51 protein-coding genes, 1 tRNA gene and 1 rRNA gene (1 of these 53 cut by a window edge) are annotated in these 47,300 nt (G+C 27.9%); 37 read left to right on the top strand and 16 right to left on the bottom strand.

Features of this window, described 5'->3' with window-relative positions; all coding sequences use genetic code 11:
• The 3 genes from HRT41_05015 to HRT41_05005 all read right to left on the bottom strand — a co-directional run.
• Positions 1-396, bottom strand: a 16S ribosomal RNA gene (locus tag HRT41_05015); the annotation flags it as partial.
• A 360-nt stretch (positions 397-756) separates the two neighbouring features.
• Positions 757-1,935: an MFS transporter gene (locus HRT41_05010; GenBank protein ID NQY23369.1), complete on the bottom strand. Its 1,179-nt coding sequence runs from the start codon at positions 1,933-1,935 to the stop codon at positions 757-759.
• Entirely contained in the window at positions 1,932-2,648 is a 717-nt protein-coding gene (locus tag HRT41_05005) for a TSUP family transporter (GenBank protein NQY23368.1), read from the bottom strand. The genes HRT41_05010 and HRT41_05005 overlap by 4 nt, the downstream gene beginning before the upstream one ends.
• A 103-nt stretch (positions 2,649-2,751) precedes the next feature.
• Here HRT41_05005 and HRT41_05000 point away from each other — a divergent pair, with 103 nt between their 5' ends.
• The 3 genes from HRT41_05000 to xth are packed head-to-tail and all read left to right on the top strand — an operon-like array spanning position 2,752 to position 4,052.
• Entirely contained in the window at positions 2,752-2,997 is a 246-nt protein-coding gene (locus HRT41_05000; protein ID NQY23367.1) for a hypothetical protein, read from the top strand.
• Positions 2,998-3,052: 55 nt separating this feature from the next.
• Complete coding sequence (locus tag HRT41_04995; GenBank protein ID NQY23366.1) at positions 3,053-3,271, top strand: hypothetical protein; 219 nt, start codon at positions 3,053-3,055, stop codon at positions 3,269-3,271.
• Positions 3,261-4,052, top strand: a complete 792-nt coding sequence (gene xth, locus HRT41_04990) for an exodeoxyribonuclease III (protein NQY23365.1) — start codon at positions 3,261-3,263, stop codon at positions 4,050-4,052. Before HRT41_04995 ends, xth begins: the two co-directional genes overlap by 11 nt.
• Before the next feature lie 50 nt (positions 4,053-4,102).
• On the opposite strand, the gene HRT41_04985 is transcribed toward xth, so the two are convergent.
• The gene (locus HRT41_04985; GenBank protein ID NQY23364.1) at positions 4,103-4,987 is read right to left on the bottom strand and encodes a radical SAM protein; all 885 of its coding nucleotides are present in this window, start codon (positions 4,985-4,987) and stop codon (positions 4,103-4,105) included.
• Positions 4,980-5,396: a phosphate-starvation-inducible PsiE family protein gene (locus HRT41_04980; protein ID NQY23363.1), complete on the bottom strand. Its 417-nt coding sequence runs from the start codon at positions 5,394-5,396 to the stop codon at positions 4,980-4,982. Before HRT41_04980 ends, HRT41_04985 begins: the two co-directional genes overlap by 8 nt.
• Positions 5,397-5,475: 79 nt before the next feature.
• Between HRT41_04980 and HRT41_04975 the strand changes: the two genes are divergently transcribed.
• Complete coding sequence (locus HRT41_04975; protein ID NQY23362.1) at positions 5,476-6,099, top strand: DsbA family protein; 624 nt, start codon at positions 5,476-5,478, stop codon at positions 6,097-6,099.
• A gap of 24 nt (positions 6,100-6,123) precedes the next feature.
• On the opposite strand, the gene HRT41_04970 is transcribed toward HRT41_04975, so the two are convergent.
• Complete coding sequence (locus HRT41_04970; protein NQY23361.1) at positions 6,124-6,981, bottom strand: ADP-ribosylglycohydrolase family protein; 858 nt, start codon at positions 6,979-6,981, stop codon at positions 6,124-6,126.
• Positions 6,982-6,989: 8 nt separating this feature from the next.
• Complete coding sequence (locus tag HRT41_04965; protein NQY23360.1) at positions 6,990-7,253, bottom strand: DnaJ domain-containing protein; 264 nt, start codon at positions 7,251-7,253, stop codon at positions 6,990-6,992.
• 302 nt (positions 7,254-7,555) lie between these two features.
• On the opposite strand from HRT41_04965, the gene HRT41_04960 reads away from it, so the two are divergent.
• Positions 7,556-7,909, top strand: a complete 354-nt coding sequence (locus HRT41_04960) for a DnaJ domain-containing protein (protein ID NQY23359.1) — start codon at positions 7,556-7,558, stop codon at positions 7,907-7,909.
• Positions 7,910-8,401, top strand: coding sequence for a SprT-like domain-containing protein (locus HRT41_04955; GenBank protein NQY23358.1), 492 nt, complete (start codon positions 7,910-7,912; stop codon positions 8,399-8,401). It begins immediately after the preceding gene.
• 10 nt (positions 8,402-8,411) lie between these two features.
• Here the strand turns inward: HRT41_04955 and HRT41_04950 are convergent, their stop codons facing one another.
• Together HRT41_04950 and HRT41_04945 are read right to left on the bottom strand one after the other, a co-directional pair.
• The gene (locus HRT41_04950) at positions 8,412-8,690 is read right to left on the bottom strand and encodes an antibiotic biosynthesis monooxygenase (protein ID NQY23357.1); all 279 of its coding nucleotides are present in this window, start codon (positions 8,688-8,690) and stop codon (positions 8,412-8,414) included.
• A gap of 116 nt (positions 8,691-8,806) precedes the next feature.
• The gene (locus HRT41_04945) at positions 8,807-9,457 is read right to left on the bottom strand and encodes a hypothetical protein (protein NQY23356.1); all 651 of its coding nucleotides are present in this window, start codon (positions 9,455-9,457) and stop codon (positions 8,807-8,809) included.
• 165 nt (positions 9,458-9,622) lie between these two features.
• Here HRT41_04945 and HRT41_04940 point away from each other — a divergent pair.
• Together HRT41_04940 and HRT41_04935 are read left to right on the top strand one after the other, a co-directional pair.
• Positions 9,623-9,709, top strand: a tRNA-Leu gene (locus HRT41_04940).
• A gap of 52 nt (positions 9,710-9,761) precedes the next feature.
• Positions 9,762-9,935: a hypothetical protein gene (locus HRT41_04935; GenBank protein NQY23355.1), complete on the top strand. Its 174-nt coding sequence runs from the start codon at positions 9,762-9,764 to the stop codon at positions 9,933-9,935.
• 226 nt (positions 9,936-10,161) lie between these two features.
• Here the strand turns inward: HRT41_04935 and HRT41_04930 are convergent, their stop codons facing one another.
• Together HRT41_04930 and HRT41_04925 are read right to left on the bottom strand one after the other, a co-directional pair.
• Positions 10,162-10,812, bottom strand: a complete 651-nt coding sequence (locus tag HRT41_04930) for a nucleotidyl transferase AbiEii/AbiGii toxin family protein (protein NQY23354.1) — start codon at positions 10,810-10,812, stop codon at positions 10,162-10,164.
• On the bottom strand, positions 10,799-11,377 hold the full coding sequence (locus tag HRT41_04925; protein ID NQY23353.1) for a hypothetical protein: 579 nt from the start codon (positions 11,375-11,377) through the stop codon (positions 10,799-10,801). Before HRT41_04925 ends, HRT41_04930 begins: the two co-directional genes overlap by 14 nt.
• A 211-nt stretch (positions 11,378-11,588) precedes the next feature.
• Here HRT41_04925 and HRT41_04920 point away from each other — a divergent pair, with 211 nt between their 5' ends.
• Complete coding sequence (locus tag HRT41_04920; GenBank protein NQY23352.1) at positions 11,589-11,756, top strand: hypothetical protein; 168 nt, start codon at positions 11,589-11,591, stop codon at positions 11,754-11,756.
• 113 nt (positions 11,757-11,869) lie between these two features.
• Here HRT41_04920 and HRT41_04915 read toward each other — a convergent pair whose 3' ends face one another.
• The 4 genes from HRT41_04915 to HRT41_04900 form a co-directional block, all read right to left on the bottom strand.
• Positions 11,870-12,565 (bottom strand): hypothetical protein, encoded by a 696-nt coding sequence (locus HRT41_04915; GenBank protein NQY23351.1) that lies wholly within the window; start codon positions 12,563-12,565, stop codon positions 11,870-11,872.
• 1,022 nt (positions 12,566-13,587) lie between these two features.
• Positions 13,588-14,847, bottom strand: coding sequence for a type II toxin-antitoxin system HipA family toxin (locus HRT41_04910; protein ID NQY23350.1), 1,260 nt, complete (start codon positions 14,845-14,847; stop codon positions 13,588-13,590).
• A gap of 3 nt (positions 14,848-14,850) precedes the next feature.
• Positions 14,851-15,153, bottom strand: a complete 303-nt coding sequence (locus tag HRT41_04905) for a helix-turn-helix transcriptional regulator (protein NQY23349.1) — start codon at positions 15,151-15,153, stop codon at positions 14,851-14,853.
• 94 nt (positions 15,154-15,247) lie between these two features.
• Positions 15,248-16,075, bottom strand: a complete 828-nt coding sequence (locus HRT41_04900) for a LysR family transcriptional regulator (protein NQY23348.1) — start codon at positions 16,073-16,075, stop codon at positions 15,248-15,250.
• 106 nt (positions 16,076-16,181) lie between these two features.
• On the opposite strand from HRT41_04900, the gene HRT41_04895 reads away from it, so the two are divergent.
• From HRT41_04895 to HRT41_04760, 28 genes are all read left to right on the top strand, one after another.
• Positions 16,182-17,117: a carbon-nitrogen hydrolase family protein gene (locus HRT41_04895; protein NQY23347.1), complete on the top strand. Its 936-nt coding sequence runs from the start codon at positions 16,182-16,184 to the stop codon at positions 17,115-17,117.
• Between the two features lie 298 nt (positions 17,118-17,415).
• Positions 17,416-17,643, top strand: coding sequence for a hypothetical protein (locus tag HRT41_04890; protein NQY23346.1), 228 nt, complete (start codon positions 17,416-17,418; stop codon positions 17,641-17,643).
• Positions 17,644-17,894: 251 nt separating this feature from the next.
• Positions 17,895-19,043 carry an alkaline phosphatase family protein gene (locus HRT41_04885; protein NQY23345.1) on the top strand — a complete coding sequence of 383 codons (1,149 nt, stop codon included), beginning with the start codon at positions 17,895-17,897 and terminating at the stop codon, positions 19,041-19,043.
• A complete protein-coding gene (locus tag HRT41_04880; protein NQY23344.1) occupies positions 19,030-21,009 on the top strand; it encodes a hypothetical protein in 1,980 nt (659 codons plus the stop codon). Before HRT41_04885 ends, HRT41_04880 begins: the two co-directional genes overlap by 14 nt.
• Entirely contained in the window at positions 20,984-22,099 is a 1,116-nt protein-coding gene (locus HRT41_04875) for a polysaccharide biosynthesis/export family protein (GenBank protein ID NQY23343.1), read from the top strand. The genes HRT41_04880 and HRT41_04875 overlap by 26 nt, the downstream gene beginning before the upstream one ends.
• Positions 22,100-22,139: 40 nt before the next feature.
• Positions 22,140-22,631 (top strand): serine acetyltransferase, encoded by a 492-nt coding sequence (locus HRT41_04870; GenBank protein ID NQY23342.1) that lies wholly within the window; start codon positions 22,140-22,142, stop codon positions 22,629-22,631.
• A 9-nt stretch (positions 22,632-22,640) separates the two neighbouring features.
• Positions 22,641-23,966 carry an O-antigen ligase family protein gene (locus HRT41_04865; protein ID NQY23341.1) on the top strand — a complete coding sequence of 442 codons (1,326 nt, stop codon included), beginning with the start codon at positions 22,641-22,643 and terminating at the stop codon, positions 23,964-23,966.
• Positions 23,950-24,417 carry a hypothetical protein gene (locus HRT41_04860; GenBank protein ID NQY23340.1) on the top strand — a complete coding sequence of 156 codons (468 nt, stop codon included), beginning with the start codon at positions 23,950-23,952 and terminating at the stop codon, positions 24,415-24,417. Before HRT41_04865 ends, HRT41_04860 begins: the two co-directional genes overlap by 17 nt.
• A gap of 13 nt (positions 24,418-24,430) precedes the next feature.
• The gene (locus tag HRT41_04855; GenBank protein NQY23339.1) at positions 24,431-25,582 is read left to right on the top strand and encodes a glycosyltransferase family 4 protein; all 1,152 of its coding nucleotides are present in this window, start codon (positions 24,431-24,433) and stop codon (positions 25,580-25,582) included.
• Positions 25,579-27,129, top strand: coding sequence for a polysaccharide biosynthesis protein (locus HRT41_04850; protein ID NQY23338.1), 1,551 nt, complete (start codon positions 25,579-25,581; stop codon positions 27,127-27,129). The genes HRT41_04855 and HRT41_04850 overlap by 4 nt, the downstream gene beginning before the upstream one ends.
• A gap of 41 nt (positions 27,130-27,170) precedes the next feature.
• Positions 27,171-27,491 carry an STAS domain-containing protein gene (locus tag HRT41_04845; GenBank protein NQY23337.1) on the top strand — a complete coding sequence of 107 codons (321 nt, stop codon included), beginning with the start codon at positions 27,171-27,173 and terminating at the stop codon, positions 27,489-27,491.
• Between the two features lie 5 nt (positions 27,492-27,496).
• Positions 27,497-27,904 carry an ATP-binding protein gene (locus HRT41_04840; protein ID NQY23336.1) on the top strand — a complete coding sequence of 136 codons (408 nt, stop codon included), beginning with the start codon at positions 27,497-27,499 and terminating at the stop codon, positions 27,902-27,904.
• Positions 27,905-27,915: 11 nt separating this feature from the next.
• Positions 27,916-29,169, top strand: coding sequence for a SpoIIE family protein phosphatase (locus tag HRT41_04835; GenBank protein ID NQY23335.1), 1,254 nt, complete (start codon positions 27,916-27,918; stop codon positions 29,167-29,169).
• 111 nt (positions 29,170-29,280) lie between these two features.
• Positions 29,281-30,672 carry a mannose-1-phosphate guanylyltransferase/mannose-6-phosphate isomerase gene (locus HRT41_04830; GenBank protein ID NQY23334.1) on the top strand — a complete coding sequence of 464 codons (1,392 nt, stop codon included), beginning with the start codon at positions 29,281-29,283 and terminating at the stop codon, positions 30,670-30,672.
• Positions 30,673-30,682: 10 nt separating this feature from the next.
• Positions 30,683-31,852, top strand: coding sequence for an NDP-sugar synthase (locus HRT41_04825; protein NQY23333.1), 1,170 nt, complete (start codon positions 30,683-30,685; stop codon positions 31,850-31,852).
• Positions 31,842-34,229 carry a glycosyltransferase gene (locus HRT41_04820; protein ID NQY23332.1) on the top strand — a complete coding sequence of 796 codons (2,388 nt, stop codon included), beginning with the start codon at positions 31,842-31,844 and terminating at the stop codon, positions 34,227-34,229. The genes HRT41_04825 and HRT41_04820 overlap by 11 nt, the downstream gene beginning before the upstream one ends.
• A gap of 67 nt (positions 34,230-34,296) precedes the next feature.
• Complete coding sequence (locus tag HRT41_04815) at positions 34,297-35,451, top strand: glycosyltransferase family 4 protein (GenBank protein NQY23331.1); 1,155 nt, start codon at positions 34,297-34,299, stop codon at positions 35,449-35,451.
• A 1-nt stretch (position 35,452) separates the two neighbouring features.
• Positions 35,453-36,640: a hypothetical protein gene (locus HRT41_04810; protein NQY23330.1), complete on the top strand. Its 1,188-nt coding sequence runs from the start codon at positions 35,453-35,455 to the stop codon at positions 36,638-36,640.
• A gap of 10 nt (positions 36,641-36,650) precedes the next feature.
• Positions 36,651-37,475, top strand: coding sequence for a polysaccharide deacetylase family protein (locus HRT41_04805; GenBank protein NQY23329.1), 825 nt, complete (start codon positions 36,651-36,653; stop codon positions 37,473-37,475).
• Entirely contained in the window at positions 37,468-38,346 is an 879-nt protein-coding gene (locus HRT41_04800; GenBank protein NQY23328.1) for a glycosyltransferase family 2 protein, read from the top strand. The genes HRT41_04805 and HRT41_04800 overlap by 8 nt, the downstream gene beginning before the upstream one ends.
• 110 nt (positions 38,347-38,456) lie before the next feature.
• Positions 38,457-39,596, top strand: coding sequence for a glycosyltransferase family 4 protein (locus HRT41_04795; protein ID NQY23327.1), 1,140 nt, complete (start codon positions 38,457-38,459; stop codon positions 39,594-39,596).
• Positions 39,529-41,454: a WecB/TagA/CpsF family glycosyltransferase gene (locus tag HRT41_04790; GenBank protein ID NQY23326.1), complete on the top strand. Its 1,926-nt coding sequence runs from the start codon at positions 39,529-39,531 to the stop codon at positions 41,452-41,454. The genes HRT41_04795 and HRT41_04790 overlap by 68 nt, the downstream gene beginning before the upstream one ends.
• A 58-nt stretch (positions 41,455-41,512) precedes the next feature.
• Positions 41,513-41,896 (top strand): STAS domain-containing protein, encoded by a 384-nt coding sequence (locus HRT41_04785; protein NQY23325.1) that lies wholly within the window; start codon positions 41,513-41,515, stop codon positions 41,894-41,896.
• Positions 41,859-42,743, top strand: a complete 885-nt coding sequence (locus HRT41_04780) for a hypothetical protein (GenBank protein ID NQY23324.1) — start codon at positions 41,859-41,861, stop codon at positions 42,741-42,743. Before HRT41_04785 ends, HRT41_04780 begins: the two co-directional genes overlap by 38 nt.
• A 31-nt stretch (positions 42,744-42,774) precedes the next feature.
• Positions 42,775-44,181 (top strand): response regulator, encoded by a 1,407-nt coding sequence (locus tag HRT41_04775; protein NQY23323.1) that lies wholly within the window; start codon positions 42,775-42,777, stop codon positions 44,179-44,181.
• Entirely contained in the window at positions 44,178-45,209 is a 1,032-nt protein-coding gene (locus HRT41_04770) for a hybrid sensor histidine kinase/response regulator (protein NQY23322.1), read from the top strand. Before HRT41_04775 ends, HRT41_04770 begins: the two co-directional genes overlap by 4 nt.
• Positions 45,206-45,856, top strand: coding sequence for a response regulator transcription factor (locus HRT41_04765; protein ID NQY23321.1), 651 nt, complete (start codon positions 45,206-45,208; stop codon positions 45,854-45,856). The genes HRT41_04770 and HRT41_04765 overlap by 4 nt, the downstream gene beginning before the upstream one ends.
• 8 nt (positions 45,857-45,864) lie before the next feature.
• On the top strand, positions 45,865-46,977 hold the full coding sequence (locus tag HRT41_04760; GenBank protein NQY23320.1) for a hybrid sensor histidine kinase/response regulator: 1,113 nt from the start codon (positions 45,865-45,867) through the stop codon (positions 46,975-46,977).
• Positions 46,978-47,100: 123 nt separating this feature from the next.
• Here the strand turns inward: HRT41_04760 and HRT41_04755 are convergent, their stop codons facing one another.
• Positions 47,101-47,300, bottom strand: the end of a protein-coding gene (locus tag HRT41_04755; GenBank protein NQY23319.1) for a tetratricopeptide repeat protein. 1,489 nt of this gene lie beyond the right edge of the window; 200 of the gene's 1,689 nt are visible here — the last part of the coding sequence; its start codon lies off the right edge, out of view — the gene reads right to left on this strand; the stop codon is at positions 47,101-47,103.

The following is a 47,300-nucleotide window of genomic DNA, read 5'->3' as shown; positions in this document are numbered from 1 at the left end:
GCATCAGACTTTCGTCCATTGTGCAATATTCCCCACTGCTGCCTCCCGTAGGAGTCTGGACCGTGTCTCAGTTCCAGTGTGACTGATCATCCTCTCAAACCAGTTAAGCGTCATTGCCTTGGTGAGCCATTACCTCACCAACTAGCTGATACTGTACAGGCCAATCCCAAAGCTATAAATATTTCCCTTGCAGTCTTATGACTTAAAGGCATATAGAGTCTTAGCGTTCGTTTCCAAACGTTATCCTCTTCTTTGGGGCATGTTACCTATATATTACTCACCCGTGCGCCACTTAGCTGACAGTTATAGCAAGCTATAACCCGTTCTCGTTCGACTTGCATGTGTTAAGCACGCCGCCAGCGTTCACTCTGAGCCAGGATCAAACTCTCCAAAAATTGGTGCCTGATTCTAGCTTTTTTTTGTAGTTAATAATATCTTCTAGACTTACATCTATTAAACATCATCAGTTTCAAAATTATCACTCAAAAATAGACGAAGAACATATTAAATGTCTTCATATTTTTTTTATTTGTTTTAAATGTGTTTGGTTCACATTTGAAGTATCATATTCAGTTTATAAAAATTACATTTATAAACCTTAAGTTGTTAAAGATCATCCAGTCTCTCATCTGTCACTTTAAAGTGTCACACTTGATTTGGACGGGAATTATAGGAGGTTTTAGTCTCTTTGTCAAGGGGTTTTTCTTAAAGATGGTTTAAATTTTTAAATTCATTAAAAGTGAAGTTCCTTCACTTTTAATTTTGTTTTTTACATAAGGTGGTTTCAAAACCCTTTATTGGATCTTTTGGTATTAAATAAGAAAGGAAAACGGAGATAATTGCAATACTTGCACCTATAATAAAAACCAAAGAATAAGAATATAACCATATTAATCCAAGTAGCGCAGGTAAAAATACAGCAGCTATATGATTAATAGTAAAAGATACAGCAGATGCACTTGCAATATCTTTTGGATCTGCAATTTTTTGAAAATATGTTTTTAATGCTATTGCCATTGAAAATAATAAATGATCAAGCACATATAAAAAACAAGCAAAATATAAATTATCCACAAAAGCATAAGAAGTAAAGACAAGTACTAAACCAATATATTCTAGTCTTAGCGTTAATCGCTCCGAGTATTTAACAATAAATCTTCCAATCTTTGGTGCTAAGTACATATTAAGTACTGCATTTATAAAAAGCAGAATAACCATATTATGAATATTCACACCAAACTTTTCTACCAATAAAAACCCAGCAAAAACAACAAATATCTGTCTTCTTGCGCCTGCAAAAAAAGTCAATAAATAAAACAACCAATACTCTTTTTTAAGTACGAGTTTTTTTTCTTGAACAATATCATCTTTAAAGTGTTCAAACATATACCAAGATAAAATACCTAAAATAAAGGTTCCTGCTCCAAAAAAAGCATATACGTATTTATATTCTAAAGAATAGAATTTCATCATTACATAAATGAGAGCGAAAACAATTAAACCCACAAAAGATTTTACAGCTGATATTTTCCCTAAAACAATAGGTGCCGTTTCCTTTTTTAACCATTGCAAACTCAAGGATTGATTTATTGTTTCTAAATAATGAAAACCTGTTGACATAATAATGGTAGTAAGGTATAAACCCAAAACAGAAGGAAACATTCCTGTAATAAAAACCCCAAAACCTAAAAGCATCATAGATATATAAGCAAGTCGTTGTTGAGCAATTATAAGAAGAACTAAAATAACAGTAAAAGCCAAAAAGCCAGGAATTTCTCTTAAACTCTGTAAAATACCTACTTGGGAACCGTCAAAAGAAGCCTGTTCAATAATAAAATTGTTTAACATACTCATCCAAGCAGAAAACGAAAATATCATTGAGATACTCATAATATATAAAAGAGCTATTTTTGAGCTAAAAAGTTTTTTCATCATATTAATAATCCTATAATTAATTTAATTGCAAGTGCAGATAATAAAAGTTTTAATATCAATAAAAACTTTTTACCATTTACTTTATTTCTTAATTGTGTTCCTGCATAGGAACCTGCTACTGCGCCTATTATCATAGCTATTAAAATACTAATATAATCAGAAAATACAAAACCAAAGAAAATAAAAACAAATACTTTTAAGCTATGAGTTATTCCCATTAATGCTGCACCTGTTGCAACTACTTGGTCTTTTTCTTTATAGTCTTTTAATAAAAGAGTCATAGTCAAAGGTCCCGTAGCTCCTACTATAATAGACAAACCTGTTTGAAAAAATCCTGCTAAAAAATAGCTTTCATAACGTTTTATTTTTTCATTAAATTTATCTGACCACAAAGACAATAATATATAAACACCTATAAATAAAGGTACATATTCTAAAGAGATATAATAAATAATACTTGCAAAAACAGATATTCCACAAAAAGAGCCCAATAAGAACTTAGGAATCACTTCTGTTCTAATATCTTTATAACCAAAAACAGCACGAGAAAGATTACTGGACATTTGGGTTAAACCATGAACAGGAATCAAAGCATTTAAAGGCAAAAAAGAAGGAAGAATCGCAACTAACATCATCCCTCCTCCAATACCAACAATACCTGCAACAGTAGAAGTAAAAAAAGTCAATAAGCCTAAAATCAGTTCTTCATACATTTACACCCTTAAAAATATAATAATTATAAAATATCTTAAAAAACTTATATAAAAATAAAGTGTTTTTGATATAATCTACCGTTTTTTAAAAGAAAGGTCAAATATGGATATATATCAAATTATTGGTTTTATAGGTATGATTTTTATTGTATGGGCATACTATATATTACAAATGGGGAAATATTCTCACAACAGTTTATATTACCAGTTACTTAATTTAGTAGGTGCCATTTTATTATTAATATCACTTTTTGTTCATTTTAACCTTGGTTCATTTATTATTGAAGTGTTTTGGATTATTATTACCTTATATGGTATGTACAAAAATAAAAAAGACAAAAAGAGCTAAAATATTTACAGTATTGTAAATATTTTTATGTTAAAATCCAAAGAAAGGAGTTATTTTGAAAATCTTACTAAGTATCTTATTAAGTACGTATATAATAGCTTCAACGCATAATAATATTGATATGCATGGTGGAAACTATGACTCTTTCTCTAAAAAGAGTCCTTTTTCTAATACAGTAAATTCTCCTTTTGGGCAAAAGAAAAAACTAATAGAAATTGACGAAATAAAAATAGACAAAATAAAAAATGATAAAGAGAAAAAAAATGGCAAATAAAACATATAAATTTATATCATGGAATGTAAATGGTATTAGAGCAGTTGATAAAAAAGAAGCCTTAAAATGGGTTGATGAAGACGATATTCATTTATTAGGTGTTCAAGAAACTAAATCTCAAATTGAGCAAATTCCTTCTTCTATTTTTGAAAAAGAGTATAAGAATTTAGTAGGTAGCCAATCGGCTATTAAAGGAAGAAGTGGAACAGCACTTTTTACAGATATTGAATTAAGTTTTCAAGGAAATTGTCCAGATGTTGATGTATTGGATGAAGGCCGTATTAATGAAGTACATTTTACACTTGGAGATAAAGATATTGCATTTTTTAATGTCTATTTTCCAAATGGTCAAAGCAAAGATGAAAGACTTGTATACAAGATGGAATTTTATGACAGATTTTTAAACTATTGTGAGAATCTTAAAAAAGAAGGTAAATCAATTATTGTATGTGGAGATGTTAATACAGCTCACACTGCAATAGATTTAGCACGTCCAAAAGCCAATGAGAAAATATCTGGATTTTTACCAATGGAGCGAGAGTGGATGGATAAATTCATAGCTTGTGGATATATTGATACCTTTAGACATATTAAAGGCAATGAACCTGATCATTATTCATGGTGGTCTTACAGAGCAAATGCACGTGCGAATAATGTAGGATGGAGAATTGATTACTTTTATGTTAGTGATGATTTAAAAGATAATATTTCTGATGCTTATATTTTAAGTGACGTAATGGGAAGTGATCACTGCCCTATTGTATTAGAAATTAAACTTTAATACTTAAGCTCTATTATAAAACATTGAGTGTATCTCAATGTTTTATAATCTTATTCAAAACTCATTTTTGTACTTGATAAATCATAATTCTTTAAAACAAATTTTAACTCATCCATTAAACGCAATTTATCTTTGGGTAAAACACCTTTTAATGCAAAGGTATTGGAAGCATGGTTGGATCTAAAAATAACTGCTTTTGGGGGATTTATTAAGGATATTAACAAAACTTGTTCTTTTAACATTTCTTCTTGGGTTAAAAAAGTAAATTCCCCCAGTTTTTTTTCAAATCGTTTATAAAATAAGTCTTTTCTGTTTTTTTCAAAACCAAGTTCAAGCGTAGATAAGTACGTTATTTTACACGCATTGATTAAAGCAGCTGTATTATGTATATGTTCTTTACTTCTGCTTTTTCCTCCCAAACCTAAAATCACCATAGCTGATATTTTAAGTCCCGCAGCACTTGCTTTATTTAAACCTTCAATCATTTTTGTAGGTTTTATACTTTTATCAATGGCTTTTAATAATTCAAAATCTCCGCTCTCAATACCATAATAAACAAGTGAAAGTTTTTTTTCTTTTAATAAAAGTAATTCTTCATTGGTTTTTTTTACTAAATTAAAAGCAGAAGCATAAGCAGATACACGCTGTAGTTTAGGAAAATTAAGAAGCAAAGCATCTAAAATTTTTAAAATATGTACAGCATCCACATTTAGTACATCCCCATCTGCTAAAAAAACTCTTTTAGTATCTGGTTTAAGTCTTGCCATTACTTCTATTTCATCTAGAATATCTTCCAGTTTTCGCACCTTATACTCTTTATTTTCGTACATCGTACAAAAAGAGCATTTGTTATAAGAACAGCCTAAGGTTACTTGTAAAATAAAAGAATTAGCTTCTGCTGGGGGTCTGTATAAAGGCATATTATATTCAATCATTTTTTTTCTTTCCAAGCAAATATTGTTGAGAAGTTTTAACCGCTAAAAAGCGTACAAAAAGTAAAAATAAAATAGTACCTGCAAGAATTAGCAAATTAAAATTCAAACCGCTTTTTAAAACCTCATCAAAAGTACTTAACTCCAGATCATTAATTTTTACTACATTTACAATAAATTCTCGTAAACTTAAGATTATAAAAGCATCTACTAAAAGAGATAAAATTACCCTTTGTTCTCTTATATAATTAATAACTGCACGTACAATTTCTAGGAAAATTATAAAATACAACATATAAATAATAAAATCTATCATTTTATTGGTATACATAGCTACAAGGAATAAAACAGAAGCAATAGTAATTTCAATATACAGTTTATCTTCAATAAACTTGCTAAATAATCTTTTCATTCAGGCTCCTATTTTTATTTTATTATAAAGTTTTTATATTCAAATTAACTTAATTGGAAATTGGATATCATGTTTTATGATGAAAATTACCTTATATTATGTATATGATCCTATGTGTTCATGGTGTTATGGGTTTAAAAAAACCTTTGACGAAGTTAAAAATGAATTATCAAGTGATATTGATATTGTTTATGTTGCAGGGGGATTAGCACCTCACAATGATGAGCCAATGGCTATAGAAATGCAGGAAAAACTAGAAAGTATTTGGCAACAAATCACTTTATATACAGGAACTAAGTTTAATCATGAATATTGGAGAGTCAACAAACCAAGACGCTCAACCTATCTTTCATGTCAAGCAGTAATTGCAGCAAGACTTCAAAATAAAGAAGAACAAATGATAAGTGCTATTCAAGAAGCTTATTATTTAAAAGCAAAGAATCCATCTAATGAAGATACTTTAGTTTCATGTGCTAAAGAAATTGGTCTAGAAGCTGTGAAATTTAAAAAAGATTTATATTCACAAGAAGTTCTTTCTTTATTTCAAGCGGATTTAAAGCTAAAAAGTACACTTCGTGTTCAGGGTTTTCCTTCTTTAGTATTAAAATACAAAAAAGAAGCCTACCCTATTAATATTGACTACAATAATAAAGACAATATTTTGAAACAAATTATTAATTTGTCCCAAAACAGATATTTTTAAAAACAAACTATTTATAGTTTGTTTTTATACTAAAAGCTTTGTTTGTAACCAGGCTTTTGGAATATTTTTTATTCCATCTTTTGCTGCAAATAAAGCAGCTATAATCATAGCTCTAGCAGAATTATCTCCTCCTGCTTTTGCATTAAAAATCATTGCATCTTCAAAATTGTCATATTTTGCAAGGATATGAATAAGACCTGGAAAACCTTCATCCGTACCACAAGCAGGTCCAAATTCTCTAATAACATCAAAAGTAGCTCCATGTTTAGAAGCTATACCCTCTTCAACATAACCTTGGAAATTACTAGAGAAACTCTCTTTGTGTTTTGTAAAAGATTCTAAAATATCACTGCCTTCTAAAACATCTAATAAAACAAGTGCAAAATATTTACTTGCGTCTTTACACAAAGTAGAATTATGAGTAGCACTTACAAAAGCCTCAACATTAGATAAAAATTCTTCTTTAGAAGAAGATAAAAGCAGTAAAGGCACAATTCTTGATACAATTGATAAATCATTTGACGTAGACCCAAAAGGTGATTCTTCTTGATTTTCTAAATTTGCAAGCGTTTCTCTTGTAGCCCCATCAACATAACCATCATAAGAAGTCATTTTAAAACTCCACTCTTTTAAATAATCTGCTACATCAAAAACTTCTTTGTCTTTTGCGTAGTTGTAAAAAAAGTGTGTTTGGTCTCCATAATGTGTAAAATCACCCGCAACTTTACCTTTGTGCCACATAGCATGTGGATTGTTTAATTCTTCCCAATTTACTTTTAAATTTTTTAAGTCATTTTCATCATATACCCAATGGCTTCCTAAACAATAAGCATCTGCAACAATACTTGCTAAAACCAAATCTCTTACTTTGTTTTCATACATAATAACTCCTATTTCCAATTTTTATAATTTGAGAAAAATGGATTTTGCTCCATAAATTCTTCTTCCGTACACAAAAATTCAAAACTATCCATATAAGCATATACTAAATCATAGGCTTCTTGTAGTTCTTGAAACTTAAGTGTAGAACCTGTTTCACTGTCTGGATGATATTTTTTTGACAATTTTAAATATTTTTTTTTCAAATCTTTTTTTGATGTTCGTGTTAATATTCCTAAAAAGTCTATAGCTTTTTCAAACGCAACATAATCCATTCTTGTTCCTAATATGCCTGTGTGTAATTAAACATCTTGATGTTCTGCTTTATTGTAGTAATTTTACTATTAGTTTATTCTTTTATAAGAGGATTTTAATTAAGTTTTTCTTTTTTTGTAGCAGAAAAGAAGTGTAAAGACTTTATGCACTTAAGTCTTACTTTAAGTCATTTTTTGTATTAATTCATTATAATAAGTAAAAGATACAAAGGTCATCATTGAACAACTTCCAATATACATTAAATAGACTACTTAAAACAGGTATTACTTTATTTTTATTGTATTTAATATTTACAAATTTTATGGCTTTTATTGGCGTAATACTACTCATTTCAACATTATTTTATTTTTTTGTATTTAAAAAATTAAAAAAAATGTCTCAAGGTTATAAATTTCAGTTTAAACAAGGCGATTTTAATGCCAATGGAGCAAACTTCAATAACTTTAATACTAATTTTACACAAGCCCCTATGCATGATGAAATAAAAAAAGCAAAAGATTTTTTTGGTTTTGCAAACGATCCCAGTAAAGATGAAATAAAAAAGAAATACAAAGAATTAGCAAAAAAATATCATCCAGATGTAAATTCTCATGACGATACTTTAATGAAAGAACTCAATCATCATAAAGATGTATTAATGAAAACTTTCGCTTAAATGTTTATTCATAGATTAAAAAGATACTTTCAAATTATCATTTTTGTTAGTATTTGTTTTTTAATCTATTCATGGTATAACAATTATCAATTCTCCAATCAAGAACTAAAAACAAGTATTATTAATCAAATCAAAAACAAAGAACAAGCATTAAAAAACCTTGTTTACAAACATTATAAAATACACGTTGCTTTTCCTATTATTATCTCCAATGAATTGCCTTCTAATCTTTTTGGATTGACATCCTATTCCAAGGGAGAAATAAAAATTTATTTAAATAAAAAAAGATTTCAAGAAAGTTTAGATTATATGATTGATGATGTTTTACCTCATGAATATGCTCATGCTATGATTTTTAAATTAAAACTTTTTTCAAAAAAGAAAGCAGGACATTCAAAAGAATGGCAAAAGGTGTGTAAAAAACTTCAGGGTTTGAGATGTGAGAGATTTGTAAAAAACAATGATATTGTTTTTGGAAAAACCAACTTTTAAAAGAAATCTTTTAAAGTGTTGGTAAAACTTCTTTTTTTGCTACTAATTCTTGTGATTTAGTATTAAACATATTGATATGAAAACTTTCTTCATGTGCGCTTAGCGCTTCTTTATCTTTAAATTCAGTATAAACCAAAAACTCAGCTGTATCTTCATCACTTTGATATACTTCAAAACAAACACATCCTTCTTCTTGTACCGAAGAAAAAAGAAGTTTCGTGAGAAGTATTTGAAGATCTTTTTCTTTTTCTTTATTCGCTTTGTATATTTCTTGTATTATTATATTCATAATTTTCCTATTCTTAAACCGTAATGTACAAAATCTTAGTTTACAGTTTACTTAATAAGCCTAACTTTATATCTTTATAATGAAGATTTATAAAATTATTTAAGAAAAGCTATTGTTTAGCTTTTCTTTTCACTTTCTTGGTTCTCATGTTCATAAGCAACTGCATGCAATTCATTTGCCCATGTTTCATCATTATAACCATCTTCATCAGCAATAGCATCTGCTATGCATGTTAGTTCTTCAGCCGTTTGTGCTACCTCAATGGCCTTTAAATACAGTTCTTTTGCCCAGTCCTTATCATTTAATAAAGAAGGATCACATAAAGAATCGGCAATACAATAAAACCCATAAGCATTAGAAGCTTTTTGTATACATTCTTTGTATAAAGTAGCTGCTATATTTTCATCAGTGTACCCAGAATCTTTATTAGCAAGAGCATCTGCTAAATTTCTTAAATCTCTAACATTGGTAATTTTGGTAATCGTAATATCAAGTAATTCTTTTGCCCAGTCTTTGTCATTAATACCAGAACTTCTACCCACATAAAAAGCAAGCTCTTTATAGTCTCTAAACTCATTGGCATTTTCTACTGCTTCATCAAATAACGCTTCTGCGATTTCTAAATTATTATTAAAATCATCACTGCACAGTTTATTTGCCCAATATGCAATATTTACATTATGTTCTAAATCATCGACCATACTTTTAATATTTTTATTTAAAGCGTATATAGTTTTTATTTCTTCTAATAGTTTTTTGTCATGCATGTTTAACCTTCTTAGTCTTTATTAAGACTTTCTTTTCGTATTTTAGTATATATTCAATTAGAAAGTTTTTAATTTTTAAATTAATTGTAAAAAATCATCTTTTATGAAATTCTTTTGAAATATAAAGAGTACTTAAGTATAAATTTCTTATAATCTCATCCACATGCCCGTATGGTGAAATTGGTAAACACGCCGGATTCAAAATCCGGTGACTTCACGGTCTTCTCGGTTCAAGTCCGAGTACGGGTACCACTTATAAAATTCACAAAAAATCATCTACATATTATTGATACAAGGTTACAAAATGGAAATAGAATTTGTTTTATTTATATTAGCAGATATTGCACTTACAATTTATTTTATTTATCGTTTTAAGAAGTATCAAGAACAAAAAGCTATGGATTATTTTATGAATATGGATGACGATAGTGATGATACTGATGCTAAAACTAATGATAAAAGTGAAAAAAAGAGTTAAATAAAATGCTTCTTTAGTTAAAAGAATCAATAACAATCCTTAAGTACCCTTCTATTATATTTCATATTAACTTATTAAGAAAGTACACTTTTAAAATTAATGGTGCCTATCCCATTTATTTATATGCAGATAGAATTATTTTATAAAAATTGAGAAATCATTTAAACTACAAGCATTATTTTCAAGAATAAATAATCTATTTTAATAGTTTTTAGAGTGCTGGGGATTATAGTTGTTTTATATTCTTAGATAATCTAATAATTAAATCATCCAATTCAACTTTACTATTGACTAATAGATCTTCATTATAAGCATCTTCAAACCTTTCTAATAAAGCACTATTATCTAGGGTAAATTCATTTAACCTTCTTATAAAACTATCATTGATTACATCTGAAAAATTTTTAACAATAAAATCAATATCATATAAATCTCGTGCTGTAGTTCTTGGACTAAGTCCATCATGTGATGCTAAAAGTTTATTGTCCAAAAGAAAATCAATATTATATATTTGCATCTCTTTTATTAAAGTGTAATCATTTATATCAATCTCTTTTGTTCTATATGATGTTTCTATTTTAAGTCTTCTATTTCCATTTAAAGTTTTATAATGAACTTTATACCTTTGCACCGTATCCGTATCTTTTGGTTTTGTAATAGCTATTATTTCAAAGCCATGGGGCAAACTCTCACGAATCTTTGTTTCTAAATTTAACTTCTTTATAGAATCAAAATCTAAATCCTCTGAGAATCTATCTAAGTCATATCCAAACATTAATGCAGTTCCCCCTTTTAACACATATGGTGTATCCGCCAATGACTTAACAATACTAGTCATAAATAAATAATGGTCTTTTTCAATATTAGTTAATTCCATAGTCTGCTCTCATTTGTGTTAATTGTTTTTTTTGTACTTTTGATAATTTATCTCTAGCATTTCCTAAAATTCTAAATATTTCTAGTTTTTCTTTTCTACGAGGAATCCAATTATCTACTTCTATAAAACTTGAACTTCTATTATTAATAATAGTATATAAAAGCATATCAGCAATAGCTCTATATGGCTTTGCTACCAGTACAATATTGTTAAAATTTTCAATACCCATTTCAATAATTTCTTTTGAGTAATCAACAATACCATCAAGTCCTAAATATTCAATAGTGTTTAATTTTGAATTGTTATTAATAATAAAAAAAGGTGACTTAGACTGTCCTGTTTCTATAGATTTAACAGCAATAGAACTATGCCAATCTCCACTCTCTTTGGAATCATATAAATTTAATGCAACAGTACCACTATAATAGCTTATACTATTTACTAGTGGACTAGATGAAGATTCTAAATATTTATATAATTTATTTTTTCTACTACTAGGTTTTTTCCAGTCATTAATTGTACTACTTGCTAAATTAAATGATTTGCTCATTTCAGGTGCTGTCATAATATATTTACCTCTCTAGTTTCTTTTATTTTATCCGATTATCGGACATATGTCAATATGCTATTTTTTGTAGTTCTATTAATTTAAGTTTGAGGTTTTTGTGTAAAAGTGTAGGGAATAAATTTTAACTTAGAGTAAAATACAAATATGAAAATTACACCTCAGTTGCCACGTTAAAATCATCTACATATTATTGATACAAGGTTAAAAAATGGAAATAGAATTTGTTTTATTTATATTAGCAGATATTGCACTTACAATTTATTTTATTTATCGTTTTAAGAAGTATCAAGAGCAAAAAGCTATGGATTATTTTATGAATATGGATGAAGATCGTGATGATGTGGATGCTAATGATAAAAGTGAAAAAAAGAGTTAAAGAAAACGCTTCTTTAATTAAAAGAATCAATAACAATCCTTAAATGCCCTTCTATTATATTTCATATTAACTTATTAAAAAAGTACTTTTTTGTATTAAAGATACCTATCCTCTTAAACTTTTATTTGTTTAGATTCACAAATACTAATAACTTCTTTTATCACTTCGAACACCCCTTCACTAGTATCCAATACCTTAGTAAATGCACTTATCACTTTAGTACATTCTATTTCACTATGTTCGTAGTTATCAAATAAGTAAGTTTGTCTTTTAAGAGTAGCAATAAACGATTTAAATATCATAATATGAGATAAAATTTCAACTGATGTAGTTTTATGAAGTTCAATATTCTCTAACTTTACTATTAATTCACTATAAATCTCAATGTAATATTTAGTAGATAAAGAATAATACAATTTTGATATAGTTTTTATATCTTTTATAAAATCCATATTACCTTTCATTTCTTCTCGATGATGTTTCATCTCAAAGTGAAGAGCTTGATAGTAAGTTAAAATTATTTTGTGTTCTTTTATTTCTACCAACTTCTCATTCCTAGCCTCAATTTCTTTTGCATTATTTATAGAGGCTATCACAGAAAAACCTGCTATTTGTGATGCAAGAAGTAAACATCCTGCCGAAAGTAAAGAACCTCTTTCATTCAATAGTATACTTAAACTATTATTAGCTAAATAATTAAAAAAGTAGCTAAAAAATGTAATCAACAGTACTCCTCCGACAGCTAGAAGAATCATTAAAATGATATTTGTAATTCCATGTGATAATTTACTATATGAATTTTTGTGCATAATTAATCTTTAATTTTTCAATATTATACATAACTAAGCAACTAATAATATTAATAAATGGGGATAGTCACCTTTAATTTATTTACTAGACGAATTAATCTGTTATTCACTTGTTTCAAAATGTACCAAAACAAGCTTACGACTTTTGTTTTAGGAGCTCATACAAAGTAACCTTTGCGCTTTTTTCTTTTTCTTAATTGTCAGAAAAAGAAACAAAAAGAAGCAACTGACGAATTGAAAAAGCCCTTCGGGTTCCTAAATATTTTTATTTGTTAGCTATAATTACACCCCAGAGAATGAATCTCCACTTTTAAGAGCTCAAAAATTACACCCCAGAGAATGAATCTCCACTTTTTCATAATATAATTATTGTTTTAAGAGCTCATACAAAGTTACCTTTGCGCTTTTTTCTTTTTCTTAGTTGTCAGAAAAAGAAACAAAAAGAAGCAACTGACGAGTTGATAAAGCCCTTCGGGTTCCTAAATGTTTTTATTTGTTAGATAGGTTCAAAAACTCACTAAAACGTGCTAAAGAGCACATTTCTTACGCTCTAACAGTTTTCACCTTTTTTCGCTAAAAAATAAAAAAATTTAGCTTTCTCAAAGTCAGGGGAAGAGCCCAATGAAAAGTTATTTTACTTAATATATGTTCTGTGCTCTTTTATCTTTTAAAAGAAGAAGTTATTTTTAGTATACGAGGAGCGGAAATCCTGCCTTTGTTGAAGCCGAGCGTTTATTTATTGTTTCGAAACAGCATGAGGACTGTTTGACCGTTAAGAAAGGTGCTTTAATGCACGTTTTAGGGAGTTCCGCAAGGCAGAAACAATAAATAACAAGCGAGGGGAGCTGTAAGCCTTTAACAATATGGCAGTTGCTTCTTTTGTTACGTTTCTTTCAATAAAGAAAAGTAAGGAACGGAATGCGTTAGCATTTTATGAGCTCTAAAACCAGCCATTTAAAATGAAGAGAGAATATCCACTTTTTAAGAGCTCTTCACATTTCGTGGACACGATAGTAAATTCTTTATACTAAAAGCAATTCTATTTGGCTATCAATATTTTTTTTACACTCTATTCTAGTATCCGCATCTAGCGCAATAGCTATCGCTTTATCTTCAAAAGTTTTTGCAACTTTTATACAATCATCAATAATTTTTGAAGCATGTATTGTTTTAATAGCTTGATTCTTTGCAATTTTTAGAACATCAGCTCTTGTAATATTTAAATCTTTTCCTGCAATGCTTGTAGTATGTGCTTTCATTACACCTTTTGAATAGGTAATATCATAAGCTGGTGACAAACTCCATTTTCCACTTCTGTCCATTAAATATGCAAAGTTTTTTGCATGGTCATCAAAATTTAAAATCAGAATATTTAATATCATTCGTTTAAAAAGTTCTTCTACATCTTCTTGGGACTTACACACATTTCTTGTAAGCATAAATAGTTGTTCATAAGAGGTAGCTTTTAAAATAGAGATATCAAGATGCATTAATCCTGACGCTGTACACATATGTATTTTTTCATCATTATCATCTCTATCAAATCTTTTTACAAGTAAATGTTTAGAGCTACCTTCATTAATTAATTGAAATTGAGCTGTATTTATTCCTATTTCTTTTGCCATACTCATTGATATATATTCAAGCCTTGTTAAACCAATACTTCCCATATACTCATAAACTTCATCAAATTTAATAATTGCTCTTTTATATCCAGGGTGTAAAGCCGTTTTGTTTAGTCTAATCTCACTGCTCACATAGTTATATTGCACAAGCATCTTAGGTCTAGCCCCACCAACAGGTGATACACTTTGCCTAATATTCATTAACGCTTCAATTGAAGAATCATCTTTTTCTAAGCTTTGTTTCATTTCCTCATATGCTTTTTTTGCATTAATTGCAAAATCAGAAGACAAAGGAAGGTCTTCTTCTTTTGGCAAGTATTCAATAGCTCCCATACCCCTATTTCCAATAAATGCAAGTTTATGCAAAATAGTCATTTCAAAAGCTCTAAGTCCTTTTTTTTCAAAATATCTGTCAATAAAAGGCATACCATGTTTATCAGGTAAAGAATCAAAGAACACTCCCGCAATTCCATGATAAAGTCCAATTTGATCTGAGCTGCTATAAGCATCTTTTGTTTTTGTAGTATGCAGTTTAATAGGTGATATTTCTAAGCCTTCTAATTTAAACTCTTTTTCATACTCAAAATAAACTCTTCCTTCATGCTCAATCATTGTTCCTATTTTTTTGCCATAAATATAGGCATTAATTTCTTGCATGTTTTATCCTTTTCTTACTCTTTTTCTTACTTTTTGTTTTTTTTGATTTCTAATTTCATCAAGAGATATGTACTTTTCTTGTGTAAGTAATATGTCTAACTTTGATGTCATATCAAGAGCAATCATAAGCTTAATAATATTTTCAAATTTTGTGTTTTTACTGCTTATATAATTAGCATATGATTTAGCAGACATACCAGCAGCTTTGTATAAATCCACTTGTGTCATATTTTTTCTAACTCTTTGTTTTTCTATACCTTCAACAAATTTTTCCATAATATCATATGGACTCATTAATTCAATCACAATTTACCCTTTTAGAATAAATGAATCTATTTATGATATCTATTTATCCCTTTTATGCTAAATTATATCATAAATTTAGTCAAAGATTTATTCTTTATAATTGTAATTTTTTCAAATATTCACTAATCTTAGGAAGATTGTCTTTTCTACAAACTAAACAAGTAGGTACATCTACAATATTTTTGGAAAGGGGTGTCAGTTTCAATTTACTTAAATATCCGAATTTTTTAACAATGGATTTTGGAATAAGAGATCTCCCCATTCCTAACTCTATACAAGAAAGAATAATCTCAAAATCTTCTATTTCGATTGTTTTATATTCTGTAATATCGAGATGTGTATAATAGTCTTTCATTGCTTTGTAAAATGCACAGCTTGGTCCATAGGCTAAAATAGTTTTGTTTGTTGATTTTTGTTTTGATTCCAATAATAATAATTCATTATCAAATGTATTTAACACAAGCAAGTCTTTGTTCTTTGGTTCATGATTAATAAAAGCAATGTCTATTTTATAATCAAGCAATAACTGAATAATAGGCAAGGTATTATTGGTAATAATATCTACTTGCATACTTGGAAAATCAGTATTGATTTGTTTTAAAAATGAAATTAATCGAATACTTGCATTTGAATAGGTTGAGGCAAGTCTTAATGAGTTTTGAACTTTAATATTTTTCATTCTAACTTCTATTTCTTCCATTTTTTGCACAATATCCTTGGCAAAAGGAAGTAATTCCTCCCCTTGTGTTGTTAATACGATACCTTTGGAAGTTCTGTGAAACACTAAAAATCCTAATGTTTTTTCAAGCTGTTTAATTCTTAATGTAACGTTTGATTGCGTCACTTTAAGCTTTTTAGCACCTAAAGTAATGCTTTTTTTTTCAACAACACTTGTAAATATTTTGAGAAGATTTGAGTCCATATAAGTTTCCTTTATATAAGTAATAATCATGAGTAATTTGACATTAGATTAAAAATTTTAATATACTTTTGCTTAATTACTCGCTATATATTTTAAAAGGATACGTATGAGAAAAAGAATTATTGCAGCATTACAAATTGGAAGCCATGACAAAGGAACAAAAGCAACAGTAGAAAAGATATTGGATTATGAAAAAGATATTCTAAAATCCAATTGTGATTTACTCGTCATGCCAGAAGCATTATTAGGAGGTTATCCAAAAGGTTCAGACTTTGGTACTAAAGTTGGATTTAGAACAGACGAAGGCAGAGAAGAATTCTTAAATTATTGGAAAGAATCCATAAAAATCGAGGGTCCAGAAATACTTGCACTTTCAAAATTAGCAAAACGTTGCAATACCTCAATGATAATAGGTATTATTGAAAGAGACAATACCACCTTGTATTGCACAACAGTATTTATATCTGAAAAAGGAAAAATACTTGCAAAACATAGAAAACTAATGCCCACTGCCAGTGAAAGACTAATTTGGGCCAAAGGAGATGGTTCTACCCTACCAGTAATAGAAACATATGTTGGGAAAATAGGATCTGCAATCTGCTGGGAAAACTATATGCCACTATTACGAACAGCTATGTATACTAAAGGAATTGAAATATGGTGTGCATCCACTGTGGATGATCGTGAGATTTGGCAGTCAAGTATGAAACACATTGCATATGAAGGTAGGGTTTTTCTAATCAGTGCTTGTCAATTTATAAAAGCACCAGAAAATTCTTATGTGAAAAGTGAAAAATGGCCTAAAGATAAACCTATTATTAAAGGAGGAAGTGTCATTATTTCTCCTATGGGCGAGATTATTGCAGGTCCTTTATACAATGAAGAAGGAATTATTTCTGCAGAAATCAACTTAGATGATATTGTAAAAGCACGTTATGACATGGATCCAACAGGACATTATTCTCGTCCAGATATCTTCAAACTAAGTGTAAATGAAGAAGAAAGAGCAGGTATACATTTTATTAAAAAAAGTTCCGAATAAAGAAGATATTTTATCTTGACATATAACAAAAGAAACTACACCTTTATTTATATTAAAAGTAATTCTATGTGGTTATCAATATATTTTAGATAAATGTGACAAAAAGAACGAATGCGATAGCTTTATATTAGCTCTAAATCCAGTCACTTAAAAAAGGGGGTAATCACCACCTTTGCTTGTTCCCCTCTTTATCTAGTCTAAAATAGAAGTTTCTTAGAATAAAAAAGAGGGTAATTTTAATAATTTAAATAAACACTTTCTTCACATAAGTGCAATATAATCCTAATAAAGGATAAATATGAAAATTCATAATAATATAAATTCTTGCAAGAAAAGTTCACTCTTAAAGCATACGTGCAAAGATGATGTAGATTTTTCCCATTACTTAGAAAAGTCTTTTGAAAAACAAATTATAGATTTTAAACTTAAATCTGAAAGTGAAAATATAGAAAAAACATCCATATTTCACAAAAAGAAAATAGGGAAACAACAAACAGATATTTTTGATACTCTTATTGATATATAAAATACTCAAGAAAATTCTAGAGATACAATCCTAAATCCTTTGAGATTCAAAGCTCATACAAAAGAGCAAATACTTTAGCATCACAAGAGCTCTAAAAAACAACTACCTAAAATAAATCCAAGATATAAAATCATTAAAAGTGAAAGAGTTTTCTTTTTCTCTGAATATTTGATAAAAAATACCTATTCTTTTTTGCATTTTGTTTGCACACTTATTTATTACAATCATAAAAATTGAAAAAAGGATGTAACATGAAAAAGTTATCACTTTTTGTTTTTATTGATGGTTTTGGCTGGGAGGTATATAAAAAACACGGTTTTAATCTCTCAATTATAAAAGATGCAAAACCTTTAAAAACGACCTTTGGTTTTTCTTCTGCAGCTGATCCTTCCATTCTTACGGGACGTTATCCGGATGAACATACTCACTGGTCAAGCTTTTATTACGATCCTAAAAACTCTCCTTTTAAATTTTTTAAGTATTTATCCTTTTTGCCTAAGATAATTTTTGATCGTTTTAGACCAAGACATTATTTGAGTAAATTAATAAAAATATTTTATGGTTATACAGGATATTTTGAGCTTTACAGTGTGCCTTTTAAATATCTTCCTTATTTTGATTATCTTGAGAAAAGAGACTATTTTGTTCCCAAAGGAATATTAAAAACGGATACCATTTTTGACTGGTGTGTGGAAAATAATATCCCTTACCACTGTTCCAACTGGAGAAAAAGTGAAACATATAACATTAATGTTTTAAAAAAAGAGATAGAAAAAAAAGAAATAGAATTTACTTATTTGTACCTTCCTACTCTTGATGGTGTTATGCATACCTATGGTACACAAAAAGATGAGACCAAAAATAAACTTTTATGGTTAGAAGAACAAATAGAAGATGTGTATATGCATGCGTGTAATCATTATGATGAAGTGAGCCTACATATTTTCAGTGACCATGGAATGTGTGATACAACAGGAAGTATTGATTTAATTTCTTCTATAGAAGAAAGTAATTTAGAGTATGGAAAAGATTATGTTGCAATGTATGATTCTACCATGGCCAGATTCTGGTTTATGAATGAAACTGCAAAAATTAAAATACAAGGAATTCTTGAAAATGTTGAAGAAGGCTCTATTGTTACACATGATGAGTTGAAAAAAATGCATGTTTTTTTTGAAGGCAATCGTTTTGGAGAAGTATTCTTTTTAACCAAACCTGGCATATTAATCAATCCCAGTTATTTTGGATTAAAAGTAATACCAGGAATGCACGGTTTTCACCCTGACCATAAAGATTCAAATGCATTAATGTTCTCAAGCACAACAATAGATGACGAAATACAAAGCATAACAGATATTAGACGTGTTATGGAAAAAGAGATTAATAATGAAAAAAGATAATATAGATAACGGTTTTTTAATCAACCCATACTATTATTTAAAAGTATTAAGATATAAATCTCTGCTTATTTTAGTTATTACCCTTTTTTCTTTAATTGCAGGAATTTTTCTTTCAAAAAATCTGATTAAACCAACGTATAAAGCAACCGTTAAATTAATCAGATATGACAAGAAAATATCGATGCCACGAGATGTTCCTTATAAATTCCAGAACTTTAATTATGATACCGCTTTACAAACAATAAGAACCAGAAAAAATCTAAGCGAAGTGATTCAAGTATTGAATCTTGATAGCACCGTTGAAAAACTTTACTCTGCTTTTGAAATCAAAAGAGGAAGAAATTCAGACATCATAGAAATAAGATACAGCAATAAAGATATTAAAAAAGCGGTTAAAGGAGCAAATGTACTAAGTGAAATATTTTTAAAGAATTTTTATGAAGTACAAAATGCTGCAACAAAAGAGATTTATCACTATTATGCAAAAGAAAAAAATAAAATACAAAAAAACATTGATTTGTCTCTACAAAAAAAAGAAAAATTTATTAAAAAACATAAAGTCTTATCTATAAGAATACAAAAAGAGTACAAATACAAACAGTTAAATGAAATTGATTTGAGTCTTATTGAAAGTAAAATCGCACAAAAAGAGTTTGCAAGTAAAGTACAGGAGATAAAAAGAAGTTTAAAAAATATTCCTTTACAAGTCCAACTCAAATATACAGTAAGATCAGCCAATATAAAAAACTTAGAAAATAAGAAAAAAGAATTACGAAAATTAAAACAGAGATATACTCTCTTGAATCCAAAAGTAAAAAAAATCACAGATGAGATTTTGATTATGGAAAAAGAATTATTTAATAAAAATAATACAAAAACAATACCTGATGAAACAACCTTTGGAAATAATCCAGTAGTGACGGCGCTGAAAATTGAAGAAGCAAAAAGTCAAATTGGAATAATATCAAGTCATACAAGAATGAAAAATCTAGTAAAACAACAAAGTTTCATACAAGAAGAAATTAAAGATTTAAATCATTTAGAAAAAGAATTTAAAATTATAGAGTCAAACTTGAGTCAAGATACAGATTTGATGTATAAAGTCACAAACAGATTGAATGAACTAAAAATGGCATTAGAATCATCTTTAGAGGATTTCAAATTCTTAGAATATGCAACACCACCCAAATATGCACAACCTACTTACAGAAAAGCCATCATCTTAATGTTCGGGTTTTTAGGTCTTTCCTTATCAATTGCCAGTATTTTACTCCTAGAGTTTTTTAATAACAAAATAAAAGAGAGTTTTGATTTAGAAAAAAGATTTAAGATAGAGGTATTGGGAACATTATTAGATGAGAAAGAAACAAGTGATCTAAACATCAAATATTCTATGCATTTTTTTGATAATTTCATAAATACTTGTGGAAAATTTGATGCACCTAAAACAGTTATTTTTGGAAGTGATGTTTCACATACAGGAAAAACCTTTGTCATTGAAAAACTAATGCAGCTCTTATCTCGCCAAAATAAAAAAGTTTTATTTATCCAAAGCATCTCAAAAAATGAAGAAGAAACAAAAAATGCGCTCTTGAATGATGCTTTGTTTTATGAAAAAAACATTAATTATTCTTTGTTTAATAAAATAAATGACAAGGTAGATAAAGCATATCTTTTAATAAATCAAAAAAATAGATATGACTTAGCAGATGTAAAAAGTCTGCAGCATTTCTTTAAGAGTTTGAATCAAAGTGAATATGATTATATATTTTTAGAAGTATCAAACAGCCAGTCCAATCCCTTTCTTTTTTCTTCCCTAGCAAATTTTGCAAGTTTTGTCTGTTTAATCTGTAAATACAGAGTTTCTAACAGAAGAGATTTAAAAGAATTGATTACAACGATGAGAAAAAAAGGAATAAAAAACATTAAAGGAGTACTCAATGTTATTCATAAAAAATATATTTAAATATTTATTGTTTTTAGTGATTTTTGTTTTTTATGCAGGTTGTATTCCCAGTCCTAAACCTGAAATGAGTGTTATAAACAAAAAAACCAATAACACAGAAAACTCCCTAAAAAGAACGCTTGAAAAAAAAGAAAAATATGTAGTTATTGAAAAAGATTTTGACATTTTATATGGAGGCAAAAATGAAAATGAAATTAAAAAAGAACTTCTTCTTTTACATATCAAGAAAAAAGAGGATTATAAAATAGGAGTGGGTGACAAGTTTAATGTTTTTGTTTATGGGGAGCCTGAATTAAATATAAAAGGTGCAGTAGTAAAACCAGATGGAACAGTGACGTTGCAATTAGTTGGAGATGTGACAATAGCAGGATTAAGCGTTAATGAAGCGATGAAAGAGCTTTCATTTAAACTTCGTAAGTTTTTAATTAATCCCATAATTTCTCTTGTACTTTATGAATTAAAAAGTGAGAGTTTTACTATCTTGGGGAAAATTAATGAACCAGGAAGATATGCAATTACGAACAATAGCAAAGTAATAGACAGTATTGCAATGGCGCAAGGTCTCTCTATTGGTATTTTTGAAAATAATACGGTTGAGTTGGCAGATTTAGAACATGCGTATATAAGAAGAGACAATAAAGTATTACCGGTTAATTTTATAGAGTTAGTAAGAAAAGGCAATCCTTTGCATAATATTCCTTTAGAAGATAAAGATTATATCTATATTCCTTCTGCTTTAAACAGTGAGGTTTATGTATTAGGAGAAGTAAAAGAACCGGGTCATTTTGGCTTCAAAGAAAAAATGACTTTGCTTCAATTAATAACCTACGCAAAAGGATATAAAACAAGTGCAAATATAGATGAAGTGGCAATTATAAGAGGAAATTTAACCAATCCTATTGTTTATGTTGCAAACTTGACAAAAATAATTGAGGGAAAACAAAAAGATTTTAGGATTAAACCCAATGATATTGTTTTTATCTCTTCTAGCAAATTAGGTGACTGGAATACTATTTTGGGATTGATAATGCCAAGTTTGGATGCCGTGTTAAATACATTTTTACTTAAAGAAATAATAACAGGAGATTAAAATGAAAAATTTATTTATATTAATAAAAGAAGATATTTCTATGTTTAGGAATAAAGAGACATTGGGAATAAAAGATTATTTCATGGTACTAAATCCAAGAATGTACCCTGTCATCTTATTTCGCATTTCAAGTTTTTTTCAGCAGAGTCATTTGGGAATAATAGCCAAAATATTTTCAACGATAAATTTTGTTCTTTTTGGCTGTGATATAGCAAAAGGAGCCAAAATACAAGGAGGATTATATCTTCCTCATCCAAGCGGTGTAGTCATTGGAGAATATGCCATCATTGGTCACAATTGTATTATTCACCAAGGCGTTACTCTAGGAGATAGAGGAGAAGAACATGAAACATCAAATCCAACCTTGGGAGATTATGTAGAAATTGGAACCGGAGCAAAAATTCTTGGAAAAATTCTTCTTGATGATTACAGCAGAATTGGTGCAAACAGTGTGGTACTAAAAGATACACCAAAATATGCGGTGGTGGTTGGTATTCCAGCCAAAGTCATTAAATACAGAAAAGTGCTTTAAAGGTATATCATGACTGAGTTTAAATATATTATATTTTTTATTGTAATATTTTTAGGAATTCCTATTGCTTTTATGCTGGCAAAAAGATTTCCTAAAGTAGAAAAACTCTTATGGTTTTTATTGCTTTTTTTTACTGCCAGTACAGAAGATATAAACTTTTTTTCTATGGAGCTTTACAGAGGGACTTCAAAAGGTTTTGAAATAGGTTTGGTAGATATTACTGCCATGATAATGTTACTTGTACTTTTTAGCAGACGTGAAAAATATCCTTTATCTTTACCTCTTGGAAGTTCTTTGTATTTTATGTATTTTACTTTTTCTTGTATTTCTATTATAAACAGTGACATATATATTTATTCCTTTTTTGAACTGTGGAAAATGTTGCGAATGTATTTATACTTTTTTGTCATTTATAATTTGATTCGTTCTTTTAAAGATATTGAAGAATTTTTAAAATATATGTGTTTCATTGTATTCTTTATAACCGTATTGGTATTAAAACAAAAATATTTTGAAGGAATGTTTCAAGCAAGAGGACCTTTTCCCCATCAAAACTCTCTGGTTATGTATTTAATTGTTTACGGCAGTTTTTTTCTCTCTTATTTGTTAAATGTTAAAAAATCCAATCTTTTTTTATGGACCCTTGCATTTGGGTCTTGTGCCATAAATATTTTATCCACTCTTTCACGAGCAGGTATGGTTTTATTTAGTCTTTCAATTTTCATAATTTTCATTCTGTCTTACGCCCATAAATTCTCTTGGAGAAAAGTGGGAGTGGCAGGTCTGCTTATGATCTTAGGAACAGGCGTTTTATTTAAAGCCAGCGATACTATTATGGAGCGCATTAGAACAGCACCTAAAGAATCGGTTAGTGTAAGGCTGATTTTAGCAAAAGCGGCACAAAATATGGCAAATGACAAAATATTCGGCATTGGTCTTAATAATTTTGCTTTGAAAATAAACCCTCCTTATACTTATGGCAATCATATAAAAAGAATAGATGATGAAGAAAAAGGCGGTTTGGTTGAAACAGTTTATTTAATGATAGCAGCAGAAACAGGATGGGTGAATTTAGCTGTGTTTAGTTTCATGCTTGTATTTTTTTATTTTAAAAACCTGAATAATTATATGAAATTAAAACGTGGTAAGTGGCGCAAATACAGATATATATGTATTGCATTGATTGGGGCTTTATTAAGTATTTATTTACAATCTTCTTTAGAGTGGGTACTCAAACAAACAAACAATTTTTATCAACTAATGTTTATATTCGCAGTCATTGGTGCAATTAGCAGAATAATAAAAGAAAGGATTTCAAGTGAAAACAGTAAATGAAACGTCAAGCAGTGAAAGCAGTACAGCAAGTATACAAAAACAGTCTCCTTGCGAAAATAATGAGAGCCTAGGTTTTCCCTCTATTAGTGAAGATTTTATTTTTTCAAAAATAAATCCTTTGATTGAAGAGAGTATGAACAATGAACAAAAAAGAGAAAGCAAAAGATTGATAAATCTTGCTCTTCCCAGACAAACTAAAAAAGTCATTGAAATAAATATTTGTTTTTGGTTTTTTAAACTCTTTTATATTACTTTTTATTTGGGACATGAAAAAAGAGATAAAAGCAGACAATTCAATAAAAATTTCATCTGGGAACTTTTCTTGATGTTTATTTCATCAATATTTGTCTTAAGTGTTGCATTATCTTTGGTTTTTGCAATCTTTTTGGCTTTATATTATATAAAATCACTCATAGGAGTTGATTTGTTTGACGGCCATTTACTCAAATAATAAAGGATGCACAATGAAAATTTTAGTTATCAGCAATTATTACCCTCCTTATTACATTGGGGGTTACGAAGTGGCTTGTTTTGATACCGTACAATATTTAAAAGATTGTGGGCATGAAGTCTATGTATTAACAGGCAATTATAAAAATGAGAGCATAGAGTTTGAGGAAATTTACAGAAAATTAAAATATATCAATTATGAAAACCCTTCTTATTTTGATAAACACAAGGTTGAAGTTTATAATTATGAGCTCACCCAAGAATTAATAAAAAAAATCACACCTGATTTGGTCTATTTTTGGTCTCTTCGTTTGATTTCCCTTTCCCCTGCCCTTGCTGTTCAGAAACTTCAGATAAAAAAAGTATTTGAAATTGGAGATTTGTGGATGAAGGGTTATTTCCAAAATACAATTTTTGCTAAATTAAAAAGAAGTATTAAAAATTATTTGCCTTTTTTCGTGGGTTCTTTTGTGGAATTCTCCCCATCAATTTGTGTCTCAAAGTGGATTGAAAAAGAGATGAAAAACAAATATTTGGCAAAAAAGACCTATGTTATTCCCAATGGCGTCAAGATATATCAAAAACAAAAAAGCAACTTGAGCAAAAAAATAAGATATATGTTTTGCGGCAGAATTGACTATAGCAAAGGTTTGGATTTGGCGTTAAAAGCCTTGAGTAATTTAAAAGACAGAGGTTTCTTTAATTTTGAACTTCATATATACGGAGAAGGCCATGAAGGTTATATAAATAAATGTAAAAAAATCATTAAGGTTTTGAATTTGGACAAAGAAGTGAAGTTTTGTGGTAAAAAAGAGGATATAAACAAATACTACAAAAACTATGATGTTTTGTTAATGCCCACACGAATGAGAGAACCTTTTGGATTGGTCATAATTGAAGCAATGGCAGCAGGTGTAGTAGTTATTGCTACAAATGCTTATGGACCTGCTGAAATTATTACTCACAATAAAGACGGTTTGCTCTTTAAAAATGAAGATGTTAATGATTTGACAAAAAAAATACTTAAAATACACAGTAATACTGTTTTGTACGAGAACTTAAGAAATGCAGCTTTCCTTAAAGTATTTGAAAAATTCAATCTTTTAAGTGTAAAAAAAGAAGTTGAAAATGTTTTAGTACGCACTGCCCAAAAGGATATTTTATGACACTCAATATTAATGAGGTTTTGATAAAAAGCAGTGTTTCCAATTATATTTTTCTAATCCTAAAAATTCTTCTTTCTTTATTTCTAATTAGGATAATCTTTTTAGGAATAAACAATGAAGAATATGGATTTTGGGCACTCTTGTGGAGTATTTTTGGATATTCGGTTTTATTAGATTTTGGTTTTGGTACAGCAGTACAAAAAGCAACCAGTGAAGCTTTAGAAAAAAATGAGTGGGAAAATTATAATAAGTTGATTTCAACTATTTTTTTCTCTTACGTACTCTTGTCCTTAGGTATCTTTATTTTTACCCTCATCATGGCTTTTAACCTTGAAAAAATATTTGTATTTACATCCTCTGAATCTCTTGAATATTACAAAACTATTTTTATGATTTTTGGTTTTGGAACAACACTTATTTTTCCTTTTGGTTTTTTTAAAGAGATATTAAGAGGTCTTAGAGAAATTCCTTTAAGAAACAATATTGATATGATTTTTTTGATATTAAATTTTATCATTATTTACATTTCCGTTACTGTTTATTCCTCACTTTTAGTAATGGCAATAGGAGCTATTCTTGTGCAATTCTTTACAAATATATTTATGGCAATATATGTATATAAAAAGATTCCCTCTTTAATAATATCACCAAACTTATTCCAAAAAAATAAAGTAAAAGAAGTAATGAGTTTTTCTTTTTTTGCTTATATTGTGATGTTTTCAAATTTGATTATTTTTAAAACAGATCAAATAGTTATTTCCGTTTTTTCAAGTTTTGCTTTGGTTGGTTTTTACCAAATTGTTTCAAGAATAAGTGAATTATTCAGACAATTTTCAACGCAAATACATGATATAATTGGCCCCATTAGTGCTGCACTTTTCAGCTCTTCGAATAAAGATAAACTTTCAAAAGTTTTATTACAGTCCAATCAAATTGTAGCTTTTATTTCAACTATGTTAATGGTTCCTTCTTTTTTATTTATAGAAGAGCTTTTATATTTTTGGTTAAATATTAATGATAGGGATGTAATATTAACTGCAAAAATATTATTAGTTTCCATGTATATATTGGTTGCTTTAAGAAGCAGCAGTGTTCAAGTGTTATTGATGTGTAACAAACACAAACAATTAACAGTCGTTGCTATTATTGAAGCAGTAATGAATTTATTCTTAAGTATATACTTGATTCAATACTATTCAATTATAGGAGTTGCTATTGGTACGTTAATACCAAATGTTATTTTGGCTATTGTTTATAATATTCCTGTTGCTTGTAAATTTTCTGGAATCTCTGTTTTTCTTTATCTGAAAAAAGCTGTGTTTAAAAATATGTTTACAGGTTTAATTGTTTATACTGTTTTATTTTATGTATCCAAATTCTTTGGAGAAATATCATTTATACATTTAATCGCTTATGGCTTCTTGTCCTTAATATTGTATCTTATGTTTTATTATTTATGTTTCTTAAATAAAAGTGATAAACAAAAAGCCAAGTGTTTTATAAAAGAATCTATTTTAAGCAAAAAAAAAACTATTAAATATAATTAATGTATAATTGTTTTACGTATAGAATATTTAGGAGCTAAAGAATGAATTTAAATATTAAAAAGTCTAATACTCAAATACAAATAATTTTTATTGATGATGATAGAATTGATGCTACGAATTTAAAAGAGATTCAAGGCTTATTAAGCCCCTATGTACTAGAAATTCAAGAAAGCGAATTAGAAGAACTTGAACTTGATTTTTCTTCCATAAATTTTATAGACAGTTCGGGTTTGGCTATGATTATAAATATCTATAAAAAACTACTATCAAAAAATCAAAACTTGACTATCATAAACAGTAGTACTTTTATACAAGAGATATTTAATGTCACTAAGCTTGACACTTTTATTAATCTAAGATAAATAGTATGAAAAAGTTTACTTCAAACATGACAATAACAAGTAATCTTAAAAATATAAAAAGAGTAATGACCTGGATTGAAGCGGACCTCAAGTCATTCTTTAAAAATGAGAAAAAATATCAAAGTATTATCTTAGGCCTTCAAGAAGCAATCACAAATGCAATTATACATGGCAATAAATTGAATGAAAAAAAGTTTGTTAATATTTATTATTGTCTGGATAAAAAATTAAAGATTACCATTGAAGATGAAGGAAAAGGAATATTAGCAGAAAACCAAGCTCTGGATATATCAAAAATCAAAAAAGAAGATATTTACAAAGAATCAAAGCGTGGAATAATGCTAATGAAACACTTTTGCGATGAAGTCATATTTAATAAAAACAGCGTAACCTTAGTTATGCAGTATGAATAGGCGGTAATAGTATGCAAAATTTAATTGAATTAAGAGAATTAGCCAAAGGTATTACTGTTTTATATGTAGAAGACAATGATATAGCTCGAAAAAAAACATACAACTTATTTACAAAAATATTTAAAGAAGTTCATACTGCTTCAAATGGGCAAGATGGTTTGGCTTTATATATGAAACATAAATTTGATTTGGTTATAAGTGATATTGTTATGGCTAAACTTAATGGCCTAGAAATGGTTATTTCAATCAAACAAGTTTATAAATCACAAAGAGTCATATTCTTATCTTCTTATGCTGATATCAATTTTTTAACACAAGCGATAGAACTGGGTGTTGACGGTTTTATTTTCAAACCCATTGTGCATGATAAACTTTTTGATGTTCTTTATAAAATATTGATGCAAATAAAATATACACGCGAAAATATACAATACAAAACAAACTTAGAAGATTTGGTAAAACAAAGAACCAAAGAATTAGAAGAAAAAAATATTATTTTATTAAAATCACTGGAAGAAGTTAAAAAAGCCAAGTATTTAAAAGAAGAAATGATGATAGCACAAAAGGTGCAGCAAAATTTTCTACCAAAAGAGATACCTAGTAGTAATAAAATGCAGATTGCAACACATTTTGAGGCTGCACAATTTGTAGGTGGAGATTATTATGATTTTTTTGTTTCAAGTGATAAAGCGATCAATATTGTAATAGCTGATGTATCGGGTCACGGCCTTGGTCCAGCTATTAATATGAGTAGTTTTAGAGGGATATGCAGAGCTATTTTATCCACAGCCTCTTCTTTTCAAGATCAAGTTGAACATATCAATGATATGGTATGTTCTGATGCAAAAAATAACAGTTTTTTTATTACTGCCTTTTTTATCAAGTTTTATGAAAAAGAGAATAGAATCGCTTATATCGGTGCAGGACACAATGATATTTTATATTACAATTCAAAGAAAGATTCTTTGGAACATTTACGTTCAATATCCATTCCTTTGGGAATATTTGAAAAAAGGGAATATCAAGTTCTAACAAAAAGTATTTCTAAAAACGATTTTATGGTGTTATATACAGATGGTTTAAATGAAGCTATCAATGAAAATCAAGAAATGTATGGCATGAACAGACTCACAGAAACAATTAAAAAAAACACTAAAAAAACTGCCTCTCAGCTTTTAAACAGTATTACGTATTCTTTAGAAAACTTTATAAAAGAAAAAGAAAAAAATGACGATACTACTATCCTTATCACAAAATTTTTATAATATATAAAATATTTTTTACTTAATTTACTCCTCTTTCTCTTCTGCATTTTATTTGCAACTTCTTATGGAAAACTTCTAAATATAAGTCGTTTAACTTGTTGGAGGTGCAAAATGACAAATGTAATATTATCTGGCGGAAATGGTACAAGACTTTGGCCCATTTCAAGAAGCCATATGCCCAAACAATTCATAAAACTTACATCTAAATACTCTTTATTTCAAAATACCATTTTAAGAAATAAAGTTTTTACAAATAAGTTTTTAATTGTTTGTAATGAACAAAACTATTTTATTGCAAAAGAACAAATCAGTCAAATAATAAATGATTTTTCTTTGAAGATAAATGTTGAATTTATTTTAGAATCTATTGGAAGAAATACAGCGGCTGCTATTATAATAGCAAGTTTATATGTAGATAAAAATGAAGTACTTTTTGTGACTCCTTGTGATCATACCATTAAGGGCGACAAAGATTATCAAAAATCTGTAAATAAAGCACTTCTGAATTCAAAAGAGGGTTTTATTAGTATTTTTGGTATAAAAGCCTTAGATGCGAACACAGGTTATGGTTATATAAAAGCACCGAACGAAGATGTTGAAAAATTTTACGAAAAACCTGATATTGAAAAAGCAAGAGAATATACACAAGAGGGATACTTCTGGAACAGTGGAATGTTTTGTTTTAAAGCTGAAAATTTATTAAGTGAAGCCTTAGAACATGCATTAGATGTTTATGAAATGTGTATTTATGCATTTAAAAGTGTCGAAAAATCAAAACCCTTATTTTTAAACAGTGAATTAATGGGAAGTATCCCAGACATAAGCATTGATTGTGCGGTTATGGAAAACTCTCATAAGTTAAGAATTGTCAAATCAGAATTCTCTTGGAATGATGTGGGAAGTTTTGATGCTATTTATGATGAATTGCCTAAAGAAAAAACAAATGCAATCAGCTATAAAAATGAAAAACCCCTATTAATGAACTCTAGCAATAATTTAGTACTAGCAAATGGAAAAAAAGTTGTACTTTCAAATGTTGATGATTTAATAGTAGTTGATACCGCGGATGCATTGTTAATTGCAAAAAGAGGTAAATGTGAAGATGTTAAAGAGCTTGTCAATAAATTAAATGCCCAAGGTTCATCAATAACGCAAGATCATCCTTTAGTTCATAGACCATGGGGCAGTTATAATTTATTAGAAAGTAAAGACAATTATAAATTTAAAACTATTTTAGTTAAACCAAAACAACGCCTCTCTTTACAAAAACATTATCACAGAAGTGAACACTGGATTGTATTAAGTGGAACAGCTACGGTTACTATTGGAAAAAATAAAAAACTTGTTTGTGTCAATGAATCTGTTTATATTCCTATGGGTACGAAACACAGATTAGCAAATAAAGGCAAAATTGATTTACTCTTAGTAGAAGTCCAAGTCGGGGATTATCTTGAAGAAGATGATATTGTAAGATACAAAGATGATTACAAACGAATAGGATAAAGGATAAAAGATGAAAGCAATGATTTTGGCTGCGGGTAGAGGAACTAGGGTTAAACCTATTACAAACAATATTCCAAAACCCATGATTCCTCTTCTTCAAAAGCCTGTTTTAGAATCAATAATTGAACATTTAAAAAACAATGGAATCACAGAAATTATAATAAATACAAGTTATCTCTCTACCCAAATTGAACAATATTTTGGAAACGGTAGTAGATTTGGTGTTCATATTGCTTATTCTTTTGAGGGCGAAAAAGTAAACAAGGAATTAATTCCCAAAGCACTTGGTAGTGCAGGAGGAATGAAAAAAATTCAAGATGACAATCAATTCTTTGATGATACATTTTTAGTATTATGTGCAGATGCATTAATTGATTTAGATATAAAAAAAGTAATAAAAATACACAAAGAAAAAAAATCACTTGTTACTATTGCTTTGAAAAATGTTTCTTTAAAAAATGTCAGCAAATATGGCATTGTAGAACTAGATAAAGAAGATAAAATAATCTCTTTTCAAGAAAAACCAAGCAGGGAAGAAGCTTCTTCTACTTTAGCAAATACGGGGATTTATGTTTTTGAACCAGAAATATTTGATTACATTCCAAAAGACAGAGAATACGATATAGGAAGTCAATTACTTCCTAAACTTGTTTCAAAAAAATTAAATATCTATGGAGTAAATATTCCTTATGAATGGATAGACATTGGTAATGTGAATGACTTTTATTATGCAACATCTGCAATATTAAAAGGAGAAATCAAAAATTACAATATATTTGCACAAGAAATTAAAAAAGGCATTTTTGTTGGATTAAATGTAAAAATAGATTTTGAAAAAGTCACTATCATTCCTCCTGTTTTTATAGGTTCTTCAACAAAAATAGATGAAGGCGTAACTATTATAGGGCCTTGTATGATTGGATCAAATTGCCATATCGAAAAAAATGTTTTAATAAAAAAATCTATAATTGATGACTATAAAAAAATTACTTTTCCTGCTTCTATAGAAAATAAAATAATTTTCTCAGATTCTATTATATCTTTAGATGGAAATTTTCTTGATACACAAGAATGTGAAATGAATTGGCTTGTTGAAGACATTCGAGTAAAAAAGAATAAAACCCCACTTGAAACAAGTATTTCATCCTTATTAAAACAAAGAATTCCAAATGAAAACTAAAAAACTAAAAGTTTTATACATAGACAGACCATTTTTAGGACTTTGTGGGGGAGATAAAAATAGAAGTAAATTCTTATTTGAGTCTTTATGTTTAAAATATGATACGGACATACTTCTTATTGAAGATAAAGAGTATAAAAGTGAAATTTTAGAAAAACATAAAATCAATAAAATGTATCTTATAAAAAGTGAAAAAAGTTCTTTTTATTTGCCCCAAGCTCTCTATGGTTTTAATAAAAGATACCTCGATTATTTTAAAGAAATACTAGGCATAAATCAATATGACTTGTTGGTTTTTAAATTTAATTCAACGGCAATATTAGCAAATATTGCAAATAAAATTCTGCCATTTTCTCAGATAATTATTGATGTAGATATGTTAAGTTCTCGCATATGTTACGAAGCATGGAAAAACAATAAAAGTTTAAAAAACAGATATTTTTTAATCGAGTATTTAAAACTGTATTATTTTGAGAAAAAATTCTTAAAGAATAATTTTACCTTTTTTTATACCAATGAAGAAGAAATACACTTGGTAAAAAACAAATACAAGCTAGCAAATATCAAACAACACAAGGTATTACCCAATGTAGTTCATGAGCTTAAACCACTCAAAGAAAGCAAAAATAAAAACAGGTTTATTCTGTTTTATGGAATGTTAAATTCAACAGTTAATACGAGTGCCTATGCCTTTATAATAAATAAAATCTATCCTTTGATAAAAGATTTTCTGATTCAAGAAAATATAAAAATCCTGGTCATCGGAAAAAATAAAACCATCCTCTACGATAAAGTATATGCAAACATTGAGTTTGTGGGAGAAGTGGATGATTTAAGTGCTTATATCAAAGCAAGTGAATTTGTTTTTTTGCCTCTTGTAATCGCATCGGGAACATTAACAAGAATACTTGAAACAGCTTTTTTAAAAAAAACTATTTTAACAACTCCTATTGGTGCGGAGGGACTAGATATGAAAGATTGTATTTTTATTGAAGAAGGGGCAAAAAATATTGCTTCAAAATTTCTAGCATTGGCGCGTAATACAAATGAATGCAAAAAAGCTGGAATAAAAGCCTACTCTTATGTTGTAACAAACCATTCACAAGAACAAGTATCAAAAAAACTATATGCTTTCATAAACAATCTAAAAGTAAAAGAGATAAATGTTATTCATATTCCCAGACGTTTCACACAAACACATTGGGGTGGAACGGAGAATGTGATTATGTCTTATGCTCTAGGCTTAAAAAAGTTTCATATTAATTCAGAAGTATACACAACTACAATATTAAATACACAACATACAGAAAGTATGAGGGGAATTAAAATCAAAAGATTCAGCTATTTTTATCCTTATATTAATTTAGGCACAAAAGTAAAAGAAAAATTAAATCTTATTGGTGGAAATGTATTTTCTTTTTCTTTGTTGTTTTCTCTCTTATTCAAAAAGAATATCGATTTGATACATTTACATACCTTTAAAAGAATAGGAGCAATTGCAAGAATTGTTTGCAAAATACGCAATATTCCTTATATTGTCTCCATTCATGGAGGTGTTTATAACAGAAATATAAACAATACTCAGAATAATTCTTTTACAAATAGTTTGGAGTGGGGTAAAATTCTGGGTTTGATCTTTGGTTCTCGAAGAGTAATAAAAGATTCAAATGCAGTTATATGTTTGAATAAAGAAGAGTATAACAAACTCAAAAAAAACAATACAAATAAAAACATTTTTTTATTGCCAAACAGTGTAGATATTGCTACTTTTTCAAAAGCTAAAAATCAAAATATACGAAAAAAATATGCTTTAAATGATAAAACCTTTATCTGTTTGCTTAGTGCCAGAATTGATTTACAAAAAAATCAATTGTTAGTATTGAAAGTATTAAATAAGATAAAAAACAAAAATATCCATATATTCTTTGCAGGAAATATTACGGACAAAGTTTATTATAAAGAAATAAAAGAATATATTTATAAACATTCTTTAGAGAAATATATTACTTTTATTACTCATCTTAAACCTGAGTCAAAAGAATTAATTGATCTTTATTTAAATTCAAATGTTTTGATTCTTCCCTCAACTCACGAACCTTTTGGTATTGTTGTTCTTGAAGCTTGGGCCAGCTCTCTGCCTGTAATTGTAAGTAACATTGCAGGTGTTTGTAATAGTATTAAAGATAAAAAAGACGCATTGATTTTTAAAAATAATTCAATAGAATCTTTAGAAAAAAACCTACTTCTTTTGATACAAAATGAATCCCTAAGAAATACCTTGATAGAAAATGCGAAAAAGACTGTTTTAACATTTGATACGTCATTAATCAATTCTCAAATAAACTCAATATACAGACAAATGCTTAGTTGCAAATAACTCTTAAGAATTTGCAATTTATTTGCATAAAAGAAGGTTAAAATTTTGTATTGATAAAGGAGATGCGATGCATGTTTTATGGATAAACAATAAAGCTTCAAGAGGTGGCGGTGCAGAACAGTATATTTACAATACCGTTAAACATTTAAATAAAAAAGGTATCAAATCTTCACTTCTTTATGATCCAAATATTGAGGTAGAAAATGAATTTCTTGATATATTTGACAGTGCTTTTCCTTTGCTTTGTATCAAAGAACAAATACAAAATATTAATCCTGACCTCTTATATATACATCAGTTACATGATTATGCCAGTTATGAAGAGATTATGAAGTCTAAGGTTAAAAAAATAAGATTTTATCATGATCATAAATTGTTTTGTTTAAGAGAACATAAATACAAAACCTTGAGTAAAAAAACGTGTATTTGTAAAACAGGTTTAGACTGTTATTCGTGTTTGGGATTTATCAAAAAAACCCAAGATGGATTTAAAATAGCAAGTTTGGGGAAACTTCAAAAACTGCAAGATATCAACAAACGTTTAGATCTTTTTATTGTCGCATCATCCTATATGAAAGAACATTTAAAACTTCATCATTTTGAAGCATCAAAAATAATGATCAATCCTTTGTATGCAAACGACAATGTTGAATATAAAAACAGTATGAATATTAACAAGAGTAAAACATTGTTGTATGTGGGACAATTAGTTACAGGTAAAGGTATAGATATTTTATTAAATGCAATGAAAAATATTGATAAATCATATTCTTTGAAAATCATAGGATCTGGAGCACAAGAAGAATTTCTTAAACACTATGCCCAAAAATTAAAAATAGAAGAACGAGTCGAATTCATTGGACAAATTGAGCATGAAAAACTGTTATTTTATTATCAACGTGCTTATTGTTTAATTGTGCCAAGCAGAACACCTGAAACATTTAATTTAACAGGTGTTGAAGCTTTAAAAGCCGGACTTCCTGTGATTGCTGCTAATGTGGGAGCAATCAAAGAGTGGTTAATCCATGGCAACAATGGTTTTCTTTTTGAGTCAAATAATGCGCAGGATTTGGCTCTTAAGATAAATGACCTAATTTCAAATCCCAGCTTGCATAAAAATTTTTGCCTCAATGCTTTTAAAAGTACGCAACATAACTTTAAAAGCCAAACACATATAAATAACTTGATTGACATCTTCAATCAAAAATTACAAGGAGTTTAAAATGAAATCTTTTGGAAAATTAAGTCTTAAAGGAAGTGTACATTTTGAAGAGAAAATGACAAAACTCTTGAATGATATTTCCAGTGACATTGAAGCATCTATTGTTTCTTCATCGTATACATGTGTGATTTTAATTGGAGGTTATGGAAGAGGTGAAGGAGGTGTAATAAAAATTCAGAATGTGGAATTCCCCCATAACAATTTAGATTTTTTGATTGTTTCTAAAAATATTGGCAAGACAAAAGAAATCGAACTTAAAAATAACATTCACTCAATAATCGCAAGTCATTGCAGCCATTTTAACATTGATTTTGATCTCTCACTTATTGGTGAATTTAAATTAAGAATATGTGAACCTTTGGTCATCACCTATGATATGAAATATGGTCATAAAGTTATTAATGGCGACTTCTCTTTTTTTACGCATATGAGCCGTTTTGATATTGAAAATATACCCGATTGGGATATACGTAACTTGATGGTAAACAGAGGAACCCTTCTTACGATCAATGATTTGATACTTGCGAAAAAAGACCATACAATGAAAGATTTAAAAACCATAATTAAACATTGTGTAAAAGCAATCATAGGATATGGAGATGCTCTTTTATACTATCAAGGGCAGTACCATTATTCTTATGTTGAAAAAAAAATACGTATGAGAAATCAAAAAAATATTGATGAAAATTTTAAAAAAATGTATGATGACGCAATGGCTTTTAGGTTTGAGCCCAATTATCAAAAATATTTACAACTTAATTTGATTGACTTTCAAAATGAGGTAAAAGAGATACTCAAACAAATACATTTAAACTGTGAAGCAATGTCTTTACAAAAAAAAGATATCAAATGGCAAGGTTATTTTGAAACTGCTTTGTCAAACTCTTTATCTCATAACTTAAGTCTTAAAATGGTTTTAAAAAATATACGCAATTTATTTTTGCCCAATCATGTGATAAAAAACTTGAGTTTAACAAATAGATTAAGAGTAAAAATGCTTGGATACAAAGGAGTGCTTCCCCTTCTTTTTCCTTATGTAGCGTTTGGAATGCAAGATAAAAATACCGATGTACTCAATAGTTTTTTTCATATTAACACAAGTGATTCCACATTATTAAAACAACAATATCTTTTATATTGGGGAAAATATGTAAACAATAATTTCTCTTTTAAAGAATATGGTTTATAAAGGTTTATTTATGATTTGTTTAACAGGTGATTTGCACCATAAAAGTCTAAAAACGCTTAATCAAAAACATTGTGATATCACTGAAATGCAAACAGCACGCGCTTTTTTAAAACGCTTGGAAAAACATAAGGTGAAAATGACCTGTTTTATAACAGGAAAATCTTTTTTAGAAGAGTTTGATGATGTCTCGTCCATTATATATAACCCCTTAATTGAAACAGGAGGACATAATTATAATGCTTTTGAATATGAGTTTTTTCATCGTGTTTGGAATAAATTGACAAAAAATTATAATGGTCCCAAATGGATTCAAAGAAAAGACGTTTTAAAAACCATGGATATCATTTATAAAATGTCTGGAAAAACGATTAAAGTATGGAGAAATCATATGTATATGCATGGAGTAAACACGGAAGAAGTTCTTTTTAAAGCAGGCATAAAAATATGTTCTGATGGTGTTTCAAAAAACTCCTATGGACTTCAAAAACATAAAACAGGATTATACAATTTGCCTATCAATATTATTCCCGACCATGAACATCTAATTCATGCAGAACGAACACCTAAATGGATTAAAACCTGGCAAAAAAGATATAACTGGAGTGATGATTTTGGTCCCAATTCTTATTATATCGAGGAGTGGAGCGAAATGCTTTTAAATCAATTAAAAGAAAATGAACAAAAAGGGCTTTTATCAAATGTCATTATCCATCCAATCACAATGTATTTGTGTGATAAGTTTGAAAAAGTGGATGAAATATTGGAATATATCTCTACGTGTGAAAATATTCATATGAGCGAGCTATTGAATAAAAAAGGAGTAAGTCATGTTTGATAAACGCGTTTCAATAATAATGAGAACAAAAGATTCTTCATTAATAATAGATCAAAGTTTAAAAGCTTTATTTTCACAAAGCTTTACGCATTTTGATTTGATCATTGTTGATTCAGGTTCAAAAGATGATACCTTGGAAAAATGTTCCAAATATAAACATACTCTTGTAAAAATAAAAGCACAAGAATATCATCCCGGAAAAGTAATTAATTATGTTTTACAAAAATGCAATAACGATGTTGTTGTTTTTCTAAATTCAGACTGTATCATGCTTTTACCTAATACCTTACAGCTTTTATTGGATGGGCTGGTGAACAAAAATACACATGCCGTGTTTGCAAGACAAGTTTGCCGTCCTGAAGCAATGTTATGGGTTAGAAGAGATTATGAAGTTTCTTTTCCTATGGGAGAAAAACCAGAATGGATGCACTTTTCTCTTCCTCTTGCTGCAATTAAAAGAGAGGTTTGGAAAGAAGTTCCTTTTTATACCCAATCTTGGGCTTCTGAGGATACAAAATGGGCAATAGATATCAAAGAAAAAGGATATCACATTCAATATGTAAAAGAGGCTTTAGTAATGCATTCTCACAATTATAATTTTAAGCAGCTGTTTAATAGAAAATATGTTGAGGGGGAAGCAGATGCCTATATTTTTGATTTAAAATTAAATGTTTTTACAGTGATTAAAAATTATCTCACTTCTATTTTTCATGATTTTATTTTTCATTTAAAATATTTTGATGTATTTGGTTTTTTTAAAACATTGATTTTCCGTTTGGTTTACCATTATGCCTATTATTTAGGACATAAAAATGGTATTAAACGAAAAAAGAATAAAGATAAAGAACCTACATATGGGAATTATCAATAAATATTTCAAAGATGGATCTTGTAAATATATAAGATCCTTGATTTTTTTAAAATATAATGCAATGTATTTGCATAAAACAATCGTAGTATTCATTAATACAAGGATTTAAGATGTATAAAATATTTGTAAGTGCTTTGGTTTTTGATCAAGGTAAATCTGGAATTTCAAACTATATCGAAAACTGCGTGTTCAATTTAGCCTTAAACAATGAAATATATTTGGCTATTTTAAAAAGTGATATAAAAAACTATACAAGAACACATAAAAATATCCATTTTATTGTATATCCAGATCTCTTAAAACACACAGCTTTAAATATATTATTTCATTTTATTATTTTGCCTTTTTTAATATCAAATAAATATGATTTCATTTTTTTACCTGCAGCAAATAGAAGGCTCATGATATATTATCCTTTATATACTATTGCTAGTTTTCATGATTTATCACAGTTTTATATCAAGAAAAAATACGATTGTTTTAGAATGTTCTATATAAAACATTTTATTCCTCTTTTTTTAAGGGGTATTGATAAAATTGTTGCAGTAAGCAATAATACAAAAAGTGATATGTTGAAGTATTTAAAAGTAAAAGAGGAAAATATAATAGTCAATCCAAATGGATTTGACAAAAAATTATATGATAAAAATAAAACAACAAAAACAAGAAAGTTTAATCTTACTTCTAAATATATTTTATACATATCTAGAATTGAGCATCCAGGAAAAAACCATATTAATCTTATAAAAGCCTACGAAAATTTGCCTTTAGAACTTAAGAATACCTATGACCTGGTGTTGGTAGGAAGTGATTGTGGAAATGCCAATTTCATTCATGAATACGTAAATAAATCTAAAGATAAAAAACACATAAAATTTCTTGGTTTTGTAAAAAATGAAGACATGCCTTTTCTTTTTTCACGTGCGAAACTGTTTGTTTTCCCTTCCCTTTACGAGGGATTTGGAATTCCTTTAATCGAAGCAATGGCAATGAACGTACCTGTTGCATGTGCTTCAAACTCATCTTTAATAGAAATAGGAAAAGATGTTTGTTTTTTCTTTGACGAATACGATGAAATAAACATAAAAAACACAATAATGATGGTTCTTTACAATGAAAAATTGCAAACACAAATGAAAAAAGCGGGTTTGCAAAGAGCGAAACAATATGATTGGAGATGTCATGCAAAAAAAATTATTAAACTTTATGAAAAAAATAAATTTTTACAGTATTCAAAAACGTTGTCTTGAATATCTCTTATCTTTATGCGTCTTAAGTTTTGGATTTTTATTGTTCTTTTATTATCTCATAAAAAATAAAATGTTTTTAAAAAAAGATGTTTTTAGAAGTATTATTATAAATAAACAAGAAAAATTCTATGTATATAATACAGAGCCCCTATTTGCGAGAAATATTCCTTTGTTTTATTACATATTAAAAGGAGATATCTCACTTGTGGGCTTGGCTAAGTGTCAAGAAAAATCTTCTTATGAAACAAATGAAAATAAAATTGGACTGTGTAGTCTTTGGTTTGTACATAAAAATAATAAAATTCCTAATACCTCAATATACAAATGTAACAAAGAGTATTTGAAACATAGAAGTTTCTTTTACGATTTTAAAATACTTATTAAATCCTTAATTTCTCTTTTATATTATAAAAAAATAATCAATTACCGTTCAAAAGTAAAATTATTTGATATCGAATTTGATAATTTAACAAGAATAGAGATATTAAAAAATATAAAAAATGCAGTAGACAAAAAAGAAAAAAAATCGCTCTATTTTGTTAATGCGGATTGTTTAAATAAAAGTCAAAAGGATCCTGTTTATAAACACATTTTGCAAAAAGGTGATTATATATTGCCTGATGGTAGCGGTATTAATATTGCCTGTAATATCTTAGATAATCCTTTAAAAGAAAATTTAAATGGAACCGACTTATTTCCTTATATTTGTTCTCTGGCCCAAAAACAAGATTATAAAATATATCTTTATGGTGCTAAAAAAGGCCTTGCACAAAGAGCAAAAGACGAATTATTGAAAAAATACAAAACATTACAAATTGTGGGAGTACATCATGGTTATGTACAAAAACAAGATATTCCCCAATTAATACGAGATATAAATCAATCAAAAGCGGATATTTTATTTGTTGCTTTAGGAGCTTCTGTGCAAGAAGCTTTTATTGAAAAATACAAAAATAAAATTGATGCAAAGCTGTTTTTGGGAGTAGGAGGTTTGTTTGATTTTTATTCAAAATCTATAAAAAGAGCCCCTCTTTTTATAAGAGAAATTGGTTTTGAGTGGACGTATAGAATGTTACAAGAACCACAAAGAATGTGGAAAAGGTATCTTATAGGAAACCCCCAATTTTTATATGGGGTGTATCAATATAAAAAGAGTTCTAATAAAAATATTTTGATTGAGAGTTATTTAAAAAACTATGACGCACATACATTTCATTATAAATACAAAAATATCTTATGGAAACTTAAATTAAATTGTTCTTCTTTCTTCAAAAGATTAATGGACATTGTTGTTTCTGGTCTTATGTTATTTCTACTTTTACCACTCTTTTGTGTACTTGGGCTTGTTATTAGAATTGAATCTAAAGGCTCTTTTCTTTTTTGTCAAAACAGAGTAGGAAAAAATGGAAAAATATTTAAAATGTATAAATTTAGATCAATGATAATGCATGCCTCTGCTTTAAAAACACAATTAGTACAAAAAAATGAATCAAAAGATGGGATAACTTTTAAAATGAAAGATGATCCAAGAATTACAAAAGTAGGGAAATTTATCAGAAAAACAAGCCTTGATGAACTGCCACAATTATTCAATGTATTAAGAGGTGAGATGAGTTTAGTGGGGCCACGACCACCAATTATAAGTGAGGTTGAAGAATATAGTATAGAAGACAGAAAACGTTTAGATATTAAACCAGGAATTACTTGTATTTGGCAAGTAAGTGGTCGAAGTGAAATACCTTTTAAACAGCAGGTGATTATGGACAAAAAATACATAAAAGAACATGGTTTTGTATACGATATTATTCTTTTACTTAAAACAATTCCTGCTGTGTTTTTTTCAAAAGGTTCTTATTGATTTGCAAAGTACTTGCAATTTGTTTGTTTATAATTTATAAAAGAATGAAGGAGTTATTATGTTTAGTATAAACTATGAGAACAAACAAGATATTATAATAGTGAGATTCAATGGCAGTTTGACTTCAGATACAATTAAAGCCATAAAAAGTGATGTGATTTCAAAGGTTGATACCAGCAAAAATTATATATTTGATTTAGAGAAACTAGAATTACTTGACTCTGCTGGACTCAGTTATATTATCAACTGCTTAAAAATAACAATGAAAAATAATACGCAAATAAAGCTCATAAATCTAATAAATCAACCTAAAATTGTTTTTGAAATTACAAGAGTTGACTCTTTATTTGAAATTTATAAAAATGAAGTTGAAGCTTTAAATAGTTTTAATAAGGAGAAACACAATGAGAGCAGTAATACAAGTATGCAACAAAGAGCATAAAGAAAATGCCTTAAACTTTATAGATGAAATACTATTTTTAAAAATATGTGGGAAAATACTGCTTGCTTATTATTTTGATTTTTTATATCAGCTTGGAATTAAAGAGGTATTTATTGCTAGTAATGATCCTTTGGATTTAAAGAAGAAGCTTAATACCATAGATACACTCAATTTTGAGATAACATTTATCAAAAGTTACAGCAGTGAAAAATCATATTTAAGAAACTTTGATATCTTCAAAGATGAAGAATTAATAATTATTGAAAATTTTGGTTTTATAAAAAATAATTTCAATCTAATTGACAATACCTTTTTCAATTCATCCCAAAACACCCTCTTTAGAGACAAAAGTTTTAAAATATTTTATATAAAAAATCACCTTAAAAATATTAACATAAATACTTTTAAACAAAAAAACGTATTACATTTAAAAGAAATGACTTCTGTTGAAGATTATTTTCATATTTCAAATCTTATTTTTAAGAATTTAAATGATAAATATTTTTTGCTGGGTTATAACAATGAGAAAGGAATTCTTATTGGAAAAAATGTTGAAATTGAAAGTGGATGCGAACTTATTGCTCCCGTCATTATTATGGACAATGTAAAAGTTTGTGAAAACTCAAAAATAGGTCCGAATACTGTTTTAAACCCCAATGTTTTTATTCAATCACATTGTGAAATAACAAATTCTATTGTTTATGACAATACATATATTAATAAAAATTTGAAATTTGATGAAAAGTTAATTTTAGCAAATGCAATAGTTGATAAAAATAATAAAAAAGTATATAATATTGATAAGAAATTTGTTTCATCAAATTCCCTTCACCTTTTAAACTTGTGACTTAATTTATTTAGTGATTATAGGATTTATTATGGATTATAATACCTTGACAAAAAAAGAACTTATTACAATAATCAAAGAGATGAAAATACAATCCAATGACAATTCCCGAGATATTTTCATATCTAATATATCACATGATGTAAGAACCCTCTTAAATTCAATTTATGGTCATACACAAATTTTATCAAAAAATAAATTCTTAAATGATGAACAAGAAGAGCTTATTGATAAAATTTTAGATGCAAGCACACATATGATAGATTTAATCAATGAAATAATTAATATTAGTAAAAATGTAGGCTTAAAAAAGTTGAACATTAGTGACTTTGAATTAAATACACTTATTACTAATATATATTCTATCTTTGAATCTATTGCTCTTTCAAAAAATATTAAAATAGTACTTAATAATGAATTGCAGCCTGATTTTATTATAAAAAGTGACAAAAATAAACTCTTCTACATTCTTTTGAATATTGTTGGAAATGCAATAAAATTCACACACAAAGGTAGTGTGGTTTTTAATTGTAAAAAAAAGGATGATAACAGTATTTTATTTGAAGTTATTGACACAGGGGTAGGTATTGAAAAATCCATGCAAGAAAAAATCTTTGAGAATTACATCAGAACACAAGAAAGCAATGATTACGAAGGCAATGGTTTAGGACTAGCCATTGCAAATAAAAATATAATAGCCCTAGGAAGTGAATTAAAAATCGATTCCATGAAAAATGAAGGAAGTAAGTTTTCTTTTGTGATTAAATGTGAATCTTCTAAAGAAAATTTTCTTGCTTTCAATAAAGAGGTTTTTGAACTTAAAGAAATAAAATCGCTCAAAAAGAACAATGAACTTTTCATTTTAATAGGCAAAAGAATAGATAAAGAAAAATCAATTCTTGAATCTTATTTAAATTCTAAGAAAATAAAATATGAAATATTTAACAAAGAAGATGAACTTTTAAATTATTTACAAAATAAGTCTGTTGATATGATTTTTCTGGATACGAACCTTGGTAATAATAATTCAATTGATATTGTAAAACATATACAAAAAACAAATAAAAAATTACCTCTTATTGCGCTAACCGCATCTGTTATGAGTGAAGACTTAAAATTACTTAGCCAGTACTTTACAAATTATATAATAAAACCCTATAGTTTCAGTGATATTGAGCAGGCTTTGATTTTTTTTAGTGGTAAAGAATTCGAATTTGAGGATAAAATGAGTATAAGAGTTGCAAATGATTTTATAGTAATTGAGGATGAAGCGTTAAAACAAGACATCCTTAAGTATGCAAAACTAGGACAATATAAAAAGTTATCTCAGATTATGGAAAAAATAAATAATCAGAAATCTAAAAAAGTATTAAAAAAATACCTTAATAACTATAATTTTGAAGAAATAATAAATAAAATTGAAGCAGATGTATTATGAAAAAAACATTAAATAAAAAAATACTTATAATAGACGATGTTTCAGAAAATATCAATGTATTAAGACATATGCTTGATAAACATGGTTATGAATTATTCATGGCTAAAGATGGATTAAAAGGCATTGAAATCGCAAAAAACATCCAACCAGACTTAATACTACTGGATATTATGATGCCTATAATTGATGGTTATGAAACCTGCAAGAATTTAAAAAAAGACAAGAATTTAAAAGATATCCCTGTCATATTTTTATCAGCACTTACCAATATAGAAGACAAAGTTAAAGCTTTTGAAGTGGGAGGTATTGATTATATTCCAAAACCTTTTAATGAACAAGAAGTGATAATTAGGGTCAAAGCACATCTTCAAACAAGTATAATTATTTCTTCTTTGAATAATTTGCTTGAAAAATCTTTTCACGAAATATATACACCTTTAAGTGTCATTCAAACAGGAATTGAGATGCAAACATTAGAGTATGGGACCAGTGAGTATATGGATAGTATTAAAGCAGCAATGATCAATTTAAATGTGGTTTCTGACGATATTTATTATGCTATTAAAAAAGAAATCAGCCCTTTTGATCCCAGATGGTTAGAACTGGATTTATTTATAGAAAAACAGATTAAATATTTTAAACCTCTTGCAAAAACAAAATATATTACGTTTTCATTTGACAATGAAATTGAAAATCCAATGATTTATATAAATGATGTAGAATTAAAAAGGTTACTTTTAAATGTACTATCCAATGCTATTAAATATGCAAGTCCTAATACCACTATAAAAATAAAAGTAAAAAACAGAAATGATAAAATTGTTTTTTCAATTTCAAACCAAGGTAGAATTATCAAAAACAAAGATGAAATATTTAAAAATCTTTTTCAAGAAGACAGCAATCATTTTGGTTTAGGTATTGGATTGGATATCGTTGCGCAAGTATGCAAAAAAAATAAAATTGAAGTTAAAGTTAAGTCTGTCAATAATTTTACAAAATTTAGCTTCATTTATAAAGAAGAAAAATGAAAATTTTATTACTTGAAGACGACTTTTTATTAAAAAAACATATTGAAAAATATTTTACATTAAAAGGTCATGAAATAATTGGTTTTGATGATGGTTTACATATGTTAGACGATGTTAATCTTTATGACTTTGATTTTTTTATTTTTGATATTAACGTGCCAAATGTTGATGGTTTTGAAGTATTGGAATTTTTAAGAGACAAAAAGATTGATTTTCCTGTCATTATGATAAGTGCAATGGTGGATATCTCCAATATTAAAAAAGCCTATGCCCTTGGTTGCAGCGATTATCTAAAAAAACCATTTGAACTCGCGGAATTAGAGTTAAGAATGGATGCTATAATAAAAAATTTTCATTTTAAAGATTACATTGAATTTCAAAATGGATATAAATATGACTTAATTGAAAAGCAGTTATTCAAAGAGAAAAAAATGATTATTTTATCAAAAAAACAAAATGAAATTTTGTATTTATTGATTAAAAATATAGGCAGAGTTTTATCCTTTGATACTATTGCAGATTTTATTTATGAAGATGCTTTTAAAGACATGCATACTATTTCTAGTCATATAAGAGATATAAGAAAACATATCGATTTTGAATTAATTAAAAATGTCCGTGGTGTTGGATATATAATAAAAAAGTAGGTAAAAAGATGAAACAATTATTTACAATTTTGCTTGTTGATGATATAGAACAAAATTTAGACGCTTTATCTCTTATGATTTTAGATGAATTTGATGTTAAGATTGAAGTTTCTAAAAGTGCTCAAGACGCAATTGACAAACTTATGAAAAAAGATATCAATTTAATCCTTACAGATATTCAAATGCCAGATATTGATGGTTTTGAATTTGCAGAATATTTAAAAGGAATAGATAAAATACGAGATATACCAGTGATTTTTATTACAGGTATTTATGATAAAGATGAATATCAACAAAAAGGCTATGATTTAGGAGCCATTGAATATATAACCAAACCAATTAATAATGCATTATTCACTTCAAAATTAAGGGTTTATATCAAACTTTTTGAAGATAAAATTATGAGAGAAAACGAACTAAACCAAAAAAATGAAATAATTATCTATCAGTCTAAAATGGCGGCAATGGGAGAAATGATAAATGTGATATCTCATCAATTAAAACAACCCTTAAACATTCTCTCTCTTTATTGTCAGGATATAAAAAGTTCTTTTGATTTTAATGAAATAAATGAAGAGTTTGTAAAAGATTTTGATGAAAGCACCAAATTTCAAATTCAATTTTTAAGTAAAACTATTGATGATTTTAGAGATTATTTCAACCCAAATAAATTAAAAAAAGATTTTAGTATTGAAGTTTCTGTTAATAAAATATTAAATTTAATGAAAAAACAATTGGAGGAAAATGAAATAAAGATTCTAATGGATATTCAAGAAAAATATATTTATGGTACAGAATCAGAGTTTGAACAAGTCTTAATAAATCTTATTTCTAATGCAAAAGAAGCACTGGTTGAAAATAAAATAATAAAAAAAGAAATACAAATTAAAAGTTTTAAAAATGATGATTGTATTGAATTCTTTATTGAAGATAATGCAGGTGGAGTACCCCATAGTTTAAAGAATAAAATATTTAATCCTTATTTCACAACAAAAGACAAGGGCACAGGAGTGGGTCTTTATATGGCAAGACTTGTCATTGAAGCCAGTTTTGGCTCACACTTAAATGTAGAAAATGGAGATAAGGGTGCAAGGTTTATAATGAATTTTCAAAAAAATTAAAATACTCACACTTACATTAAAAACCAACTAAGAAAAGCCCAATTAAAGTACAGAGTGATTTTGAGGACAAAAGAATCTAAGAAACACTCGTTCTTTTAATTTATGATGTTCTTTCCTTCAATATTATATTTTTATGTTAAAATTTTCGTAAAGTTTTTCAGACATGGATTCAAAAACATCACTCCAAACTCTTGCTGTTTTTTGTCTAAAAAGAGTAGCACTTGGATACCATGGAGTACTTAAGCCTTTATTCCCCCATCTCCAATCTGGAATTTTTTTCAAAAGAATCCAAACAGGTTTATTTAAGGCTCCTGCTAAATGTG

Source organism: Campylobacteraceae bacterium, assembly GCA_013215945.1.
Classification (GTDB): domain Bacteria; phylum Campylobacterota; class Campylobacteria; order Campylobacterales; family Arcobacteraceae; genus NORP36.
The sequence above is the reverse complement of the archived record's forward strand: the minus strand, read 5'-3'. Positions and strand labels throughout refer to the sequence as shown.

What these genes read in the sequence shown, in the direction of transcription:
- HRT41_05010 (NQY23369.1), bottom strand. Translation starts at nt 1,935, where the DNA reads ATGATGAAAAAACTTTTTAGCTCAAAAATAGCTCTTTTATATATTATG.
- HRT41_05005 (NQY23368.1), bottom strand. Translation starts at nt 2,648, where the DNA reads ATGTATGAAGAACTGATTTTAGGCTTATTGACTTTTTTTACTTCTACT.
- HRT41_05000 (NQY23367.1), top strand. Translation starts at nt 2,752, where the DNA reads ATGGATATATATCAAATTATTGGTTTTATAGGTATGATTTTTATTGTA.
- xth (NQY23365.1), top strand. Translation starts at nt 3,261, where the DNA reads ATGGCAAATAAAACATATAAATTTATATCATGGAATGTAAATGGTATT.
- HRT41_04985 (NQY23364.1), bottom strand. Translation starts at nt 4,987, where the DNA reads ATGATTGAATATAATATGCCTTTATACAGACCCCCAGCAGAAGCTAAT.
- HRT41_04980 (NQY23363.1), bottom strand. Translation starts at nt 5,396, where the DNA reads ATGAAAAGATTATTTAGCAAGTTTATTGAAGATAAACTGTATATTGAA.
- HRT41_04975 (NQY23362.1), top strand. Translation starts at nt 5,476, where the DNA reads ATGAAAATTACCTTATATTATGTATATGATCCTATGTGTTCATGGTGT.
- HRT41_04970 (NQY23361.1), bottom strand. Translation starts at nt 6,981, where the DNA reads ATGTATGAAAACAAAGTAAGAGATTTGGTTTTAGCAAGTATTGTTGCA.
- HRT41_04965 (NQY23360.1), bottom strand. Translation starts at nt 7,253, where the DNA reads ATGGATTATGTTGCGTTTGAAAAAGCTATAGACTTTTTAGGAATATTA.
- HRT41_04960 (NQY23359.1), top strand. Translation starts at nt 7,556, where the DNA reads ATGGCTTTTATTGGCGTAATACTACTCATTTCAACATTATTTTATTTT.
- HRT41_04955 (NQY23358.1), top strand. Translation starts at nt 7,910, where the DNA reads ATGTTTATTCATAGATTAAAAAGATACTTTCAAATTATCATTTTTGTT.
- HRT41_04950 (NQY23357.1), bottom strand. Translation starts at nt 8,690, where the DNA reads ATGAATATAATAATACAAGAAATATACAAAGCGAATAAAGAAAAAGAA.
- HRT41_04945 (NQY23356.1), bottom strand. Translation starts at nt 9,457, where the DNA reads ATGCATGACAAAAAACTATTAGAAGAAATAAAAACTATATACGCTTTA.
- HRT41_04935 (NQY23355.1), top strand. Translation starts at nt 9,762, where the DNA reads ATGGAAATAGAATTTGTTTTATTTATATTAGCAGATATTGCACTTACA.
- HRT41_04930 (NQY23354.1), bottom strand. Translation starts at nt 10,812, where the DNA reads ATGGAATTAACTAATATTGAAAAAGACCATTATTTATTTATGACTAGT.
- HRT41_04925 (NQY23353.1), bottom strand. Translation starts at nt 11,377, where the DNA reads ATGACAGCACCTGAAATGAGCAAATCATTTAATTTAGCAAGTAGTACA.
- HRT41_04920 (NQY23352.1), top strand. Translation starts at nt 11,589, where the DNA reads ATGGAAATAGAATTTGTTTTATTTATATTAGCAGATATTGCACTTACA.
- HRT41_04915 (NQY23351.1), bottom strand. Translation starts at nt 12,565, where the DNA reads ATGCACAAAAATTCATATAGTAAATTATCACATGGAATTACAAATATC.
- HRT41_04910 (NQY23350.1), bottom strand. Translation starts at nt 14,847, where the DNA reads ATGCAAGAAATTAATGCCTATATTTATGGCAAAAAAATAGGAACAATG.
- HRT41_04900 (NQY23348.1), bottom strand. Translation starts at nt 16,075, where the DNA reads ATGGACTCAAATCTTCTCAAAATATTTACAAGTGTTGTTGAAAAAAAA.
- HRT41_04895 (NQY23347.1), top strand. Translation starts at nt 16,182, where the DNA reads ATGAGAAAAAGAATTATTGCAGCATTACAAATTGGAAGCCATGACAAA.
- HRT41_04890 (NQY23346.1), top strand. Translation starts at nt 17,416, where the DNA reads ATGAAAATTCATAATAATATAAATTCTTGCAAGAAAAGTTCACTCTTA.
- HRT41_04885 (NQY23345.1), top strand. Translation starts at nt 17,895, where the DNA reads ATGAAAAAGTTATCACTTTTTGTTTTTATTGATGGTTTTGGCTGGGAG.
- HRT41_04880 (NQY23344.1), top strand. Translation starts at nt 19,030, where the DNA reads ATGAAAAAAGATAATATAGATAACGGTTTTTTAATCAACCCATACTAT.
- HRT41_04875 (NQY23343.1), top strand. Translation starts at nt 20,984, where the DNA reads ATGTTATTCATAAAAAATATATTTAAATATTTATTGTTTTTAGTGATT.
- HRT41_04870 (NQY23342.1), top strand. Translation starts at nt 22,140, where the DNA reads ATGTTTAGGAATAAAGAGACATTGGGAATAAAAGATTATTTCATGGTA.
- HRT41_04865 (NQY23341.1), top strand. Translation starts at nt 22,641, where the DNA reads ATGACTGAGTTTAAATATATTATATTTTTTATTGTAATATTTTTAGGA.
- HRT41_04855 (NQY23339.1), top strand. Translation starts at nt 24,431, where the DNA reads ATGAAAATTTTAGTTATCAGCAATTATTACCCTCCTTATTACATTGGG.
- HRT41_04850 (NQY23338.1), top strand. Translation starts at nt 25,579, where the DNA reads ATGACACTCAATATTAATGAGGTTTTGATAAAAAGCAGTGTTTCCAAT.
- HRT41_04845 (NQY23337.1), top strand. Translation starts at nt 27,171, where the DNA reads ATGAATTTAAATATTAAAAAGTCTAATACTCAAATACAAATAATTTTT.
- HRT41_04840 (NQY23336.1), top strand. Translation starts at nt 27,497, where the DNA reads ATGAAAAAGTTTACTTCAAACATGACAATAACAAGTAATCTTAAAAAT.
- HRT41_04835 (NQY23335.1), top strand. Translation starts at nt 27,916, where the DNA reads ATGCAAAATTTAATTGAATTAAGAGAATTAGCCAAAGGTATTACTGTT.
- HRT41_04830 (NQY23334.1), top strand. Translation starts at nt 29,281, where the DNA reads ATGACAAATGTAATATTATCTGGCGGAAATGGTACAAGACTTTGGCCC.
- HRT41_04825 (NQY23333.1), top strand. Translation starts at nt 30,683, where the DNA reads ATGAAAGCAATGATTTTGGCTGCGGGTAGAGGAACTAGGGTTAAACCT.
- HRT41_04820 (NQY23332.1), top strand. Translation starts at nt 31,842, where the DNA reads ATGAAAACTAAAAAACTAAAAGTTTTATACATAGACAGACCATTTTTA.
- HRT41_04815 (NQY23331.1), top strand. Translation starts at nt 34,297, where the DNA reads ATGCATGTTTTATGGATAAACAATAAAGCTTCAAGAGGTGGCGGTGCA.
- HRT41_04810 (NQY23330.1), top strand. Translation starts at nt 35,453, where the DNA reads ATGAAATCTTTTGGAAAATTAAGTCTTAAAGGAAGTGTACATTTTGAA.
- HRT41_04805 (NQY23329.1), top strand. Translation starts at nt 36,651, where the DNA reads ATGATTTGTTTAACAGGTGATTTGCACCATAAAAGTCTAAAAACGCTT.
- HRT41_04800 (NQY23328.1), top strand. Translation starts at nt 37,468, where the DNA reads ATGTTTGATAAACGCGTTTCAATAATAATGAGAACAAAAGATTCTTCA.
- HRT41_04795 (NQY23327.1), top strand. Translation starts at nt 38,457, where the DNA reads ATGTATAAAATATTTGTAAGTGCTTTGGTTTTTGATCAAGGTAAATCT.
- HRT41_04790 (NQY23326.1), top strand. Translation starts at nt 39,529, where the DNA reads ATGCAAAAAAAATTATTAAACTTTATGAAAAAAATAAATTTTTACAGT.
- HRT41_04785 (NQY23325.1), top strand. Translation starts at nt 41,513, where the DNA reads ATGTTTAGTATAAACTATGAGAACAAACAAGATATTATAATAGTGAGA.
- HRT41_04780 (NQY23324.1), top strand. Translation starts at nt 41,859, where the DNA reads ATGAGAGCAGTAATACAAGTATGCAACAAAGAGCATAAAGAAAATGCC.
- HRT41_04775 (NQY23323.1), top strand. Translation starts at nt 42,775, where the DNA reads ATGGATTATAATACCTTGACAAAAAAAGAACTTATTACAATAATCAAA.
- HRT41_04770 (NQY23322.1), top strand. Translation starts at nt 44,178, where the DNA reads ATGAAAAAAACATTAAATAAAAAAATACTTATAATAGACGATGTTTCA.
- HRT41_04765 (NQY23321.1), top strand. Translation starts at nt 45,206, where the DNA reads ATGAAAATTTTATTACTTGAAGACGACTTTTTATTAAAAAAACATATT.
- HRT41_04760 (NQY23320.1), top strand. Translation starts at nt 45,865, where the DNA reads ATGAAACAATTATTTACAATTTTGCTTGTTGATGATATAGAACAAAAT.